The 57671-nt window shown below is 33.0% G+C and carries 60 protein-coding genes, 1 pseudogene and 1 riboswitch (2 of these 62 running past the window's edge); of the genes and pseudogenes, 17 read left to right on the top strand and 44 right to left on the bottom strand.

Annotation, left to right across the window (positions count from 1 at the left end; all coding sequences use genetic code 11):
- The 16 genes from CPG45_RS07810 to CPG45_RS07740 all read right to left on the bottom strand — a co-directional run.
- A protein-coding gene (locus CPG45_RS07810; protein WP_096231379.1) for a sigma factor-like helix-turn-helix DNA-binding protein crosses the window boundary here: on the bottom strand, positions 1 to 234 show its 5' portion. The gene continues 168 nt to the left of window position 1, outside the view; 234 of the gene's 402 nt are visible here — the first part of the coding sequence; it begins with the start codon at positions 232 to 234; the stop codon falls past the left edge of the window.
- A gap of 136 nt (positions 235 to 370) precedes the next feature.
- Complete coding sequence (locus CPG45_RS07805) at positions 371 to 706, bottom strand: hypothetical protein (RefSeq protein ID WP_096231378.1); 336 nt, start codon at positions 704 to 706, stop codon at positions 371 to 373.
- 13 nt (positions 707 to 719) lie between these two features.
- On the bottom strand, positions 720 to 1247 hold the full coding sequence (locus CPG45_RS07800) for a C39 family peptidase (protein WP_096231377.1): 528 nt from the start codon (positions 1245 to 1247) through the stop codon (positions 720 to 722).
- A gap of 247 nt (positions 1248 to 1494) precedes the next feature.
- Positions 1495 to 1626, bottom strand: coding sequence for a Spi family protease inhibitor (locus CPG45_RS18470; RefSeq protein WP_502695815.1), 132 nt, complete (start codon positions 1624 to 1626; stop codon positions 1495 to 1497).
- A 7-nt stretch (positions 1627 to 1633) separates the two neighbouring features.
- A complete protein-coding gene (locus tag CPG45_RS07795) occupies positions 1634 to 1867 on the bottom strand; it encodes a hypothetical protein (protein ID WP_157732349.1) in 234 nt (77 codons plus the stop codon).
- A 355-nt stretch (positions 1868 to 2222) separates the two neighbouring features.
- The gene (locus tag CPG45_RS07790) at positions 2223 to 2903 is read right to left on the bottom strand and encodes a DUF4829 domain-containing protein (RefSeq protein WP_096231375.1); all 681 of its coding nucleotides are present in this window, start codon (positions 2901 to 2903) and stop codon (positions 2223 to 2225) included.
- A 380-nt stretch (positions 2904 to 3283) separates the two neighbouring features.
- Positions 3284 to 6487 carry a DEAD/DEAH box helicase gene (locus CPG45_RS07785; protein ID WP_096231374.1) on the bottom strand — a complete coding sequence of 1068 codons (3204 nt, stop codon included), beginning with the start codon at positions 6485 to 6487 and terminating at the stop codon, positions 3284 to 3286.
- Between the two features lie 171 nt (positions 6488 to 6658).
- Positions 6659 to 7840 carry an ABC transporter permease gene (locus tag CPG45_RS07780; protein WP_096231373.1) on the bottom strand — a complete coding sequence of 394 codons (1182 nt, stop codon included), beginning with the start codon at positions 7838 to 7840 and terminating at the stop codon, positions 6659 to 6661.
- A complete protein-coding gene (locus CPG45_RS07775) occupies positions 7830 to 8570 on the bottom strand; it encodes an ABC transporter ATP-binding protein (protein WP_502695807.1) in 741 nt (246 codons plus the stop codon). The genes CPG45_RS07780 and CPG45_RS07775 overlap by 11 nt, the downstream gene beginning before the upstream one ends.
- A gap of 168 nt (positions 8571 to 8738) precedes the next feature.
- Positions 8739 to 9245, bottom strand: coding sequence for a ferritin-like domain-containing protein (locus tag CPG45_RS07770; RefSeq protein ID WP_096231371.1), 507 nt, complete (start codon positions 9243 to 9245; stop codon positions 8739 to 8741).
- Positions 9246 to 9620: 375 nt separating this feature from the next.
- Entirely contained in the window at positions 9621 to 10163 is a 543-nt protein-coding gene (locus CPG45_RS07765; protein WP_096231370.1) for a phosphatase PAP2 family protein, read from the bottom strand.
- A gap of 14 nt (positions 10164 to 10177) precedes the next feature.
- The gene (locus CPG45_RS07760; RefSeq protein WP_096231369.1) at positions 10178 to 11293 is read right to left on the bottom strand and encodes an MGDG synthase family glycosyltransferase; all 1116 of its coding nucleotides are present in this window, start codon (positions 11291 to 11293) and stop codon (positions 10178 to 10180) included.
- A 239-nt stretch (positions 11294 to 11532) separates the two neighbouring features.
- Positions 11533 to 12171 (bottom strand): energy-coupled thiamine transporter ThiT, encoded by a 639-nt coding sequence (thiT, locus tag CPG45_RS07755; RefSeq protein ID WP_096231368.1) that lies wholly within the window; start codon positions 12169 to 12171, stop codon positions 11533 to 11535.
- Between the two features lie 63 nt (positions 12172 to 12234).
- Positions 12235 to 12333, bottom strand: a riboswitch (TPP riboswitch).
- Positions 12334 to 12371: 38 nt separating this feature from the next.
- The gene (locus CPG45_RS07750) at positions 12372 to 12839 is read right to left on the bottom strand and encodes a methylated-DNA--[protein]-cysteine S-methyltransferase (protein ID WP_096231367.1); all 468 of its coding nucleotides are present in this window, start codon (positions 12837 to 12839) and stop codon (positions 12372 to 12374) included.
- Positions 12840 to 12883: 44 nt separating this feature from the next.
- Positions 12884 to 13135, bottom strand: coding sequence for a hypothetical protein (locus tag CPG45_RS07745; protein WP_096231366.1), 252 nt, complete (start codon positions 13133 to 13135; stop codon positions 12884 to 12886).
- Between the two features lie 282 nt (positions 13136 to 13417).
- A complete protein-coding gene (locus CPG45_RS07740) occupies positions 13418 to 14557 on the bottom strand; it encodes an aldo/keto reductase (protein ID WP_096231365.1) in 1140 nt (379 codons plus the stop codon).
- A gap of 268 nt (positions 14558 to 14825) precedes the next feature.
- On the opposite strand from CPG45_RS07740, the gene ltaE reads away from it, so the two are divergent.
- Complete coding sequence (gene ltaE, locus CPG45_RS07735; protein WP_096231364.1) at positions 14826 to 15863, top strand: low-specificity L-threonine aldolase; 1038 nt, start codon at positions 14826 to 14828, stop codon at positions 15861 to 15863.
- Positions 15864 to 16167: 304 nt separating this feature from the next.
- Positions 16168 to 18213: an SPFH domain-containing protein gene (locus CPG45_RS07730; protein ID WP_096231363.1), complete on the top strand. Its 2046-nt coding sequence runs from the start codon at positions 16168 to 16170 to the stop codon at positions 18211 to 18213.
- Between the two features lie 66 nt (positions 18214 to 18279).
- On the opposite strand, the gene polX is transcribed toward CPG45_RS07730, so the two are convergent.
- Entirely contained in the window at positions 18280 to 19986 is a 1707-nt protein-coding gene (gene polX / locus CPG45_RS07725) for a DNA polymerase/3'-5' exonuclease PolX (protein ID WP_096231362.1), read from the bottom strand.
- 368 nt (positions 19987 to 20354) lie between these two features.
- Between polX and CPG45_RS07720 the strand changes: the two genes are divergently transcribed.
- The 10 genes and pseudogenes from CPG45_RS07720 (at position 20355) to CPG45_RS07675 (ending at position 27257) form a co-directional block, all read left to right on the top strand.
- The gene (locus CPG45_RS07720) at positions 20355 to 20822 is read left to right on the top strand and encodes a transposase (RefSeq protein WP_096231361.1); all 468 of its coding nucleotides are present in this window, start codon (positions 20355 to 20357) and stop codon (positions 20820 to 20822) included.
- Positions 20823 to 20966: 144 nt separating this feature from the next.
- Positions 20967 to 21756 (top strand): annotated as a pseudogene (locus tag CPG45_RS07715) (amidoligase family protein).
- A 211-nt stretch (positions 21757 to 21967) separates the two neighbouring features.
- Entirely contained in the window at positions 21968 to 22249 is a 282-nt protein-coding gene (locus CPG45_RS07710; protein ID WP_096231360.1) for a hypothetical protein, read from the top strand.
- A gap of 244 nt (positions 22250 to 22493) precedes the next feature.
- On the top strand, positions 22494 to 23666 hold the full coding sequence (locus tag CPG45_RS07705) for an iron-containing alcohol dehydrogenase (RefSeq protein ID WP_096231359.1): 1173 nt from the start codon (positions 22494 to 22496) through the stop codon (positions 23664 to 23666).
- Positions 23667 to 23830: 164 nt separating this feature from the next.
- On the top strand, positions 23831 to 24436 hold the full coding sequence (locus tag CPG45_RS07700; RefSeq protein ID WP_231969052.1) for a flavodoxin: 606 nt from the start codon (positions 23831 to 23833) through the stop codon (positions 24434 to 24436).
- 204 nt (positions 24437 to 24640) lie between these two features.
- A complete protein-coding gene (locus CPG45_RS17900; RefSeq protein WP_255405157.1) occupies positions 24641 to 24769 on the top strand; it encodes a hypothetical protein in 129 nt (42 codons plus the stop codon).
- 348 nt (positions 24770 to 25117) lie between these two features.
- Complete coding sequence (locus tag CPG45_RS07690) at positions 25118 to 25750, top strand: flavodoxin family protein (protein WP_096231357.1); 633 nt, start codon at positions 25118 to 25120, stop codon at positions 25748 to 25750.
- Positions 25751 to 25905: 155 nt separating this feature from the next.
- Complete coding sequence (locus CPG45_RS07685) at positions 25906 to 26142, top strand: 4Fe-4S dicluster domain-containing protein (RefSeq protein WP_197702847.1); 237 nt, start codon at positions 25906 to 25908, stop codon at positions 26140 to 26142.
- 78 nt (positions 26143 to 26220) lie between these two features.
- A complete protein-coding gene (locus tag CPG45_RS07680) occupies positions 26221 to 26538 on the top strand; it encodes a cupin domain-containing protein (RefSeq protein WP_231969051.1) in 318 nt (105 codons plus the stop codon).
- Positions 26539 to 26870: 332 nt separating this feature from the next.
- On the top strand, positions 26871 to 27257 hold the full coding sequence (locus CPG45_RS07675) for a MerR family transcriptional regulator (protein ID WP_096231356.1): 387 nt from the start codon (positions 26871 to 26873) through the stop codon (positions 27255 to 27257).
- Positions 27258 to 27757: 500 nt separating this feature from the next.
- Here CPG45_RS07675 and CPG45_RS07665 read toward each other — a convergent pair whose 3' ends face one another.
- The 3 genes from CPG45_RS07665 to CPG45_RS07655 all read right to left on the bottom strand — a co-directional run bounded on the left by CPG45_RS07665 (position 27758) and on the right by CPG45_RS07655 (position 29566).
- Entirely contained in the window at positions 27758 to 27991 is a 234-nt protein-coding gene (locus tag CPG45_RS07665; protein ID WP_096231354.1) for a thioredoxin family protein, read from the bottom strand.
- Between the two features lie 14 nt (positions 27992 to 28005).
- Positions 28006 to 28950 carry a permease gene (locus CPG45_RS07660; RefSeq protein ID WP_096231353.1) on the bottom strand — a complete coding sequence of 315 codons (945 nt, stop codon included), beginning with the start codon at positions 28948 to 28950 and terminating at the stop codon, positions 28006 to 28008.
- Between the two features lie 262 nt (positions 28951 to 29212).
- Positions 29213 to 29566: an ArsR/SmtB family transcription factor gene (locus CPG45_RS07655; protein WP_172856510.1), complete on the bottom strand. Its 354-nt coding sequence runs from the start codon at positions 29564 to 29566 to the stop codon at positions 29213 to 29215.
- 262 nt (positions 29567 to 29828) lie between these two features.
- Here CPG45_RS07655 and CPG45_RS07650 point away from each other — a divergent pair, with 262 nt between their 5' ends.
- Genes CPG45_RS07650 through CPG45_RS07630 form a run of 5 tightly spaced genes read left to right on the top strand, consistent with a single transcriptional unit; the run spans position 29829 to position 33685 of the window.
- Positions 29829 to 30200, top strand: a complete 372-nt coding sequence (locus CPG45_RS07650; protein ID WP_073341366.1) for a GntR family transcriptional regulator — start codon at positions 29829 to 29831, stop codon at positions 30198 to 30200.
- Complete coding sequence (locus CPG45_RS07645; RefSeq protein ID WP_096231351.1) at positions 30200 to 30895, top strand: ABC transporter ATP-binding protein; 696 nt, start codon at positions 30200 to 30202, stop codon at positions 30893 to 30895. The genes CPG45_RS07650 and CPG45_RS07645 overlap by 1 nt, the downstream gene beginning before the upstream one ends.
- Entirely contained in the window at positions 30895 to 31653 is a 759-nt protein-coding gene (locus CPG45_RS07640) for an ABC transporter permease (RefSeq protein ID WP_096231350.1), read from the top strand. The genes CPG45_RS07645 and CPG45_RS07640 overlap by 1 nt, the downstream gene beginning before the upstream one ends.
- A gap of 15 nt (positions 31654 to 31668) precedes the next feature.
- Positions 31669 to 32349: an ABC transporter ATP-binding protein gene (locus CPG45_RS07635; RefSeq protein ID WP_096231349.1), complete on the top strand. Its 681-nt coding sequence runs from the start codon at positions 31669 to 31671 to the stop codon at positions 32347 to 32349.
- Entirely contained in the window at positions 32339 to 33685 is a 1347-nt protein-coding gene (locus tag CPG45_RS07630) for an ABC transporter permease (RefSeq protein WP_172856508.1), read from the top strand. The genes CPG45_RS07635 and CPG45_RS07630 overlap by 11 nt, the downstream gene beginning before the upstream one ends.
- A gap of 52 nt (positions 33686 to 33737) precedes the next feature.
- On the opposite strand, the gene CPG45_RS07625 is transcribed toward CPG45_RS07630, so the two are convergent.
- The 24 genes from CPG45_RS07625 to CPG45_RS07510 form a co-directional block, all read right to left on the bottom strand.
- Positions 33738 to 34409: a beta/alpha barrel domain-containing protein gene (locus tag CPG45_RS07625; protein WP_096231347.1), complete on the bottom strand. Its 672-nt coding sequence runs from the start codon at positions 34407 to 34409 to the stop codon at positions 33738 to 33740.
- Between the two features lie 92 nt (positions 34410 to 34501).
- Positions 34502 to 35131, bottom strand: coding sequence for a response regulator transcription factor (locus CPG45_RS07620; RefSeq protein ID WP_096231346.1), 630 nt, complete (start codon positions 35129 to 35131; stop codon positions 34502 to 34504).
- The gene (locus CPG45_RS07615; RefSeq protein WP_172856505.1) at positions 35132 to 36241 is read right to left on the bottom strand and encodes a sensor histidine kinase; all 1110 of its coding nucleotides are present in this window, start codon (positions 36239 to 36241) and stop codon (positions 35132 to 35134) included.
- A gap of 127 nt (positions 36242 to 36368) precedes the next feature.
- Positions 36369 to 37505 carry an ABC transporter permease gene (locus tag CPG45_RS07610; RefSeq protein WP_096231344.1) on the bottom strand — a complete coding sequence of 379 codons (1137 nt, stop codon included), beginning with the start codon at positions 37503 to 37505 and terminating at the stop codon, positions 36369 to 36371.
- 2 nt (positions 37506 to 37507) lie between these two features.
- Complete coding sequence (locus CPG45_RS07605) at positions 37508 to 38626, bottom strand: ABC transporter permease (protein WP_096231343.1); 1119 nt, start codon at positions 38624 to 38626, stop codon at positions 37508 to 37510.
- A gap of 11 nt (positions 38627 to 38637) precedes the next feature.
- The gene (locus CPG45_RS07600) at positions 38638 to 39573 is read right to left on the bottom strand and encodes an ABC transporter ATP-binding protein (protein WP_096231342.1); all 936 of its coding nucleotides are present in this window, start codon (positions 39571 to 39573) and stop codon (positions 38638 to 38640) included.
- Between the two features lie 665 nt (positions 39574 to 40238).
- A complete protein-coding gene (locus tag CPG45_RS07595) occupies positions 40239 to 40874 on the bottom strand; it encodes an MBL fold metallo-hydrolase (RefSeq protein WP_096231341.1) in 636 nt (211 codons plus the stop codon).
- A gap of 46 nt (positions 40875 to 40920) precedes the next feature.
- Positions 40921 to 42654 carry a MutS-related protein gene (locus CPG45_RS07590; protein WP_096231340.1) on the bottom strand — a complete coding sequence of 578 codons (1734 nt, stop codon included), beginning with the start codon at positions 42652 to 42654 and terminating at the stop codon, positions 40921 to 40923.
- Positions 42655 to 42694: 40 nt separating this feature from the next.
- Complete coding sequence (gene argS / locus CPG45_RS07585) at positions 42695 to 44383, bottom strand: arginine--tRNA ligase (RefSeq protein ID WP_096231339.1); 1689 nt, start codon at positions 44381 to 44383, stop codon at positions 42695 to 42697.
- Positions 44383 to 44805, bottom strand: coding sequence for a YwiB family protein (locus CPG45_RS07580; RefSeq protein ID WP_096231338.1), 423 nt, complete (start codon positions 44803 to 44805; stop codon positions 44383 to 44385). The genes argS and CPG45_RS07580 overlap by 1 nt, the downstream gene beginning before the upstream one ends.
- An 18-nt stretch (positions 44806 to 44823) precedes the next feature.
- On the bottom strand, positions 44824 to 45909 hold the full coding sequence (locus CPG45_RS07575; RefSeq protein WP_096231337.1) for a D-alanine--D-alanine ligase family protein: 1086 nt from the start codon (positions 45907 to 45909) through the stop codon (positions 44824 to 44826).
- Between the two features lie 165 nt (positions 45910 to 46074).
- Entirely contained in the window at positions 46075 to 46236 is a 162-nt protein-coding gene (locus CPG45_RS07570; protein ID WP_284697567.1) for a small, acid-soluble spore protein, alpha/beta type, read from the bottom strand.
- A 217-nt stretch (positions 46237 to 46453) separates the two neighbouring features.
- Entirely contained in the window at positions 46454 to 47788 is a 1335-nt protein-coding gene (gene ypeB, locus CPG45_RS07565) for a germination protein YpeB (protein WP_096231335.1), read from the bottom strand.
- A gap of 10 nt (positions 47789 to 47798) precedes the next feature.
- Positions 47799 to 48515 (bottom strand): spore cortex-lytic enzyme, encoded by a 717-nt coding sequence (sleB, locus tag CPG45_RS07560; protein ID WP_096231334.1) that lies wholly within the window; start codon positions 48513 to 48515, stop codon positions 47799 to 47801.
- Positions 48516 to 48564: 49 nt separating this feature from the next.
- Complete coding sequence (locus CPG45_RS07555; protein WP_096231333.1) at positions 48565 to 50022, bottom strand: aminotransferase class I/II-fold pyridoxal phosphate-dependent enzyme; 1458 nt, start codon at positions 50020 to 50022, stop codon at positions 48565 to 48567.
- A 41-nt stretch (positions 50023 to 50063) separates the two neighbouring features.
- Positions 50064 to 50696: a stage II sporulation protein R gene (gene spoIIR, locus CPG45_RS07550; protein WP_096231332.1), complete on the bottom strand. Its 633-nt coding sequence runs from the start codon at positions 50694 to 50696 to the stop codon at positions 50064 to 50066.
- Positions 50697 to 50799: 103 nt separating this feature from the next.
- Positions 50800 to 51948 (bottom strand): Ger(x)C family spore germination protein, encoded by a 1149-nt coding sequence (locus CPG45_RS07545; RefSeq protein ID WP_096231331.1) that lies wholly within the window; start codon positions 51946 to 51948, stop codon positions 50800 to 50802.
- Positions 51935 to 53044, bottom strand: coding sequence for a GerAB/ArcD/ProY family transporter (locus CPG45_RS07540; protein ID WP_096231330.1), 1110 nt, complete (start codon positions 53042 to 53044; stop codon positions 51935 to 51937). The genes CPG45_RS07545 and CPG45_RS07540 overlap by 14 nt, the downstream gene beginning before the upstream one ends.
- A complete protein-coding gene (locus CPG45_RS07535) occupies positions 53028 to 54653 on the bottom strand; it encodes a spore germination protein (RefSeq protein WP_096231329.1) in 1626 nt (541 codons plus the stop codon). Before CPG45_RS07535 ends, CPG45_RS07540 begins: the two co-directional genes overlap by 17 nt.
- A 100-nt stretch (positions 54654 to 54753) precedes the next feature.
- Entirely contained in the window at positions 54754 to 54963 is a 210-nt protein-coding gene (locus CPG45_RS07530) for a CLC_0170 family protein (protein WP_096231328.1), read from the bottom strand.
- Between the two features lie 72 nt (positions 54964 to 55035).
- On the bottom strand, positions 55036 to 55758 hold the full coding sequence (locus CPG45_RS07525) for a nucleotidyltransferase family protein (protein WP_096231327.1): 723 nt from the start codon (positions 55756 to 55758) through the stop codon (positions 55036 to 55038).
- Positions 55759 to 55766: 8 nt separating this feature from the next.
- Positions 55767 to 56444: a GntR family transcriptional regulator gene (locus CPG45_RS07520; RefSeq protein WP_096231326.1), complete on the bottom strand. Its 678-nt coding sequence runs from the start codon at positions 56442 to 56444 to the stop codon at positions 55767 to 55769.
- Positions 56437 to 57303: a 4-(cytidine 5'-diphospho)-2-C-methyl-D-erythritol kinase gene (gene ispE, locus CPG45_RS07515; protein WP_096231325.1), complete on the bottom strand. Its 867-nt coding sequence runs from the start codon at positions 57301 to 57303 to the stop codon at positions 56437 to 56439. Before ispE ends, CPG45_RS07520 begins: the two co-directional genes overlap by 8 nt.
- A 216-nt stretch (positions 57304 to 57519) precedes the next feature.
- Positions 57520 to 57671, bottom strand: partial view of a DUF3794 and LysM peptidoglycan-binding domain-containing protein gene (locus CPG45_RS07510; protein WP_096231324.1) — the end only. Its footprint extends 1381 nt past the window's final position; the window shows 152 of its 1533 coding nt (coding positions 1382-1533); the start codon falls outside the window, past its right edge; the stop codon is at positions 57520 to 57522.

Here is a 57671-nt window from a genome sequence, read left to right as displayed (position 1 = left end):
TTTTGAAATCATTAATCTATCTATTATTTCATTTTCAATTAACACATTATCGTATACCGTACTGTCAATAATTTTCCCATCATTTTCAATATTGCCATTGTAATCTGGTAACTCTAATGTTAAAAGTTCTTTCTTTTTAATGTCATTATATTTTTTTATGGCTTTTACTGCTTCATAATTAATAGATTTTTCAATAAACTTAATAAATGCAAATTCTACATCGCTCTCTCCCATACTCTTAACCTCCCATACCTCACCTCTATTATAAAATTAAAAATTATAAATTTTATTAATTATTCCTTAATTTTCTATTACAATCTTGTAACATAAAAAAAGCATGGCAAATGCCATGACAAATTCAACAATTAGACTATCTTTCATTTTTAATATAATAAATGCTGGGTTTTTTATAATTTACATATACAGTTAAGGATTTCCCTTCTTTATCAACACCTTTTATTATCCAGTAAACGGGGCAAGGAGATTTTTCCATAAGTTTTGGATCATCAAAAAATTTGTCGAGATCAACTTCTAAATTTTTAAGCTCTTCTGATTTTACTTTAGTAATTTCCGCTTTTTCTTTAGCTACCTTCAAAGCTTCATTATCAGATATTCCACCTACCACATCTCCTTGTTTTTTTAGATTTGAACATCCTGTGAGAGCCAAAATAAGTAGCATGGTCATTATCCATTTTTTTGATATCATAAATATCACCTTTTTATGGAATAAATATATGTGCATATTTGAAAGTCCCATCAAATGCAATATACACATCTGTAGGAGTTTCACTCCATGTATCATGTACTATTACATATTCTTCTGTTATTTCTCCAAGTTCTGTTACGTATTCATATCCAACACATGCCATTGTATGATTTTCATAAGTTGGATGTCCTATTACCGATAATAATAGGGGTCTTGAATTATTTATTTCATTCCTTATATCATAATAGCTAGGAGGATTTAAATCATAACCATCAAAATTTGTATATCCTTTTGATTTTATATATTGAATAGTACCAGACATAATAAATAAAACATTAGTAGAACCATTACTATCTGTTCCCATATTCATTGCCAATTTTTCTATTACTTGATTAGTAGTTTCATTAATAACAAGGTTAGGATATCCATGAGCATCCCAATAATAAATCAAGTTAGCTGCTGATGTAGGAGCACAGCCTTTATACCAAGTCAAATCTGGAACACCACTTATTTTCTTCGTAGTTATTGTTCCACTATTCATTGGATTAAAATCAAATAATTTGTTCCATGTTTTTACATTATTAACATCTAAGAGTTAATATCTGAGGAATTTATTGTACTTTGATTTATGTCTTTATAAATAATTTTTTTATAATTTCTAATATCAAATAATTCTTCCTCTTGATCATAATTGTTTCTATTTATAATAAATTTTATCATATATGTATTAGGGAAAAAATATACATAAGTCGCTTTTTTAAGTGTTTCATTTCTTTGAAGATTTTGTTTTATCTTGGATAAGCCAATACTATAGAACTAGCTCGGGAATATTCTAAAATAGGCGGCATATTTTTATTAGCACTTACTATAATATAGCCTAATAATGCAGTCTTGTCATATACATTAAAAAGATAAGCAATAACATTATTATTTAAAATCGACTAATTCTGTTCCATCGTCTACTTCGCCATTAATCCAGTCTTTAAATTCAGCATTATGCTTTTCTCTAATGACATGATTTGCTGCAATCTTTTTCGCATCATTTTTATTCACAATTGCAGAAACACTATTCAGTTTATTATCACCAACATTTGCAAAGCCAACAGTTGATGAAAAAACCAAAATAGTGCACATTATAATAGTAACTAAAATTCTTTTCATTTCAGATCTCTCCTTATTTGAATTAATTATTTTCCTTTTCCTCCAATTTAAATAAAATATCATGTAATTTAAAGTAGGTTTTTAATATATCACCTTCTTTTTTATTTATGTAATAACTGTTAAAATTTATATAATAATAAATTTTTTATTAAATGTTATCTTTTTACATTTTAGAAATGTCATAATAATTTAGGAATATTAACTGTAAGAGGCTACTACTTCTGATATTTTTACAACAGATACCATTCAAATAATCCCCTAATTATACGAAAGTTCCATTTTGGATGATTCACATGGTACCAGCCATACATTTTTACAGCTATAGCTCCAGCTTGAACTGCTGTTTTTGCTAGGACTATTTTTCATTTTTTAACTGTTCTTCTGTTGCAGCAATATTATCAATAACTGCACCCTTCATATTCATTACTTGTCCTTTTCTCTCAAGAGTACTTTCAATTTTAACAGCAATATTTTCATCCTTTGAATTAAATCCATTGCCAGTATCTTTTAAGTATTCTATAGATGGAACTGATAGCCTGACTATTTTCCAGTTTCCATCTTCTTTTGTAACAACAATAACACGATAGTTTGTACCATTATATAGCCATTTATCTTCTTTATCCACTTTAAAGTTAATTTCAGCATAATAAATACGTGTATCATCCAAATTTAAGTTTTCTCCAGATGATATGCCTGCTGCTTCTATATCTATGTCCTTTGGGAGCTCCTTAATTTGAATCAACTTTGCTTGCTTCTCTTTAAAGAATGACTCTGATTTATTACTTGAAAGAAACTGTGTCATAGCTGTGCGATTAGAATTGGTAAAATAGGTCATATACTCATAAGGATCCTGTTCATTAATCGCCTGAACCATGCCTGAAATTACTGTAATAGGATCATCAAAATTTGTTGCATCACTCACACCAAGTGATTCTTTTGTGCTTGCTTTCGATATTGAAGTAAAGCCCGTAATCACTACACTCAGTAAAAATATGGTTATAAGTAATACTGCTGTTAATTTTTTTTGATATTTCATAAAAGATATCTCCCTCCCTCATATGTTTTTGGGAACATTGAATAATCTTTTTCTTCACCTCCGTCTTTTGTTTCCCCTTCTATATATATAAAAGCTAAATTATTCTAAAAATATTCCGCAATATAAAAATAATTTTTATCACTTCCGCATATTATGCTTCATTTTATATTCTTGCCTCCCATATCTTACCTTTTATTATAAAATTAAAATTTATAAAATTTATTAACAATTCCTTAATTTTTTATTACAAACTTGTAACATAATCAGCAGAGAAATTTTTTACAAAAAAAAGCAATTGTTTTAATAGACAATTGCTTTTAAATAGCTTATTAATTTACTGAATCATCTTTGTGTAAAATCAATTTTAAATATCTATTTTATTACATAGCAAAAAGCTCTTTTACTTCTTCTTCACTCAATCTAGTTATAAATGTTTCTCCTGGATTTATAACCGAATTTATTATCTCTTTCTTTTTCTCCTGCAATTTTATAATTTTTTCTTCAATAGTACCTTGTGTAATAAGTTTTATTACTTGTACTGTATTTATTTGGCCTATCCTATGCGCTCTATCTGTTGCCTGGTCTTCAACGGCAGGATTCCACCATGGGTCAAAATGTATTACCGTATCTGCTCCTGTTAAATTAAGACCTGTGCCGCCTGCTTTTAATGATATCAAAAATACATTTGCCTTTCCTTCATTAAAAGCTTTTACAAGCGCTCCTCTATCCTCTGATTTTGTTTGCCCATCAAGATAGAGATAAGAAATCTTCTCTTTTTTAAGCTTTTCCTCAATAAGTTTTAATGCTGTTGTAAACTGTGAGAAGAGGAGTACCCTATGTCCACCATCTTTAAGCTCATTTAATAGCTCCATTAAAAGCTCCATCTTTCCGCTATCGCCTTTATAGTTTTCAATGAACATTGATGGATGGCAGCAAATCTGTCTCAATCTTGTAAGGGCTGAAATTATTTTAATTTGGCTTCTTTCAAAGCCTTTATTCCTTATCTCTTCGGCTATTTCGCCTTTCGCATTTTCAAGATATGCCATATACAGCTCTTTCTGTTCTTTAGTAAGTTCTGCAACTGATGTTGTCTCGATTTTCTGTGGAAGCTCCTTAAGCACATCTTTTTTAAGTCTCCTTAATACGAAAGGCTTAATATGCCTGTTTAAATCAACTAGTTTTTCTTTATTATTTTCCTTTATTATAGGTTTTTCATATTTTTCTACAAATTTTCTATGTGAAAGTAAATATCCCGGCATTAAAAAGTCAAATATCGACCATAATTCCGTCAATGAATTCTCAATAGGTGTACCGGTAAGAGCGAAATATCCCTTTGCTTTTATCCTTTTGACTGATTCGGCATTCTGTGAATTTGGGTTTTTGATGTACTGTGCCTCATCGAGTATGCAATAGCTAAATTTAATATTATCGTAATCGTCTATATCCCTTCTTATCAATGGATATGATGTTATCACAATATCTGATTCTTTTATATTTTTTCTAAGATAATTCCTTTCACTTTTATTTCCTGATATAACCGTTGTCTTAAGGCTTGGAGCGAATTTATTTATTTCACTTTCCCAATTATATACAAGCGTTGTCGGACAGATTACAATAGCAGGTTCTTTATATTTTTCTCTTTCTGATAGCAAAAATGCTATTGTCTGTATTGTCTTACCTAATCCCATATCATCCGCAAGTATGCCACCAAGTCCATATGAAGCCAATGTCTTCAACCATTTAAAACCAACAACTTGATAATTTCTAAGTGTTCCTCTAAGTTCTTTAGGAATTTCATAAGTTGTTTCCTGTGGTTCTTTAATATTCTTAACAAGCTCTCGAAACTTAAGGTCCCTCTCTATTTGCACCTTGTCTTTTTTAAGCCTCTCATCAAGGTATAAAGCTTTGTACTTAGGAATATTTATAATATTCTTTTTTAAGTCCTTATCATTTAGATCAAGTTCATCTGCTAAATTTACTATATCTCTTAAATCATCATCTTCTATAGGTAAGAATGAACCATCTGGAAGCCTAAAAAATTTTTTCTTTCTTCTTATAGAATCAAATATCTTCGGTATAAGGTCTTGATCGATATCATCTATTGAAAAACTAAACTCCAGCAAATTATCATCACGAAGTCTTATTCTTCCACTATACGACCTTTTATAAAGCTTTATCGCCTTAAAGGACTCAGAATAATATACTTCTGCCCTCTTCTGCAATGCAGGCAGTAGATTAACTATAAAATTATATATTGCTTCCTCATTATCAATATAAACCCTATTGTCCTTTATCTTAAACTCAGCTCTTTCGAATATTTCTAAAACACTTTTTTCTCCTGCTTCATCTCTTATAAGGATGCAATCTTTTGTTATGTTTGTTTTATCAGGATTATACAGGTTTATATTGTAAATTCCGTAAGTAAAATTTATGTCTGCCGTTACCTTCTCATATTCTTTATCAAGGTATATTTTTGTTACAAGTGGTTCTTTATAAAAAGATGATTTTATATTTTCATCGATGACAACACTTCCGGCCTTATCAATTTCAGGGAGTATCGTTGATGCAAACCTAAACTTATCTTTTTCTTTGAATGTTATCTTATTGACACGATTATTAACATATAAATTATAAAATGGTACCAATGAATATCTTTGTCTGCTTGATATTTTATATATTACACCATCATACATGAAGAAATTGCCCTTTTCACTAAGTGCACTTAGATTCTCGATGCCTTCAACATTTACATTTATTCCTTTACCATTATTTCCTTTTTCAAGCTTGAATTTTATAGGCAAATCCCCATCAACAACTTTTACATCGTAATATGTCTTGTCACCTATAGATACATTAAAATGACCATCTTTCACGATCTCAAAGAATTTTTCCAAATTTGAAGGAGTAAGCCTCACATACTTACCTGTCAATATAGGATCAATTCTATAGTATGAGCCTTCTGTATTAAACTTGTCTATCTCATATATCTCTCTTAAAAACTGAATAAACTTCTTGTCTTCATCTTTAAAAGTATTAATCCTTGGATCAAAGGAAAAATTCTTACCAAATTCCACTACTTCACCATTATCTGTATCCTCAAAAAACTTCTTAATGCTTTTTACAACATAAAGCTTATCTATCCCCATGCGCAAACTTATTGCTGGTAATGAGGTTAAACCACATTCGAGAGTAATTTCGATGTTTACAGGTTGTTTTACACTTTCCGGAATATATTCCCTTTCTTCAAAGGCCTCAAATAATTCATTGGAAATGCCACTTTCTAAAAAATCTATTATATCGTCTCTATGATTTTTTATGTATGTCAATACTGCAACGATATGCTTACAGTCACCTTTATATTTCATTTTTGCAGGGCATGTACAGCTAGTAAATAATTCTCCATTATACTGCTGTACTCTGACATAGTATTCTTTTGTTCCAGTTACAATGGCTTGAAATGCTGTCCCATCCTTATTTAAGCTTAAGTCATGGATTCTTCCGCTTACATAATATTCAAGTCCTCTTTTATAAGTAAAAGTATCAAAGCATCTCTTTTTAATTTCTGATTCGCTTATATCAAACATAACAATCGTCCCTATTTTTTATCAATAACATAATTTTAACCATTTTATGACAAAATATATCTTTATTTCACTATTTTATTATACCAAAAAATTTATTTTTTTTAAATAATGAAGTTTACAAATTATATCTCCTTAAAAAAGGCTTAAATAGCCTTAAAAATTAATTTATACTTAAGTCCTAAATAAAGCCCATTCTTTCTTAAACATTGTTGATGCGAGATAAATGGCAGCAATAATATATATCAACGATGTCGCTACAAACATCCCCATATGGGTAATATTTATTATTCCATAAAGAAGCTCTTTAAATATTGAGATAGTGCCAAATATCGGTATTACAAAATAATACACTGGTATCTCTGTAGGTATTGTATACATAATCATATATGCCGGTATCATTGCGATAAATGTAACAGGAGTAAGATACGTCTGGCCTTCTTTAAATGACCTGGCATATGTACTTAATGCAAGCTCAATTGCCGCAAATATTGCAGCTGTTAAAATAGATGTTAAAATCATTATTCCCATAATAAAACCAGTTATCTTAAATCCGCCGCTTAATCCGAAAAATTTTGGATTCATTGCAAATGCTACATAGAGACCGATTAAAGATGCTGCAGCACTTAATATCGACATTATTGTAACAGCTAAATATTTACCAGACATAATTGAAAGCCTCGATGGTGATGTTGTAAGCAATGGCTCTAATGTCCCTCTTTCTTTTTCACCTGCAGCAAGGTCTGTTGCAGCACCCATGCCACCAGTAGCTGTCCATAATGCTAAAAGCATTGGCACAATAAATGATAGAAATGAACCTGCCATCTTATTCTCAGATGCAACATTTTCAAACTTTAATGTTATAGGCTCTAAAATTGAAGGATCAATCCCTTTCGCCATAAGTCTTTGTTTTACTATAGAATTTGAATACTCTTTGATATAATTTTCCAGCATTGTTTTCGCTGTCGATGACTTTGGATTTGATTCATCATTTTGAATCGTTACAGAAGAATTTTTGCCCTCATTTAAATCCTTCTCAAAATTTGCAGGAATATTAATTACAGCTCTTATATTTCCCTTTTCAAGTGCTACCTTGGGATCATCTATCTTCTCAACCGTTATGCCCGTTGATTTAAGGAAATTAATAAATTGCTCATTATTTCCTTCATCTCTTACAGCTATTTTTACATCAGATGCCTTTTCGGATGTAAAGCTCTGTACACCACCTGCGATAAAATACATCATAACAGGCAAAAATAGGATAGGCAATAGAAGTGTAAATATCCACGTCTTTCTGTCTCTAAATATGTCTTTAAGTTCCTTTTTTAGAACTATATAAATATGTCTAAACTTCACTTTTCTCACCTACCAATTCCATAAATATTTCCTCCAAATTGTCATTATTGTACTTATTTTTAAGCTCATCTATCGTTCCTTCCGCGACAAGTTTCCCCTTATGTATTATTCCTATCATATCACAGAGTTTCTCAACTTCCGGCATTGAATGGCTTGAAAATATTATAGATTTTCCTTCATCTCTGCATAGATTTATAAAATCATGAACTTCTCTTGAGGATGTTACATCTAAACCGGAAGTTGGCTCATCAAAAAGCATTATTTTAGGGTCATGAACAATTGACCTTGCAATTGCAACTTTTTGCTTCATTCCCTTTGAAAGTTTACCTGCAGGTCTATCAATAAATTCTTCCATGCCAAATTTTGATACAAGATAATCAATTCTTATCTTTATATCATTTCTACTCATGTCATATAGCTCTGCAAAATACGTAATATTCTCCCTTGCTGTCAACCTATCATAAAGTCCACTTTCGCCACCGAAAAGAATGCCTATCTCTTTCCTTATAAGCTCAGGTTGTTTAATAAGGTCAATACCGTTCATTATTGCATTGCCTGATGTAGGTTTTAACATTGTGGCAAGCATTCTTAATGTCGTTGTTTTCCCTGCACCATTTTCACCAAGAAGTCCGTATACTTCCTTCTCATTCACAATAAAGTTTAGATTATCAACTGCTTTTATGTCTTTAAAAACTTTAGACAAACCTTTAACCTCGATCAATATTTGCACCTCCTCAACAATCGCTATTAACTATATTATCATAGATTAAATAAAAAAGCATTAAAATTTTGTTAAATTATTTATAATTATCATATTCTAAATGTTCATAATTTTGCATAATGCAATTGACATTTAAAACAATGTTTATGTCTTAAATGCCCATAATGTTACTAATATTTACATCTTTTTGAGTTCATTGCTTAAATCAATAAAATGCTTTATCTCCTCATTCATCAATGTAGTCGCAACTCTTTTAGTTTGGTCAAATTTTGCTTCCTTTATTATTCCATCATAAAAAAGTATTGAATCTTTTTCAGCCCTTATCGCAAGTTCCAATGCATCATATGGGGTTTTAATGGTATCTAACTTTTTGAGTGCTTCATCTTTTGAAGGAAATACCGATGTCCTGAATAATGTTCTTAAGTATATTGAAGCCTCAATATCAAAGTATGCACTATCATCGCCTTTTTTCTCATCGATGAGGTGTGAATAAAGCTCTTCAAATTTCGCCTTATGTATCGTTTCTTCCTTTGCTAAGTTTTCAAAAAACCCTTTCTTTTCCTTATCATCAGCAAACTTTTCGGCGGCAAGTCTATAAAATTCATAGCCTCTATCTTCGATATCAATGGCAAGCTGTACAACTTCAAGATCATTTAAATATTTCTTATCAAGATCATTTACCATTATAACACCTCTTAAAAATTATTATTACCTACAAATAATTTTAACATTAACACAAATGCATGGTCAATGTTTTCTTAACAATTATTGTAATATATTATATGTATAATCTATTATCTATATAGCAAAATAAAATCAGGTGATTTTATGTGGTATATTGGTTTTTCTATATTAACTGCTATATATAGTATATTGTATATCCAGTACCTCTCGAAGAGTAAAAATAAATACCCGGTCTATATAGCCGGGTGGATTATATTATTAGTAATTATTGAAACATTATTCTATACAAAGGGATTTAGATGAAATTACTTCTGCTCTGTTTTGACATACGTTTTTACTTTGATTGCCATCTTATTGCAGCATAATTATCTGTTTTCACAAAATAGGCAACATTAACCCATAAATATGAGTTATATATGAAAATACTATTCCCATTGTTGAGCCGATAAGTACATCTGATGGATAATGCAATCCCATATATATCCTTGATATGCTAACTAAAACTGCCAGTGTGATTAAAAAAACAGCTAAACCGGGAAAGAAAAATGAAAATGAGACTGCTAATGAAAAACTTGCTGTTGCATGTCCTGAAGGAAATGAATAATCTCTTAGCAAATATTTAAACGTATTTGCTTCAGGTAAAACCATATATGGGCGCGGCCTTGTGCATAACCTTTTAAGTATCTGCACAAATATATGGCTGCTTGTTAATGTAGTTAAGGCTTCTAGCGCAGAAACCTTTACACTATTTTTCCCAACTAAAATAAGCAAAAGACATGATAAAATTGTAAAATAAGGCCCTCCAATATGAGTAATTTTGGGCATTATTCTGTCAAGTGTTTTGCACTTTATCTTCTCGTTTAAAAGAAAGAAAACATTCCTATCCTCCGTTATTATCAATTTCTTTACCCCTGACACGGAATGAAACCTCCTTACACCTTCATTACATCATTTTTAATATTATTTATCACTATACTACAAACTCTGTCGGCTGAGTCATATACGGATAATTCCGCCATGCGCTCTTTCATTCCCTTTAATTTTGTGTTATCATTCAATAAATCTATAATTTTTTTATCAAGTTTGTCTATATCTTTTATCCTTATTGCTATCTTTTTCTTTAATAAAAATTCGAGATTGCGCTCCTCTTGACCTGGTATCGGGTCAAATACAACCATAGGTAATCCTTTTGATATGGCCTCTGTTACAGTAAGCCCGCCACTTTTAGTTATCAATACGTCCGCAGCTTCCATAAATTCATGAACATTATCAACATGCCCATATACTACGACATTTTCCTTTGCAATCTCCTCAAGTTTTTCTTTGAGGTTTTTATTAAATCCACATATTACTGCTATCTGTATATTATCATATTCCTGAATGACTTTCACAGCTTTTTTTATATTTCCAAGGCCAAGCCCACCACCCATTACAAGAACAAGTGGTTTATCTATAGAAAATCCAAGCTTTTGTCGCATATCTGATTTATCCTTTTTAACATAAAACACTTCATCTATAGGTATACCCGTAACATATACCTTACTATCTGGTACCCCCATATTTTCCATTTGGGTTTTCATCTCACTGCAGCCTACAAAGTACCCGTCAATATGGTGATGTATCCAATATGCATGCACATCATAATCAGTCAATATTGCATAAATAGGTATATCAAGATTTCTTTTTACATGTGACAATATAGAACATGAAAAAGGATGCGTACAAATTACAGCATCAGGATTGCAGCTTAGCACATAATCCTTAATAAATGTATATATTGATATGCCGACTAATTTATTTATCTTCCTTTCTATCTTGTCTCTCTCCATCTCATACAGGTATCCCCATAAATCAGGTGTCAACTTCAGGGTTTTTAAATAAATCTGTGTTGTCAGGTTAGCAAGACCAGGAAACTTCTCCCCAAAAGGATTTGCTACAATAGCTTCAACATTTTCTCTCTTTTCAAAAGCTTTTTTAAGCGCCATAGCCGTCCTTTTATGACCTGTTCCTATATCTTCATAAAGTATCAAAATCCTTATCTTATCCATTTAAAGACCCTCTCAATCACTATATTGATTATCTCACCTGAATATTAAATCCTCATTAAATTTGTATTATAAATGTGTTAAATTTTAATGCTATCAATATAGTTTATTTTCTATTGCTATTTATTATTATACCATCAAATTGATTTTATTGAAAAAAAAATATGTTCATCTAAATGTTAAAACGTAATAAAATAAAAGTCCCTTCTACTTAAAAAATAGAAGGGACTTTTATAAACTTCTTATACAAATGCTTTTGCTTTTACTCTATCAATAACATTTTTGACCTGCGGTATAAGTGATACTGCAAAACAAATTCCAACTTCAACACCAACGAGTATTCCATTGACAAGCAGCGAATACACTATTGGATTCATTCCCTTTGGTGCATAACTTGCGAAAAAGAATACGCCAGACAAGAAATGAGAGAAAAACCTTCCAAAACCGCCTACAAGAACACCGAGGCTTAAATTCTTCTTAAATAAACCTGCAAGCCCGAGTGCACCAAATGCCAATGGATAATCAAGAAGCAGCTGTATCCAGTGAACAACAAATGGGTCCTGTATAAGTTGTAGCATGCCATATGCCATGCCAACAACTATTCCAGGCCCTGCGCCATAATAATATGCAAAAATGAATAGTGGCAACATACTTGCAGGTGTTATAGACCCACCTTGTGGCCAATGATAGAACCTAATGTATGACAGTACAAACGATATAGCAATTGCAAGACCACCATATACTATCATCTGTGTATTAAATTTCACGCTTTTTCTTAAGATGTAAAAGAGCAAAACTGCGAATAAAATTGCTACAATGATGGAAATCGTAGCTGGTTTTAATTTTGTAAAATCAGAAAAAATACTTACAATGTAAGACATTAAAAATACCTCCTCTTATTGAGGCTATGTACCGCTGAAAAACAAAAAACCGCATATGAAATATGCGGTTCATAACCGCATTCCCTTCGTAGGTATTAGCCTAATCAGGTTCGAGGGGTTCGGCATTTGCCATCTCAGCTTAAAGCTCCCCCAGCGGACATAGTCTATTAAATTTTTACTCAAGTAATATTATAAGTCAGCTACATCCTAAATGCAATACCTTCATGTCTTAGAAGAAACTCTTTTATGGGTAACCCTCCGCCAAAGCCTGTCAAACTTCCATCAGCACCAATAACTCTGTGACATGGAATTATTATAGGAACTGGATTTCTATTAAGAGCACCTCCAACAGCTCTTTTAGCATTTGGTTTTCCAATTCTCTTTGCAATTTCTCCATATGTTGCATAAGAGCCGAAGGGAATTTTCATAAGCTCCTTCCACACTGATTTTTGAAAATCCGAACCGTTAATATCAAGCTTTACATTGAATTCTTTTAATTGCCCTTCGAAATAAAGTTTAAGCTGTTTTTTGCAATCATCGATATACATATCTTTTCCTCTATAACATTCAAAATTTTCATCATAAAAAAAATCTATCCTGCAAATACCCTTTCCATTTGAATATATAGTAAGCTTGCCAATTGCTGTATCTAAATAATCACATATCACAATACCACATCCTCATGATAAAAACACCGGATTTCTCCGGTATTTTATACATCGTCATTATCACCACTATCATTGTCATCTTCAGTTTCTGTATCTGCATTATCTATGTATAATTTCGATTCATTTCCCTGCACTGAAGCAAGTTTAGCAAGGCTTATTTCTATTGAATCAATTTTTTTCATTTTCCTTAATGTATAAATTATATAAAATACTACAAAAACAATTGATACAATAGGTGTTGCAAATACCGCAAAATATTGAAGTATTAGCATAACAATGCTCGGCTGTTGGAACATCCTTAACACTCCCTTCTTTTAATATAGTCTTACTGTTTTATTATTTCATAATTTTACTACTAATACAAGCCCCTAAAAAAATTTTAATTAACATGAAACAATTAATAAATTTTACGTCTTAATATATAAGGGGGAATTTTAAGGGAGTGAATACATATGGATAAAAAATTTTATCTAACCATTGTAATAATACTTTTGATGCTGTGCATTATGCTCTCTTCTATCATCGTACTTACGACATTCAGCTTGAATATTTGAAAAAGAAGATGAAAAATCATCTTCTTATATAGCTTCTTTAAAATACTTTTTCACATCTTTTAGATAATCAATAATTGTTAAATGCTGTGGACATTTAGTTTCACACTGACCACACTCAATACATGAACTTGCTTTGCCATCCTTTAAATTATTATAATTGTTCAAAGCCTCTTTGTAATTATTGTACATACAAGCTTCATTATAAATAGCGAAATTCCTTGGTATCATAACGCCATTCGGGCATGGCATACAATAGTTACAAGCAGTACATGCAACCGGTGAAAGCTTTTTATAAGTATTTCTAACTTGATCGACAAGCTCTAGCTCTTCTTCAGTAAAACTATTTGCACCAGACCTTGAAGCGCTCTCAATATTTTGTATAACTTGCTCCATCGTACTCATACCACTTAAAACAATAGATACTTCCGGGTGATTCCATACCCATTGTAATGCCCATTCGGCGGGTGTCCTTTTTACTTTTGACTTGTCCCATAATTCTTTAATAACATCAGGTGGATTCCCCGCAAGTTTTCCACCTCTAATAGGCTCCATTATTACAACACCAAGTCCCTTTGACGCTGCATATTTTAATCCTTTTGTACCCGCTTGATTATTAATATCCATGTAATTGTACTGAATCTGGCAAAAGTCCCATTTATCATAATCATCAATAATGCCTTTAAATACATCATATTCATCATGAAATGAAAAACCGATATACCTTATTTTGCCTTCTTTTTTAACTTTATCGATCCAGCTAAACACATCAAGTTTTTTATAGTTCTCCCATCTTTCCTTATCTAGGGCATGTAAGAGATAAAAATCGATATGATCTGTATCGAGTTTTTTTAACTGTTCATTCAAGTATTTGTCCATATCAGCTTTCTCTTTTATAAGCCATGACGGAAGCTTCGTCGCGAGATTTGTCTTTTCCCTGTAACCATCTTTTAATGCTTTGCCGACTAAAATCTCACTATTTCCTTCATGGTATGCATATGCTGTGTCAACGTAATTTACACCATTGTCAATTGCAAATCTTATCATCTTAATTGCTTCATTTTCATCAATTTTACTATAATCATCGCCAACAATCGGTAGTCTCATTGCACCAAAACCAAGTGCCGACACTTCTATACCCGTTCTTCCAAATTTCCTGTACTGCATAAAACCCCTCCTCCAATATATTCAATTTTTTATACATGCTAATAAAATTATAACATCAACTTTTGATATTACAAAATTTCTAATTAAATCGAATAAATAGTATACGACCTAACATTTTACCTTTACACACAATGTAAATTGACTTAAATGGTATTTAAAGATAATTTTTCCATCACAATAAACAGTGTAAATATTGCTTTAACATATCATTAATGATAACCTATTATTTAGATAGAAATTAATCTTTAATGTACTGGAGGTAAGATAATTGGGATATATAGATTTAAGAAGTGATACAGTGACATTGCCAACGCAAGAAATGAGAGATGCCATGTATAATGCCAAAGTAGGCGATGATGTTTACAGAGAAGATCCGACAATAAAAAAGCTTGAAGAGATGGCAGCAGATATTATGGGAAAAGAAGATGCCATGTTTGTGACAAGCGGCACACAAGGAAATCAAGTTTCTATTATGACACATACACACCACGGCAATGAGATAATCCTCGAAGAAAGGTGCCATATCATTACATATGAAGTAGGTGGCATCGGATATCTCTCAGGTGTACAAGCTAAAACGATAAGAGGAGAAAACGGCATTATGGATCCTAGTGACATAGAAAAGGCCATTAGGACAGAAGATATCCATTACCCTGTAACAGGCCTCATATGCCTTGAAAATACTCACAATAGAGCAGGTGGTACAGTAACGCCGATTGAAACTATGAGTGCAATTTATGAAATAGCTAAAAAACATAATATACCTGTACATCTTGACGGCGCTAGGATTTTTAATGCAGCGACATATTTAAATCTAGATGTAAAAGAAATTGCTAAATATGCCGATAGTGTAATGTTCTGCTTGTCAAAGGGACTATGTGCACCTGTAGGATCAATTGTAACAGGCACGAAGGAATTCATTATAAGAGCGAAAAAATACCGCAAAATGTTGGGTGGTGGCATGAGACAAGCTGGTATTATAGCAGCTGCGGGTATTGTCGCACTTGAAAAAATGACAAAGAGGTTACATGAAGACCATGAAAATGCAAGACTTCTGGCAGAAGGCCTCAATAATATACCTGGTATTAAAGTTGATATTGATACGGTTCAGACTAACATAGTGATGTCAGATATATCCGGAACCAGAATGAAAGGATCCGAACTATCGTCAAAACTATTAGAACACGGCATCAAAGTAAATGGTGCTGATGATTTTAATGTTAGATTTGTAACACATTACTACGTAAAAAAAGACGATATCAAGAAAGTTCTAAATGTTATGCAAAACATTATAAAAGAACAATAGGAAAAACTATTGCTCTTAATATTGCCCATTTTTATTGATATAGATGTCTAATGCTGTAATTGCTTTCCTTAAGAAAATTATAATTAAACAAAGGGTATATATCGAAATACCGAATAATGTAATATATAAAACAAGAATAGGAAATGCCAATGCCATAATTACACCTCCCTTAAAATCATATTATTTATTAATATTCTATATTATTTTTAAAATTCCTCTAATTAAAAAATATTTTACAATGTTTGCAGGTTATTTTTATTTTTTATCGAATATAATAAATATAATGATAAAGGGAGGTTTTTTAATGTTTTTAATAATTAAAATCGCATTAATTATTGTCGCAATAATCCTATTACTCTGGATTATCGGCTTAAAGATAATCCCAAATAACAAAATTGGCATAGTTGAAAAATGGTGGTCACCGAAGGGCTCACTCAATGAACAGATAATTGCATTACACGGTGAAGCCGGTTATCAACCAGAGGTCTTAAGGGGAGGTATACATTTTCGCACACCTCTAATGTATAAAATTCATATAGCTCCACTTGTAACTATACCGCAAGGGCAAATAGGATATGTCTTTGCACGTGACGGTATTCCAATGGCACCAACGCAAACACTTGGTAAAATTATACCAGAAAGTGACAACTTCCAAAATGTAAGAGGTTTTTTGACTAATGGTGGTCAAAAAGGTCCTCAAAGAGGAATAATTCGTGAAGGAACCTATGCTTTTAACTTAGCACAATTTATGATAATTACAGAAGATAAAACATATTACCTTCCTATGGGAAACCGTTCAGAGGAAAGCACAATTAATAAAATGGCTGAACTTTTAAAAAGCAGAAACGGCTTTACACCAATTGTCATAAAGGGTACAGATGATAAAGTAGGCATTGTTACCGTACATGATGGCCCATCACTAAATCAGAACGATATAATAGCACCTACTGTCGGTGATGATGTATCGAATCCCGAGACATACCACAACAACTTCCAGGATCCTGAAAAATTCTTAAAAGCTGGCGGTTTTAGAGGAAGACAATATCAAGTTCTTGTAGAAGGCACATATTTTATTAATAGGCTTTTTGCTACAGTTGAATTAATAGATAAGATAGTAATCCCCGTTGGTAATGTCGGTGTCGTTGTATCATATATTGGTTCAAAAGGAATTGATTCATCTGGTGAAGATTACAAACACGGCGAACTTGTAGAAAAAGGTTTTAGGGGAGTATGGAGAGATCCTCTCATGCCTGGCAAATATGCTTTTAACACATATGCAGGTCATATACTGATGGTGCCAACGACTAATATCATATTGAAATGGATAAGCAATCAGAGCGGTACACATAAATATGACGAAAATTTAAAAGAAGTAAGCCTCATAACTAAAGATGCTTTTGAGCCATCTTTGCCTCTATCGGTTGTTATGCATATAGATTATAAAAAAGCTCCGCTCGTAATACAACGATTTGGCGATATAAAAATGCTTGTTGACCAAACACTTGACCCAATGGTATCTGCATATTTCAAAAACATAGGTCAGACAAAGACATTAATAGATCTTATTCAACAAAGAAGCGAAATTCAGAATATGGCTTCAAAAGAGATGAAGGAAAAATTCGAGCACTACAACCTTGAACTTGAAGAAGTATTGATTGGTACACCTTCATCATCACCAAATGACAACAAAATTGAACTTATACTTACACAATTGAGAGATAGGCAGATAGCTGTTGAACAAATAGAGACATTTACAAGACAGCAAAAAGCCGCTGAAAAGGCTAAGGAATTAAAAGAAGCAGAAGCAAGGTCAGCACAGCAGACTTTTCTTACAGAATCAGAAATAAATATTCAGATAGAAGGCAACAAAGGTAAAGCTGAATACCAGAGGTCATTGCAAGAAGCAGCGAAGATCAAAGCACTTGCAGAAGCAGAAGCAGAGAAAGAAGCGAGAATCGGTATAGGTAAAGCTATAGCGGTATCTGAACAGGTAAAATCATACGGTGGTCCACAGTATCAAGTAACACAGGATATTATGGACAAATTTACAAAAGCAATTGAAACATCAAAAATAGATATTGTTCCAAAGACAGTTATAAGCATGGGTGGAGCTGAGGGCGGAAATTCTGCTGCAAATGCCTTTGAAATGCTCCTAACTCTCTTAATTGGTGATAAACTTGGAGTCAAATTAAGCACTGATATGAATTTAAATAAAGAAGAAAGCGAAAGGGTCAAAAAGATAAAAGAAGCAATATTAAAATCTATCGAAGAAAGTAATAAAGAAAAGGAAGAACTAGTAAAAGAAACACAGGATCAAGCTGCACCAGCAAAGGAAAAAGAAGATAAATAGCTGCTATAATGCAGCTATTTATTTATCATTCTATCTTATTATTGAACAATTCTTATATTAATTAATTCATCTTAATATCTCATTTAATTCTTCAACTTCATATGTATTTATCACGTCTTTTGCCTCAAGCCAACCTTTTCTTGCAATGCCGATGCCAAAGAATACATTGTGAAGGCCATCTATGCTATGTGCATCAGGACATATGGCAAATTTTACGCCTTTATCTTTGGCGTATTTTATATATCTCCAATCGAGGTCAAGTCTATATGGGCTTGCATTTATTTCGATTATTTTGCCATATTCAGCGGCAGTATCAATTATCCTATATAGATCTAATTCATAGCTGTCCCTTGCAAGTAAAAGCCTACCTGTAGGATGTCCCAATATTTTTGTATATTTATTTTTTATGGCTTTAATAAGCCTTTCTGTCATATCATCTTTAGTCATTTTAAAATGTGAATGTACAGATGCAATTACAAAATCAAATTTTTTCAATATATCTTCATCATAATCAAGTGAACCATCTGGTAGAATATCCGATTCTATACCTTTCAATATGACTATATCATCATAAATATTATTTAATTCATCTATTTCATCAGATTGTCTTATTACATCCTCTCCTTTTAACCCGCTTGCATAAAATGCAGACTTGCTGTGATCTGTTATACCAATATACTTATATCCGAGTTTTCTTGCAGCATCTACCACTTCTTTCAGTAAATTTGCACCATCACTATATGTTGTATGTACATGAAAAATACCTTTAATATCATTTTCTTCAATTAATAAAGGTATCAAGCCATTTTCCGCAGCTTCTATCTCTCCCATATTTTCTCTTAATTCCGGAGGAATATATGACAGATTAAGTTTTTCGAAAATTTCTTTCTCATTATTGCATTTTATTAATTTCTCACCGTAAAATAGACCATATTCGTTCATCTTTATTCCCATTTTTCTTGCCCTATGTCTCATGGCAGTATTGTGCTCTTTACTGCCTGTAAAATGGTGCAGTGCATATGGGTATTCACTATCACTTACGACTCTCAGGTCTACATTTATACCGGATTTTAATGTTATACTGGTCTTTGTTTCACCTTTTGCTATGATATCTCTTACATCTTCATATAATGCAAATATATCCATAAGTTTTCCAGGGTTATCTGATGTTGCAAGTATATCAATATCTTTTACAATCTCTTTTTTACGCCTTAAACTTCCTGCAATCTCGCATCTTATTACAAGTCCACTATCTAACAAATACTGTTTTAATTTAATAGCATCATCATATGCTTCAACAAAAAGATGCTGACCGCTGAACTGCTTTATAAACTGTATACCGTCAAGGATTTTCTTCTGCGTCTTTTCACCAAAGCCGGGTAATTCTACAAGCCTGTTTTCAATACAGGCATATTCAAGCTCGCCGATTGTGGTTATCTTCAATTTATCGTATAGTGCTTTTATTTTTTTAGGACCAAGCCCTGGAATCTTTAGCATTTCGATGAGTCCCTTCGGTATTGACTCTTTCAGGTTTTCATAATATTGAAGTTTACCTGTATTTATAAGCTCAGTTAGCTTCTTATTTAGTGCATCACCGATTCCCTTTACATCTTTTAATCTGTCCTCTTTTACAAGTGTTTCAATGTCTTCATCAAGTACTTCTATTGTTCGGGCAGCATTATAATATGCCCTTGATTTAAAAGGGTTCTCTCCCTTTAATTCCAATAAAAGCCCTATTTCATTCAATATATCTACAATAATCTTTTTATCCATTTTAATCACTTCTTTTAAGATTGTTTCATCCTTTCCTGCCTTCTTTTATATACTTTTCTATAGTCTTCTGCTCCCGTAGAGACATCAAGCATATAACTCATCATTATTATATTATCCTTATCTTTAAAATAGACAAATGATTTGCCAAAATCACCTTAAGTACCATAAATTTCCTAATGCTTCTTGAACTCTTAATTCTAATTTGATGCTCTCTACTATATTATACCATAGTAGTAGAATGAGCAAATTTCTTATTTTAAATAGCTTGATATTACTGACTATTTAAGAAACAAAAAAGGAAGTTCACCCCAAATGTCGAATATATTATAAGTAATAACCCAATTCTAGCAAAAGAGCTGAACCTACTTATGTATATTCGACAAGAATGCTTATTTTCCTTTAACGAATTAATAAAATTTCAATCAGAAACAAAACTTGAAATGGTTTTGTCGCAGTTTGATTTCTCAAATGTCTTGCTTTCACTATCAAGGCCTGAATATAAAAGAGGACCTAAAGGATATGACCCATTACCTTTGCTTTACGCCTTGATTGCTATGCAACTTGAGAAAATTCAAAATATAGTAAAGCTTGTGGATAGATTAAAATCAGACCCTGTATTTAAATATAACTGTGTTTTTAATGTATTGGGTTCTGTACCATCCACATCAACCTTTAGCAGATTTTTAAACCTAATATCAGAGTCGGAAGTTCTTAAGGAAGACTTTAAACAATTAATATTAAAAGCTAAAACCTTTGCTTTATTAAACTGTATTATACTTATTGCAGGTATATTGTCGTTAATGCTACTAAATCATTACCAAAAACAGCTTAATTAAATTTTCAAAGTTCATAACTTATCCACAGGCATTGATATGCTTAGCTTTGCTATTGTCTTTTTTAGCTTCAAAAGTTAAAGTTTAATTGTGCAATTTCCTCATAAAACAAAAAACACATATATAGCCTATAGGAAGTTCTTGGATATGAAAAATTTGTGTTTAGGTATAGAGATAGAGGTAACTGGTATTACAAGAGAAAGAGCAGCAAAGACCATTGCAAGTTACTTTAGAACAGATGTTAAACATATTGGTGAAGCTTATGATGCTTGGAGGGTTGAGGATTTCCAAAGCAGGGTTTGGAAGATAATTAATGATTCAAGTCTTAATCCACAAAGAAATAGTTGAAGCTGATAATACTTACAGAGTAGAGATTGTTTCTCCAATATGCAAATACGAAGATATTGAAATAGTACAGGAGATTATAAGAGCTTTAAGAAAAGAATGAGCCTTTGTAAACTCTAATTGTGGTATTCATATTCATGTTGATAAATCACCTTTTACACCAAGGACACTTAGAAACTTGGTAAACATTATAGCGAGCAAGGAGAATTTAATTTACAAAGCATTAAAGATTGATATCAGAAGGGAAAGCAGATATTGCAAGAAAGTAGACAGAGTTTTCTTAGATAAGCTTAATAAAAGAAAGCCAGATACTTTAGAAAAGTTTGCAGACCTTTGGTATGAAGGCTACTTTGATGAAGATAGAAATAAACACTACCATAGAAGTAGATATTATGGACTTAACCTGCACAGTTTTTTTAATGGAAATACAGTTGAGTTTAGAAGTTTTAATATTACAACCCATGCAGGAAAGATTAAATCCTACATACAATTATGTCTTGCAATAAGCAACCAAGTATTGACAAAAGTAGTGCAAGTTCAAGAAAAACCAAAAGCACAAACGAAAAATATACCTTTAGAACATTGCTTTTAAGGCTTGGACTTATAGGAGAAGAATTTAAAACAGCAAGGTATCATTTACTTACAGAACTTGAAGGTGATATAGCATTCAAAAACGGGAGACAAGAAAGAATAGCTGTAGGGTAATAAATTTTTCTGCTTAGTAATTTAAATAAAATACAGGATTTAAAACCGTAGAGCTTAAAAGCTCTATTTTTAATTATTAAAAGAAAGAAGGTTTTATAATGAAAAAGATATCAAAAGGAAAGAAAAGATTATTAGAGTATTTAGGAAAACCTTATACTGTAAAAACAATTGATTTTGAGAATTGCATTTATTTAGATTTGAATAATGGTTATGATATTAAAATATCAGGTGGAAAAACCATAAATGATTATTTTAGTATCTTTGTTTGGAAAACTAAAGATGGACTTGAAATAGCAGAAAGATATTTATATGTTAAACCAGACTTACCTAACGTTAAAGTTTTCCTTGACGATATTAGAGAAAGGTATTCTAAAAAATAATTAGTTTTAAAGCATACAGGCTTTGATGATGCAATATAATAATTCTACTAAAAAGTGCTTGACTTGGAGTTAACTCAAAGTGATAGAATAAATCTCGATGAGGTAAAATATGACTATTGCAGAAATAAGTAAACAACTTGTAGTCAAGAAAGAAGTGATAAAAAAACCTTGTCACGATAAACTACAAAATAAAGGTTTACAAAAATACAATTTTAAAAAAATTATTTAATGAGGAGGATTCAATATGAGTTTTAACATGTATGTACCTACAAGAGTTTTATTCGGAGCAGGCCAATTAAGTAATTTGCATGCACAAAAAATGCCTGGCAAAAAGGCTATGATTGTTATTTCAAACGGAAAATCTACAAAAGCAAACGGATACCTTGCAAGAACAGAAGAACAGTTGAGATTAGCAGGAGTAGAATTTGTGGTATTTGATAAAGTTGAACCTAATCCATTGAAATCAACAGTTATGGCAGGTGGAGCATTTGCAAGAGAAAACAATTGTGACTTCATTGTTGCTTTAGGCGGTGGCAGTTGTATGGACGCAGCAAAGGCTATAGCAGTTATGGCAACGAACGATGGTGATTGTTGGGACTATGTCCATGGTGGAAGTGGAAAAGGAATGCCAATAGAACATAAACCGCTCCCTATAATCGCAATTACTACTACAGCAGGTACAGGCTCCGAAGTTGACCCATGGGGCGTTGTGACCAATGAAGAAAAGCATGAAAAAATAGGATTCGGCGGTATTGACGATCTATTTCCTGTTTTGGCAATTGTTGACCCTGAACTTATGCTTACTGTACCACCAAAATATACTGCGTATCAAGGCTTCGATGCGTTATTTCATAGTGTAGAGGGCTATATTTCAAATGGAGCTAACCTTATGAGTGATATGTACGCAATTACAGCGATTGAAAATATTGCACGAAATCTTGCAAAAGCAGTTAAAGATGGAAACGACATCGATGCACGTGAAAAGGTGGCATTTGGGAATACTCTTTCCGGTGTGGTGATGTGTGTTGGGGCTGTTACAAGTCAGCATTCCTTAGAACACGCAATGTCAGCATTTCATCAGGATCTTCCACATGGAGCTGGACTAATTATGTTGAGTAAAGCTTACTTTACACATTTTATTAACAAGCATGTGTGTAATGATAGATTTATAAAGATGGCAAAAGCTATGGGAATGGAAGATGCGAAAGAGCCGATGGATTTCATCACAATGTTAGTAAAATTGCAGGAAGAATGCAGAGTTGCAGACCTCAAAATGTCCGACTATGGTATCAAACCAGAAGAATTTGAAACAATGGCCAAAAATGCAAAGGATACGATGGGCGGATTGTTCCTGTGTGACAGAAGCGAACTCAGCATTGAAGATTGTGTTGCTATTTACGAAGCATCCTACAAGTAAAAATCAATTCTAGAACCAAACAATTAAATAAACAGTTAGGAGTAAAACTCGATAAAAAGAATATTGTATTGATTCTTGCATTAATACTTTTTTCACCGCCTGTAGAGACAGTTGTACGAACAACAGCGATACTGATAGTATATAGCAGAACCAAATAGTCTGCTGTGTCGGATGAAAGCACACAGACAGAAACAGAGAATGATAGTAACAATGTCGCTGATATAAAAGAAATTAGTCCGCCAAATACGGATAATACAAATGGAAAGGATGAACAACCAATGTCAAAAACAGAAAATATTCTTGTAGCATATTTTTCACATTCTGGGAATACTCGAGTAATCGCCAATCAAATTCACGAAAGCGTGGGAGGTGATATTTTTGAAATTAAGACCGTAGATTCATATCCTAACAATTATAATGCAGTTGTCAATCTAGCAAGGCAGGAACAGAAAAATGACTATAGACCGAAACTTGCAGCAAAGGTTAAGAACATGGACTCCTACAATGTGATTTTCATTGGTTATCCCAACTGGTGGGGAACCATGCCGATGGCGGTATTTACTTTTTTGGAAGAATTTGATTTTTCTGGAAAAACTATTGTACCATTTTGCACACACGAGGGAAGTGCTTTAGGTCAAAGCGTTACGGATATCAAAAAACTTTGCCCACAGTCAACTATTCTGGATGGTCTTGCAATTAGGGGATCAAATGTAGAAACTGCGCAGGATGAAGTATCCGAGTGGCTGCGTGAAATCGGAATTACAGAATAAAGATTGACAGGCAAATCCCAATCAAGAGCATGGCGAATCATTTTCATATTGGAACTTTGATGAATCAGACTTGTTTTTCTTTACGGATTACCTTTCCATCATGGGAATTTATATTTGTGTGACTTACTATGTTCTGAAATTTGTTCAGAATCGGAAAAAACATAGCCTATCAAAGAATAATCAATAATTATAGAGAAAGCAAAAATGAACTTAGACGCTGAATATAGAGACCTGCCTGATGACGGTGGAAAAGTTGCACCATCGACATTGGCTCAGGAAACATGCACGAAGCCACACCGCAGGAAATCAAAGGCATCATCATTTTGCATGTAACACGGTATAAATCTGATGGACACAATCATGTATGATTCCAGTTCAGCGGGCCCATTGCATAGGTGCTGAAATGTCGGCGGGACAAGATAATCAGAAGATTCATCTGGGTGCTGTCTACTCCAAGGTAACATACTCGAGGACAAGGGTTCTTTCAAAACTTAAGAAAGGGTTTGAGCATGAGCTGAAAAAGTACGTCCCGGACTATGCACGGATTTTCAAAGACGCTAAATTCCATTTATCAGATAAATGAAGCATTTAAGGAAAAAACATTTCCCTTCCAGTGGAAGGTCAGAAACATACAACGGAAGAAAACAGATATGAAGAAGGACTAAGCAAGGAGGTAAAAAAATGAAAGTATTATTAGTGAATGGAAGCCCACACGAAAAGGGATGTACCTATACGGCATTGGAAGAAGTGGCTAAAACACTGAATGCAGAAGGGATTGAAACCGAAATATTTCAGATTGGAACCAAGCCGTTAGCCGGATGCATTGATTGTGGATACTGTCGCAAAACCGGGCGTTGTGTATTTCATGACAGAGTTAATGATTTTCTTGAAATTGCAGGAGATGTTGACGGTTTTGTATTTGGTTCGCCTGTACATTACGCGGCTGCAGGAGGTGCTATTACATCTTTTATGGACCGCGCATTCTTTGCCGATTTATGTTCTGGAAAGGGATCCTTTTACTTAAAACCGGCAGCCGCCGTTGTTTCTGCCAGAAGGGCAGGAACGACCGCAACATTTGACCAGCTTAATAAGTATTTCACATTGATGGAGATGCCGGTTATTTCATCAAAATACTGGAACATGGTACACGGCTTCACGCCTGAGGACGTAAAAAAAGATTTAGAGGGATTGCAGATTATGCGTACATTAGGAAGAAATATGGCATGGTTCTTAAAGTGTAAAGAGGCTGGTATCAAAGCAGGAATCCCGTTCCCAAAAAGAGAAGAAAATATATCTACAAACTTTATTCGATAAAAGCACAATGTAGGTGAGGAGGTGTATAAAATAGAATAGCGAATTTTAGGAAGAAAATACTTGCAGCAACCGCCTATGCTACTTCCAGCAATAAAGAAAAAGATTATAGTGAAGTTCTTGCAAATGCTCCAAGAAGTTCATTTAGCGGACACTGTATGTATTGCGGACATTGCGCCCCATGTTCGAAAAAGATAGATATTGCATCAGTAAATAAATATTTAGATTTAGCATTGATTCAAGAAGATGTTCCTGAAACATTAAAGAATCATTATGACTTATTAGAACATCATGCAATTGAGTGCATAGAATGTGGGATATGTATGAAAAACTGTCCATTTGGTGTGGATATTATTAATAAAATGAAGCAGGCAGTTAAGTTATTTGGCAATTAGACAATATTTTTTTATAAGTAATTGTGGTGCTGCGACAACTTTAATAGATAAATATAAAGATATAAAGGAGGATAAAATATGGATAAATCAAATAATTTAAGTGAAAGTGTAATCTTCCCGAAAGGTGAAAAAATTACGAATGACTATTTCATAGGGGCAGCATGGCTTGAGATGCTAGTTTCTAATGACGACACTTTTAATTGCTCGATAGGTAATGTAACTTTTGAACCAGGTGCAAGAAATAATTGGCATAAGCATCCAGGTGGTCAGATTCTGCTTGTTACCGGTGGCAAAGGATATTATCAGGAGGAAGGCAAGCCGGTACAGGTGCTTCATAAAGGGGATGTAGTAAAGATTCGTCCGTATGTGAAACATTGGCATGGTGCTACAGGATAGCTGGTTTACACACATCGCCATAAGTACTAATATCCAAAAGGGAGGCGCCGTTTGGTTGGAACCAGTAACTGATGAAGAATATAAAAATTTAAAATAAAAGGATATACGTATAAGAGAAAAAGCTGGATGACTGGCGGGGCAACTCATCATTCAGCTTTTTACGTATCGATAAAGTTTCACTGGAAAATAAGCAAGGATTTATGGGCGTTGAATTTGGCTGTAGAAAAATTAATAAGTAAAGAGTATGGAATAATTCATACTTTCATAAGTTTACTCTTGATTCGAAGTTAACTTTAAGTGCTATAATATTGGATATCAGGAGGTGAAATTGCATGACGATTGCAGAAGTAAGTGAAAAATTTGATATATCACAAGATACACTCCGCTATTATGAACGAATCGGACTGATTCCTCGTGTGAACCGCAATAAAAGCGGAAACAGGGACTATACGGAAGAAGACTGTAAGTGGGTTGAATTTATTAAATGTATGCGAAATGCAGGTCTTTCAATTGAAGTATTGATTGAATATGTTACGCTGGTTGAGCAAGGTGACGAAACTATTGAGGCTAGAAAAGAACTCTTAATTGAACAACGTAAGCATCTAATAAAAAGAATAGAAGATATGAAGAAAACTTTAGAACGCCTGGATTATAAAATTGAAGTATATGAACAATTGTTAGTTGAAAAAGAAAAAGAACTAAAAAGATCGGAGGATTAGTTTTGTGGGCGGCTTAAACTGAAACCAGAATATAATCGATTATTATTGCGTTAAGCTATAAATTATAAAGTGCCACGACATCCCTCTATTTTAGTGGGTTCATCTTTACGCAAAGCCAATATTTCTGCGTATCTGTATTATCTTTCTATCAAAACACATGTGGAGTGCGTGGTTTTGATGCAAAATGTAAAAAAACGGTTAAAGACTCGCAAAATGGCTTAAATACAGGGTCTTACGGTGTTTTGCCATCTACGGCAGGAGTGCTTACAGGTGGTCAAGATGCCGGAAAGCCCTGTTTTTTTGTTTGTGTTCTTGTACGAGGAAACATATCTACGGCAGTTAAAAAAATTCTATATTAATTGGAGGACACTGAAAAACTATAGATTTTTATCAAGTTTCAGTGATGAAATAAAAAAATTGTACAATTTCCTCGAATATAAAGCAATTTAATAAATATTGAGGCACTCTATACGTAAATGAGAGATGGATTTCTCCATCTCTCATTTTAAAAGCATATTTTTGATTTCATCTTTGTCAGGTACTCTGCCGTATGATAAAACTTTACCATCAACAACAAGCCCCGGGGTCCTCATTATCCCGTATTTTGCAATCTCTTTAAAGTCTGTTACATCTTCTATGTTTGCCTCAATGTTTAATTCCTTTAAAGCTTCCCTAGTGTTTTTCTCAAGGTTGCGGCAATTGATACAGCCTCCGCCTAATATTTTGATATCCATTAAAATCATCCTTTCTATATTATAAAATTAAATAAATAACCTACAAAAATAATTGATATCCCTACAATTCCAACGAAAATAGCAATTAGCTTAGGTTTTAAAACATTCTTAAGAATAATCAATTCCGGCAGTGATAATGCTGTTATTGACATCATTAGTGCTAATGCTGTACCTATCTGTATGCCCTTTCCTAAAAGCGCTTGGATTATCGGGATTGTTCCAGCCGCATTTGAATACATAGGTATACCGATTAATACTGCTATAGGTACTGCAAATATATTACCACGCCCAGCATATTTTATGATGAAATCTGCCGGTACATATCCATGTATGAATCCACCAAGTGCTATACCAATAAGAACATAAAGCCATATTTTCTTTATCAAGCTTTTTGTATAGCTTAATGATTGATTTATTCTATCATTAAGAGTTATTTCTGCAATTAATGCTTCTTCACCCATTTTCATCTCATATACAAAACTCTCAACAAGATGCTCAAGATGTAATTTCCCTATCACAATACCTGAAATAATAGCAACTATAACACCAGTTAAAATGTATATAAGCGATATCTTCCATCCAAATAATCCCCATAGCATAACAAGGGCCACTTCATTTACCATCGGTGATGAAATTAAAAATGAAAATGTAACGCCAAGTGGTATGCCTGATTCTACAAAGCCTATGAATAGTGGTACTGCTGAACATGAACAAAATGGCGTAACTATGCCTAAAAGCGCTGCTAAGACATTTCCAACATATTCATTCTTTTTACTTAAGTATTTTTTGACCTTTTCAGGTGGAAAATAACTTCTGATAAATGTGACAGCAAAAATAATTATAAGTAAAAGCAAAAATATCTTTATAGAATCATATATGAAAAAGTGAAGTGCATCACCAAGATGTCCTTTTAAACCAAGCATCTTATAAACAATAAAATCAGCTATCCAATTTAACATGATTACACCTCATATCAAATATTTTTGATGCATCATGTTAATTATAAAACTTCAAAAATAAAAAGTCAATAATTATATCAAAAATATTTGATATATAAGGTTAAATAATTTATATACGAAGATATGGGAAATAATAACATACTTTTATAGATAAAAATGATATAATATTATTAACCTCCACTGAAAGGAGGTGAATCCAATAACTACCAATAATTCTAGAACACTTTATTGTACTTTGTAAACATTAATTGATAAAATCATATTATGTAAAGACATTTTTGATTAAATCCAATATTTCATTAAATTTTTCAAAATCAATGTCATAGTACCTCCATTTGCCGACAACAGTTTCTTTTATTATTCCTGCGTCTTTTAATATTTTTATATGGTATGACACTTTTGATTGTGCCATATCAAATTCATTTACAAAATGGCATACACAAATGCCATCTGGTGTTTCTTCTTTATTTTCAACCTTTGTGCCGTCTGATTTTTCAAAGCACCTTTTGTTTTCCGCAAACATCTTAAGCATTTCAATTCTTTTTGGATCACTTAGTGCTTTACCAAAAAGAGCAATTTTATCAATTATTGAATCATCAGTAATGTTGCCTTTCATATTAACATCCATTCCTTTCGTTGTGTTCATGGCTCAAAAATTTATAAAATAAGTAAATGCTGAATTCTAAACCGTCATTTTTTTCCTTAGACTCATATATTCTTTTAATCTTAATCATAAAATCACACCATAGAATATTATTTCTGACATATCAACCTCTATTTATAGTTTACAACAAATTTTTTAAAAATCCTATTGACATTTATACTATCATAGTGTACTATTTAATTAGTACACTATGATAGTGGTATGGAGGTGGAACATGAAAATTGAGTTTGACGAGAGAACACCCATTTACATCCAGATCATGGATATAATAAAGCGGGATATAGTTACAAAAAAACTAAAAGGAGGAGATAAATTGCCTTCTGTAAGGGAAATGGCCGAAAGCCTTAAGGTAAATCCAAATACTGTTCAAAGAGCTTATCAGGAACTTGAAAGGGAAAATGTCACATATACACAGAGAGGCATGGGAACATTTATAACTGAGAATACCGAAAAACTTGCATCATTAAAAAAAGAAATGGCAAAAGAGATAATTGAGTCATTTGTAACAGGTATGAGAAGCTTAGGTTTCAATTCAAATGAAATACTCGAAATTATCAAAGAATATCTTAAAAAGGAGGTCAACTGATGGAACTAATTTTAAAAACGACAAACCTTACTAAAAATTATTACAGTAAAAAGGCATTAAAAGGAATAAACCTTGAACTGGAAAAAGGGAAAATACTCGGGCTTTTGGGTCCTAACGGCAGCAGCAAAACTACATTTATGAAGATTGCAGCAGGTATATTAAGACCAACATCTGGTGAAATACTAATTGATGGTCAGAAGCCGGGCATTTATACAAAATCAATTGTATCGTACCTGCCTGATGTAAACTACCTTTATAAATGGATGAGGGTTAGAGATGCAATAAATTTCTTCAAAGATTTTTATGTTGATTTTGACCTTGAAAAGTCAAAAAGATTGCTGGATTTTATGAAACTTGATGAAAATGATAAAGTAACTTCACTTTCAAAGGGTATGAAAGAGAAATTGCACCTTGCATTAGTGCTATCAAGAAATGCAAAATTATATGTTTTCGATGAACCACTTGGTGGAATTGATCCGAATGCTAGAGAAAAAATTATTGATGCAATTATAGATAATATTCGTGAAGATTGCTCAATGATAATATCAACACACCTTGTAAGAGATATTGAAAGGCTTTTCGACGATGTCGCATTTATCTCAGATGGTGAAATTATTTTAAATGGAAATGCCGAAGAATTAAGGACAGAAAGAAATAAATCTATTGATGAAATCTTCAGGGAGGTGTATTCATAATGCTTAAACTAATAAAGTATGAGCTTGCGGGAAGGTATAAATACTATCTTGGATTTTCAATTGCACTAATTTTATTGAATATATACCTTATAACAAAAAATAATACATGGTCAGATGGCTTACCATTCGTTGTATCTTTTATGGCTGGATTTGCCTGCTTTGTAGCCGTACTAATATCTGGAGTGATGTTGTATCAGAGGGATATGTACGGTGATACAGGCTACCTTTTGTTCACACTGCCGCAGAGAGGCTATGCTATAGCTGGTTCAAAGTTAATTATATCAATCATTGAATTTACATTATTTATAACCTTATCTGGAGTAATGGCATTTATAAATCTATTATATATGCATGAAGCTAAAGCACTTATAGATACAATACTCCAGTATAAAATTTCTGTACTGTACACATTTATATTTGCTTTATTGACTTTTATCGCAGTATTAGTGTTGTCATATTTTTCCCTTACAATCAGCAAAATAGCTTTTTACAACAAAAAATATGGAAAAATTTTGTCATTAGTCGTATTTTTGCTTATTTCCTATATAATCAGTAGAACCTCCGGCTATCTCGTAACTTTATTCCCATATAATTTTAATATAAGTCCATTTTCAGAAATTGCGCAAAGAAGCGGCGTCGTTGCTTTATCTTTTGCAGTATTGCCTATAAACATAGCAAGCACTATTTTCCAAACACTTTTATATATAGGGCTGTTCATTTTAACATCATATCTTATTGATAAAAAGATAGATTTATAAAAAGGAGGCCAAAGTATGATAGAAGTAAACAAAGTTTTTAAATTCTACCAGATGGGAAAAGAACAAGTCGCTGCATTAAACGGAATTGACCTTAAAATAAGGGACGGAGAATTTGTGGCAGTTGTCGGCCCATCAGGCTCAGGGAAATCCACATTAATGCATTTAATTGGCGGCCTTGACAAGCCCTCAGGTGGCAGCATCGTAGTAGATGGACATGATATAAGTAAATTAAAAGATAAAGAGCTTTCAAAATACAGAAATCAAAACATAGGTTTTGTATTTCAGTCATTTAACCTTGAACCCTCAATCACCTCACTCGAAAATGTCATGATGCCCTTAATGTTTGCCGGAATAGGAGAGAAAAAAAGAAAAGAGATGGCACTTCATGCACTTACACTTGTCGGACTCGAGAAAAGGGCAAAACACAGACCTACTGAGCTGTCCGGTGGAGAAAGGCAAAGAGTAAGCATAGCAAGGGCTATTGTCAACAATCCGTCGATACTTCTGGCAGATGAGCCGACAGGTAACCTTGATTCAAAAACAGGTTTAAGTATCATTAATTTATTGAAAGATTTAAAAGAAAAAGGATATACAATCATAATGGTAACACACAATACAGATGATGCAAAAAAAGCAGATAGAATTATAAAAATAAAAGATGGACAAATCGAGGGGGTTGAAGTTAATGCACTTTAAAGATTATATAAAAACCTCTTTCAGAAATTTATCAAGGCGAAAGCTAAGAACTTTCCTTACATCATTTGCAGTTGCAATCGGTACAATGCTTATTATCATAATGGTGAGTCTCGGCGTCGGTACACAAAACTTAGTTATTAATTCGCTTAAAGAGCATGCATCCATTACGCAGATAATGGTATCTCCATATAAAGATATAGGAACTATTGAGATAAATATGACAACAGAGGACCAGAAAAAATGGGAAGAAAACCGCAAGAAAAACTTTAAAAAACTGACACAAGCAAACCTTGATAAAATAAAAAAAATAGAAAATGTATCTGATATCAAATCTTTGTTATATGCACAAATTACAAAGACACAGATAGGTGATAAAAGCGGAAGCTCTACAACAGTTGAAGGATATGATTTAAAATACGGTGTATTTTCACCTTCTGAAATAGAAGCAGTTAAACTTAAAGAAAAGAATAAAAACATAAAACCAATTATTGCAGGAAGAGATTTAAATGCGGATGATAAAGATACTGTCCTTATAGGACAGAACTACCTCAAAAAAATGGGAATTACCGATTATAATAGCGTTATTGGTAAAGATATTTCAATGGCTGCATCATTACCACAATCACCTGGAACTGCTCCTGTACAGCCTTTAATTATAAAAGCAAAAATTGCTGGTGTCATAAGCGACAAATTCAGCGGTGCAGGCAGTATAATAATGTCTATAGATATGGCAGCAAAAATTCAGGGATATTATAAAGGCGATCCGAATTACTTTGATAACAACGGTCCGGATCAGCTTATTGTAAATGCAAAGTCTTTTCAGGATGTAAAAACCATAGCAGATAAAATAAAGAAAATGGGATATGGCATTCAAACATACCAGTCAGTATTAGACCAGATAAAGAACATGTTTGCCATATTCCAAGGGATACTTGCAATCGGCGGCATCATAGTGCTTTTCGTTGCCGCAATAGGCGTCATAAACACAATGATAATGTCAATATATGAAAGGACAAGGTCTATTGGTATAATGAAAGCAGTCGGTGCGTCAAAGAGTAATATCAAGAACCTCTTCCTCGTGGAATCCGGTTCACTAGGATTTATCGGAGGTATAATGGGGATTTTATTCGGATGGTTTGGCACAAAAATCCTTGGATTTGTATTTAACATCTTTATAAAGAGCAAGGGTGGAACCCCTACCGAAATATTCTCTATACCATTGTGGCTTGTTTTAGGCTCTCTTGCCTTCTCAATACTTGTAACTGTCACAGCAGGACTTTATCCTGCGGCCCGTGCAGCAAAACTTGACCCGATAGAAGCACTAAGATATGAATAAAAATTAAACAGAGGACGGTTCAAAACCGTCCTTGCTTTTTCCATTCCCTGTTTCAGTCTCTCTCGCTTCTGTATTTATCCATAATCGCAGAAAAAATTTCTGCATTTGATGGTGGTGTATATGATATTGCATTTGCGCCAGCTTCTATTGTTTCCATTATGCTTTCATCTGTAGGGCCACCAGTCGCGATAATTGGTATATTCGGGCATAATTCTCTAACATGTCTAACAATTTGGGGAGTCCTCTTAGCTCCAGATATGTTTAAAATTGTAGCGCCGGCATCGACCCTTTCTTTTATATTTTCTTTTTCGGAAACTATAGTTACAACTATCGGTATATCTATTGTTAGCCTCATCCTCTTTATGATCTCGCTTGCAGTAGGCGCGTTAACGACAACACCTATAGCTCCTTCGAATTCTGCATCAAGTGCAAGGTTAACAACCCTCTTCCCTTGTGTTAGTCCTCCACCAACACCACAAAATACAGGTATGTCTGACGCTACCATAAGCGCATGTGTTATTACAGGCTGTGGCGTAAAGGGGTATACAGCCAATACTGCATTTGCATTGATATTTCTTATTATAGCTATATCAGTAGTAAAAACTAGTGATTTTATAAGTTTCCCGTACACTTTAATTCCTGATGCATTTTGTATGACCTCAGGAACACGAATCATCTTCTGCCTTAGCGGCGAAACAATTTCTGGTATGTATGAACTATTCATTATATCACCTTTCCTCTATATATTTATTTCATATCAAATGCATTATGTAGTATACCACAATTCATAACATCAATAAATGTCAAATAAACTATTTATTCGCCTCCATTCAGATAATAGATAGCAATCTGCGTCCTGTGTTGTAATCCCGTTTTATCAAGTATAGATGTAATATAGTTCTTTACCGTTCCTTCTGAAATATAAAGCTTATCAGCTATTTCCTTATTTGAAAGGCCTTTTGATATAAGATCCATGATTTCTATTTCCCTTCTTGTAAATAAGGATGTATCAATTTTAACGCTTTTGTCTTTACCGAGGCCTTCCTTTATCTTGTCAAGAACTACATCTTGCACAACGGAATTACCTTCATAGACCATCTTTATAGCATTCTTTATCTTTTCCGGCGAATTATTTTTAAGAAGATACCCCTTTGCGCCGCTTTTTATCACATCTATAATATATTCATCATCATCAAATGTAGTAAGGATTAAAACTTTTGTAGCTGTCTTTCGGCATATTTCTTTAGCCGCCTGTACTCCGTTCATTACAGGCATTCTTACATCTACTAATGCAACATCTATATTATATTTTAGACAATAATTAACTGCCTTAAGTCCATCATCAACACATGATACCACTTCAAATTCTTCATCCATTCCCAGTATTATCTTAAGACTTTCTCTTATCAATGAATCATCATCAGCTATAAGTACTTTAATAGACATTTAATCCCCCTCCAGCGGCAACAAAAAAATTACTGAAAATCCATTTGATCCATCTATTATGACTTTTCCTCCAATGCTTCCGCACCTTTCCTCGATGCCACTTAATCCAAGACCCTTCTTTATAATATATGCACCAACACCATTGTCCTTTACCTCTGTCTTTATAAATTTATTAAGAACATCAATACTAACAACAACTTTAGTCGCTTTTGAATATTTCATGATATTTGTCAATGCTTCTTTTACATTTTCTACAATAACATTCCATTGTGAATATGTAATTTTATCAAGAATACCAGTGTATTCCAAATTCACAGGGATGTGAGTTTTTACAGTAAAATCATTTATAATAAGTCTTAACCTATTAATGCCCATTTGTTCTACCGGTGGCTTTATTTCTCTTAATGCCAGGCGTATGCTCTCAAGTCCATTTCTCAATGTGTCTATAGCATTTTGAATTAGCTTTTTTGCATCATCCTTATTTTTATCAATCAATAATTTTGATGCTTCCAGCTGCATCAAACTGCCCGATATTGTATGGCCGACATTGTCGTGAATTTTTTGTGATATCTTGTTTCGCTCTTCTAATTGAGCCGTGTATCTAACCTGTTTTTCGTATTCTTCGCTTTTATTGATTTTATTGTATAACATCTGTATTTTTTCACGCAAATCATCATTCTGACTTTTTAATTTTTCTATCTTTTCATATAACCTTTGGGCAATAAAACATATTAGATATGACATTAATGCAATTATAGTATATTCCGATACTGTTGAACTATCAAGTAAAAATAAAATAAATATTGATATAATAAAGCTTAAATTTGTAGAAAACAAATTAAAACTTAGTTCATATATATTAATAGGTAAGAGTAATACAAATAATTTGTTGATATATAAATAGCAAATAGCCGACAAGGCTATGGATAAAATTAATATCGCCTTTTTGATTAATTTATTGTCTATGATGTAGTATGCCATATTTATGCATATGTAAATGAGAATGAAAAAGACAAAACTCTCTGGGTAAACCGCCATTTCGTTAATAAAGTACTTAATCAATATATAAATGATTATAATAAATTTACAGAGTATAAACCAAATGTCCATATGAAATGTCTCCCATTTATAAACTAATAGTATTTTAGCATGAAATAATTGTATTGTCATTATATTACATTAAATAAATATAAAAATAAGGGCTTAGATTATAAGCCCCTATTTCTTGTATAACCAGCTATACAAAATCAGCTACCTTTTCTGATATTTTTATTTTATATGTTGCGATTAGAAGAAATGCCAATGTAAAAGCTATTAATATTCCAATGTTTATCAATAAATTTGGATTTGAGCTTTCTTCAATTTTCATTATTGCATCGACCGCCCATTTTTGTGGAACAAAATTTGATATTTTCTGAAGTGCTTTAGGCATGAAGTCAATAGGCCAAAACACACCTCCAAGCATACATGTAGGCGTAATTATTAATGTCGACAAATTGCTAGATTGCATTGTCGAATCAGAAAAGGCAGTAATAAGCATACTGAGCCCTATAGATGTCAGCCCAAATATGGATAAAACCACAAACATTTCGATAAGTGATTTATCTATAGGCAATTTCAAAAATATAATCAAGAAAGTCATAATCAATATTATCTGAAACAAAGTTACTGCTGCGTTTACGATGAAATTGCTAAATACATACGTACGAGATTTTAGTGGAGCAGCACATATTCTATAAAATGTTTTATCTCTCTTTTCCTGTAGCATAAGATCTGATATACTACTTGTTCCCATCATCAAAAACATTATAAAAAATCCGATGCTACGCATTGTTGCATTATTACTTCTGCTTTTATCTTTTATGCTAAATTCATTCAGTGTAAAAGTACTTTTTCTATATTTATCATACATTTTATAAAACATGTCTTTATTGCCATTAGAAGCCTTCGATATGTCTTTAATATTTTTCATATATAAATTTATATAATTCTGTATCAATAACGTCGCTTCCTGACCTTTTATAGAAACAATTTGTAGCTTAGGTACATTATCAGCGATTATACTGTTGCTAAATTCTTCTGGTATAACTATTGCACAATCAACATCACCTTTTGCAACGGTATTATTTAGGTTTCTCTTAGTTAATGTAATAATCTTGTATTTTTCTGAATTCTGAAGTGATTTTATCATATCCATAGATAACGAACCATTATCCTTATTTACGATGCCAATTCTAAGTTGTGCATTATCTGCAAAGCTGAATGATAAGAATATAAGTGGAATGGTAATTGACAAAAGAATAAAAATTATATTGCTTTTCTTTCTAAATATCAATTTTAAAGTATTCTTTATCAACAATAGCATATTCCTCATGATTAAAATGCCTCCTTTCTAAAAAAATAGGCTGATAGCGCTATAAAAACTGCTGCACATATTATGTTAATCATTAATGCAATTGATACATCGCCGTAATTATTAGCAAATATCACCTGAAATATAGATGTATTTGTCCACTTGATAGGAGATATATCAGCTAACTTCATCAATACAATGCTTCCTGTTTCGTTTATAGGAAAATATGCACCGCCAAGAAATGCTATAAAAGGAATTACCACGTTGATTACTCCTGACGCTGCATTGGTATTTTTAATTAAAAAGCCTAAGCAAATCCCGATACTTATTGAAAAAATTATTTCACTTATTATTATTAAGAAGATTGTAAATATATCTGTACCCCAATTTGCTCCAAGGATGTATTTGCTGAATATAAATACCAGAATTGATTGTAAAAGTACGGCAAATGAAACTCCAAGAAGTTTGCCTGTTAATATCTCATATTTTCTTACGGGGCTCATTAGTACCCTATCACCTGTTTTTTTTGTTCTCTCTTCACCTATAGAATAAACACCGCTTATAGAACCATAAAGTATAATAAGTGTTAACATTGTTACAGAATAATAGTCATTTGATGATGGCTGCTTATTCCTATTTAGTGACACTATGTCGGTAAAATTATAATTATCATCTGTGGCTATTTTTTGAATTATCGCCGGATTTTCTTTGGCAATAACCGAAATTACATTAAATCTGTCTATAAAAGCTTTTAAAATGCTTTCAACAATATTAGTATCTAAAAAATTTCTATCATTTTTATAGAGTGTAATATTATTATCTTTTAAAACAATATAACCTGTATATTTCGCATTTTTTATATCATTTATTCCTTGATCTATATTTTTTATCTCATCAAATTTTATTTCAATTTCCTTGCTGTTTTTTATAAAATTTTGGAATCCGGTTGATATTTCTTTGTTTCCATTATCTGTATAAATTACATTGATACCGCTTATAGTGTAATTGCTGTTAAATATATTAGAAAAAGCAAAGCCTAATATTGTTATAAGCACTATTGGAAACAGTACCATCATTGCCATTGCTTTTTTATCCCTCAGATTTCCTTTCATCTCTTTAAACATAATTTTAAGTATTCTCATTATAATCACCCCTAATCCCTTAATTTCCTACCTGTCAGCGTGAGGAATACTGTCTCTAAATCAGGTGTCTGAGTTTCCACATTTTTAATCGGTATATGATTTGATGTGAAATATAAAATCATTTTATCCAGGTTGTTTACATCTCTTGAACTTATTATTTTCACCACATTTTCATCAATATCAATGCTTCTTACACCACTTATATTTTTAAGCTTGTTTTCGTCAATATTTGTCACTGAACCAACCGTAATCATCGTTGTATTTGTATCTGTAATAATGGACTTAAGTTCTTCCTTCGTGCCTTCTGCAATTATCTTGCCATGATCTATTATCGATATTTTTGTACATATAGCTTCGACTTCTTCCATGTAATGACTTGTGTATATTATTGTACTTCCCATCTCGTTAAGCCTTCTTACAGATTCTAAAATATGGTTTCTAGACTGCGGATCTATGCCTACTGTCGGCTCATCCATAATGATAATCTTTGGCCTATGAGCTATTGCACATGCTATATTAAGCCTTCTTTTCATTCCACCGGAAAATTTATTTGCAATCCACTTTGCTTTGTCGTCGAGTCCAACAAATTTTAATGCCATCTCAACATTTTCCCTTAGCTCTCTCCCTTTTAAACCGTATAAGCTTGCAAAAAAGCTCACATTTTCATATGCGGATAAATCTCCATATATTGCTATGTCCTGTGGAACTATACCGATATTTCTCTTTGTAAAATCGGGATCTTTCCTTATTTCTTTTTCAAGTACATATACATTTCCTTTGTCTATTTTTAAAAGCCCACAGATAATATTTATAGCTGTGCTTTTACCTGCGCCGTTAGGCCCTAAAAATCCATATATCTCCCCTTCTTCGATCTCTAGGTTTATGTTGTCAAGTGCCACTAGATCTCCAAATCTTTTAGTCAATCCTTCAATTCTTACGGCTTTCATAATCAATATCTCCTTTCATCTAATCTTACAATATTATAATAAAAAAAATGGTGATATCTTTGTAGTACACAAAGTCACCATTTTATATGACTTAAGTCATAATTTTATTATAATAAATAAGAGACGGTTCAATAAGTACCGTCTCCAATATAAATTATATTTAAAAAGGCTCGTAATGATCTTCGCTTTAGCCTATATAAATCTTTACATACCTTTATTAAATCAAAACATATGACTTAATAAAAGCATTACAAAACTTATTAAGACCTATGCTCGACTATTATAAATACCTTAGAAACCTGATATAATCTTTCAACTATATCAGACCTCCAGTTTAAGTACAACATTATGCCATACATTTGACCTTCGGAACTTATAATAGTCTTAGCTCGACTATAATACATCTCTTTTAACCTGATATTAATCCAATTCGACTAATATCAAGCCTTACAAGACATATTATAATCTGCCCTCCGACTGATATCCGACCACTTGATCGGATATCAATCTTTGGCCGACCATTTAAGAACTTTCGTCCTTAAATGGTCTTGGCTCAACCATTACGAACCTTACGTTATTATGTTGTCCCATTTAGGCTTAATTATTCTTTAAATTTTTAGGAAATAAGTGTCAATATTTTTAAATTGAATTATTATTTAAAAATATTATTCATAATTCAATGCGATAACTTTTGGTTTTCCCTCTAAATCATTCTTTTTAACATCAATTTCATTAGATTGGATTTTCTCACCACATGTCATTTTCAAAAAGTTATCAACAGTTTCAATAGGCATATCAACAGCAAGTGTCCTAAAATGCATGGCAATTGTAAGTTTTGGTTTTAGTGAATCAATAACTTTTACAGCCTGTCTATCATCGATTGTAAAAAAACCTCCAACAGGTATCATTAATATATCAATAGGTTTTATTTCCGATATCATTTCATCTGTAAGTAAATGTCCAAGGTCACCAGCATGGCATACTTTTATGCCATCTACATCCATAATAAAGACAATATTTTTGCCTCTTTTTGCACCGTGTTCATCATCATGAAAGGTATTTACACCCTTTATGTGAATCCCTTTTACATTATGTTCACCAGGTGTATTTATTATATCAAAGTTTCCCTTTATCGCTTTGAAATAATTGTGGTCATAATGTGAATGTGTAGATATTACAATATCCGCATCAGTCTCAGGCAAAGGATAGCCAACAGTCTTGTCAAACGGATCTGTAACAATAGAAACACCGCTGTCTGTCGTTATCTTGAAACAGGAATGTCCGAAATATCTTATTTTCATGATAGCACCTCCTATTCCATATTATAGGACAATATTTTATTATATATCACAAAATTTCATTTGCTCTATCCATAGCGTTTTTATAAATTTCTTCCGGATATCCTAGCAATTTAAGTATTTTTATGGCGTTTCTACTTCTTGATGGGCCTTTTTGCAAAAGATAATTAAATTTAACATCATTATCATCAACATTTTCTTCAAAATGGTAATTATCATAGTAATCCTCGACAAGGCTTGTAAGCTCTAAATCATGTGTTGCGGCAACGACAAAACAATTTTTCTTTATCATATAGTGAAGAACTTCTGATGCAGCGCTTATCCTCTCTATTGTATTTGTTCCTCTGAAAATTTCATCAAGTATACATAAAACAGTGACATCATCATTGAGTGTGTCTATTATCCTCTTAAGGGATTTTGCTTCAACCATGAAATAGCTGTCACCGCCAATTATATTGTCAAGGGTGCCTATAGATGTCATCACATTAAAATAGCTTGATGAATATTCTTTTGCAAGTACAGTATTAAAAGTTTGGGCGAAAATTGCATTTATACCAATAGTCTTTAAAAATGTGGACTTACCAGATGCATTTGAACCTGTCAAAAGGATTCCTCTAGCGCTTACCTCGATGGAATTCGGCACGGGGTCACTAAGAAGTGGATGATATAGGTCCAAAGCCCTAAGGAAATATGGCTTCTTTTTCGACAATGATGGTTTTGTGTAGTACTTTAAGCTATCCTTGTACGATGCTAATGCAATATACGCATCTATTTTGCCAAGTTCAATATATAAATCAAGTAATTCCCCTTTATATTTATTCATTAAATCAATTGATTTGTAAAAGCTTCTTACTTCTATTAATAATAACATGTTGAGAAAACTCAATATTCCGGTTGAGTCACCTCCAGCTGCCGCTTTTTCTAAAAATTCAATTGAACCTACATTTCTATATATATTTTTTACTTTATCATAAAGTTCTTTTAATTTAGAAAAGTCAAAAGTAGGGTTATCGCCATCCTCTTTTATTATTTCATTTACACATCTTAATAATTTCGATATATTCTCAAATACCATCATTTCCTCAAATATCTTGGATTTAGTATTAGAATAAACCATGCCATTTATCATAACTAACGCAATCAATAGAAGTACTCCAAAGCCATGACCAAAATAAATAATAACAGGCGACAGAATAACTAATAAAGTTAAAATCTGATATAATGGAAGAGGATTATTAACAATTTTCATACCTTCTAACAAGTATCTTACTATATCAACACTTTGCTCTTTCCCAATCCTTTTTAAATGAACTTGTAGTAACTCAGCATAATCTTTATTCTTCATAAATTCCTCAATCATAGTACTTCTATTTTTTAATTCTACCTCATCGTGAATTAGATGTCTTAGAAGATAATATAAATATTGTTGACCGGGACTTGACATTGTATGGTCAAGCTTCTCATATACAAAATCCATATCGAGGTCTCGCCATGTGGTATCATCGATATTTTCACAATTCTCTTCCTTTAAAAGAGCTCTATAAAGCTTCTCAATAAAATCAAAATTTCTTTTTTCCTTATGGTCTTTGCCCCATTTTTCTTTGATTTCTCTCTTTGCTTTTTCTTGTTCAGTATCTTTCTTAATTTTGTTGATAATTAAAACTATGGCAATACCTACAATTGGCAACAAGAAATAAAGATGATTTACTTGAAAGCCTAGTAACAAACCTCCGCCAATCAAAACAATATACAATATTTCCAATATCATTTCAGTTCCTAACATATTGGCTCCTCCTAACAAAAATAAGGTAGGAAACATGCCTTTACATTTTTTCCGGTGCAGTTATTTTTAACATATCAAGAACATTTTTTATAACTGTCTTTGTTGCGACTATAAGTGCAATCCTTGCCTTCATAAGATTTTCATCAGTACCTCTTACCCTGCAGCTATTATAAAAAGAATGAAATAGTGACGCTACATCAAGGATGTATCTCGTTATTCGATGCGGTGCTATTGTTTTAGCGGCTATTGTAATCTCCTCCGGCAAATATGCAAGCTTTTTGATTAAATCAATTTCTGTTTCATCTTTAAGTAGACTTAAGTCTGCATTAATGGAATCTTCTATTTCTATACCATCCTCTTCAAGCTGCCTTATGATAGAGCATATCCTGGCATGGGCATATTGTACGTAGAATACTGGGTTTTCATTCGACTGTTCAACCGCCAAGTCCATATCAAAATCAACTGCACTGTCGGCAGAACGCATATTGAAGAAAAATCGTGCCGCATCTTTGCCGACTTCGTCAATTAAATCCCTTAATGTCACCATTTTACCTGTTCTTTTGGACATCCTTACAACTTCTCCGCTTTTCATAAGCCTTACAAGCTGCATAAGCAAAACATCAAGCTTGTCCGGATTTATACCGAGAGCTTCCATAGCGCCTTTCATTGGTGCAACATGTCCATGGTGGTCAGCTCCCCATATATCTATGACCCAGTCAAAGCCACGCGTCAAAAATTTATTTTTATGATATGCAATATCTGAGGCCAGATATGTGGGATACCCATTTGCACGTACTAAAACATCATCCTTTTCCGCGCCAAACAAGGTCTCTTTAAACCATAAAGCTCCATCTTTTTCATACGTATAACCTTTTTCTTTAAGTTCATTTATTATAGAATTCACTTCACCACTTTGATGTAAGGACTTCTCCGAAAACCATACGTCGTATTCTATGCCATATGCATGTAAATCCTCTTTAAGTTTTTCTATATTCTTATTAAGTCCGTATTCTGTCAGTGCTCTCCTTCTTTCTTCTGCTGGAACATCTTTATATTTATCACCATATAAGTTTAAAAATTCCTTAGCTCTTTCAATAATATCATCGCCATGATATCCTCCTTCAGGTATTTCTGCATGTTCACCGAGTAGTTCTAAATATCTTGCTTCAAGGGATAAACCAAATTTTTCTATTTGATTACCTGCATCATTTATGTAAAATTCCTTAGTTACATTGTATCCAGCGCAATCCAGTATTGATGAAAGTGCATCGCCGAGTGCACCGCCCCTCGCATTGCCCATATGCATAGGCCCTGTCGGATTTGCTGAAACGAATTCCACCTGTACTTTCTTCCCATTTCCTATATTTACTCGGCCATACTCACTGCCTTTTTCAATGATAAGCTTTAGTGCTTCTATAAGGTAATTTTCATTTAAATAGAAATTCATAAATCCCGGCCCCGCGACATCCACCTTATTTATAAACGTTCCATTCAAGTCAATACCATCTTTGATTTTCTCTGCTATCTTCCTCGGTGGCATCTTGGCTGACTTAGCCATTATCATAGCTGTATTTATAGCAAGATCTCCATGTTGCTTTTCTTTTGGCTCTTCTATCTCTATATCCGGTATTTTTTCTATTGATAGAAATCCTTCTTTTATTGCCTTATTTATTGATTCTGTCACAATCTTTGTTATCTCATCTTTCACCTTTTGTACAATATTATTCATTAATTAACCTCCCGAACTGTTAAATGCAATTCATTGTCGCTTATTACATTTTCATTTAAATCAAGAGCATATTTTAATTTCAATTCACCGCCATTTTCATTAAGTTTTACATCTATAACATGTGGCTTTATGCCGAGTAATACATTGCCATATGGTGTAACATAATTCGACTCGTGTCTTTTGTCCTTTTCAAATACCATTTTTGATTGATTTGAGCCAAATCTCATGAGTACAACAACATCTTCACTTATTTTTAATGTCGTAGTCGTCCCATCCATTCCAGATATTTCCGACTCGTCATATTTTATATAGTAATAATCACCTTTTCTTAAAAAACCACCTTCTGTAATAAGCTCAATCGTATCAAGCTCATTCTGTGCATTTTTCTGTGTTCCTTTTACTGTTATTACAGCTTTTCTCAAACTAAGCTCCCCTTTATTTTACCAATTTGTACACTTCTCTTTATTAGCAGATATTGCAAGCTCAATAAGTTCATCAATCAAAACAGGATAAGGCTTTCCCGTCGCTTCCCATAGTTTTGGATACATACTTATTTTTGTAAAACCTGGTATCGTATTTAACTCGTTTAAATATACTTTACCTGTATTTTTGTCCATCAAAAAGTCTACTCGCGCCATACCCCTACAGTCTAGTGCAACAAACGCCTTTACTGCTAAATCTCTTATTTCCTCCATTTTTACATCTGGTATCGGTGCAGGAATGAATAACTTAGATGCTTCATCATAATATTTTGCATCGTAATCATAAAATTCGTGTGCCGGCAATATTTCACCTGCAATAGATGCTTCAGGATTTTCATTGCCAAGAACAGCACATTCTATCTCCCTTGCATCAATTCCCTGCTCTACAATTATTTTTCTATCATATTTTGCTGCTAATTTCAAGGCATCATATAATTCATTTTCATTATGAACTTTTGTAATGCCAACGCTGGAACCCATATTTGCAGGCTTTATAAAACAAGGATATCCAATCCCTGATACTCTATTAAATATTTCATCTTTTTTATTTATATCATTTAATTCATTTCTATAAACTATTGTAAAATCAGGTGTTGGTATGCCCGATTCTTTAAAAAGCCTCTTAGAAAATATTTTATCCATACACAATGAAGATGACAGTACATTCGGACCAACATACGGCACTTCAAGTAGCTCCAAAAGCCCTTGAACTGTACCATCTTCACCATTCGGTCCATGAAGGACAGGAAATACGACATCTATCGGATAAAATTCATATTTGCCGTCTTTTAATGTTAATATTCCCTTATATTTTGTTGATGGTCCGATAACAACAGGTATGGCTTCTTTCTTCCACTCATCGGTTTCAATTTTTTCAACATCTCCCTTGTATAAATACCATTCTCCGCATTTTGTTATTCCAACCAAATAAATTTCATACTTATCTTTATTTATATTATTTATAATCGATTTTGCAGACATTTTCGATACCTCATGCTCGCCTGATTGTCCTCCAAATAAAACCGCCACATTTAATTTTACCATATAAACTTTCATTCCTTTCATACGATTATGCGTACTATCTAATTTATATTAATTATATTCTACCCTTTTGACAATATGTATTCAAGTCATAAATTATGTTGTAAAATTAAAAGGCCAGAGAAGATTTTATCTTCCCCGGCCTTTTTGGGCTTTATATGAGGCGACTTATAAGTTTCTATTTTGCACCATGCTCTTTTCAGCTTTCTCTATAGCGAGCCTAACGAGATTGCCACAATTTCGAGATGATACACTTCCCCAACCTTCAGTCTTTACTGTATCGTAAACGCCAAGCTCTTTTGCCAACTCCATCTTTAAGTCGTCGGACATAAGACTATTATGACGTCTACTCAATTTTAATTCCTCCTTTTGGGCCCATCTATATTTTCGTCTTTATATCATTTTTTATGCATAATGGCTTTTACGAAACACGTAACTTACATTATTCTTAATTATTTTCTTATTAAATATATCCGAAAAATTTAATTAATTAAAGTTTCATACAAAAAGTTGGAATAGGAACATTTCCTCTTCCAACTTTTTAACTTTACATTGTCAGATTGCCTTGATTTGTTTTGATTACTTTTAAGATCTTTTCTTCTACACCATTTTGTGCATTTATATATACATAAAATGTGTCACCGCTATAGGTACCTTTAAATTCATATGCCAATACTTCTTTTCCGCCTTCAAGTGGTATTATGCAAAGCTTGACACTTTCGACTTTCAAATTCTTACTTACTTTATTCTGTGCTTCAGTTTCGGTAAGTTTTGGTTTTTCAATTGTTCTATTGACATGTGACATATAGTATGACGTTGCATCAAATCCAACTATATCGCCATTATCAAGGGCTACTTTTACTTTTACAATATCCGGATATATTCTAACACCATCCTGTACCGGAGTAAAATTAAACTGCACTGTTCCATTTGCTTTTATTGAATATGTATTTTCCATATTGTTAAACTCCCTGTTTTTCAAATATTTTAATGCATAATTGAGTGCTTGCGTCTCTGATATATTAACCTTTGTTACTGCTCTTTGGTCCATTAACCAAAGGACATGCCCACCTTTTTTGCTGACATTTATATATATCGAAGGTCCTCTTTGTGGTGTTTTTAGCTCTATCCCATAGGAATTTATTTTTCCATTGTTAGGGCTGTATTTATTTGCCCCATCCACTGGTTTTGCTACGAATTTTTTTGCTATAGATACCGCATAATCATATGATACATCGCTTCCTGTTAGGCCTCTTGGTGTTAATTTTGCCTGACTTTCTGAAAAAGGCCCATCATATATCAATGTCGGATAATTTGACATCTGCTGATTTACGGTATTCATATTTACATTCATTATCTTACTATCTATTTCACTCATCTTTTGTGTGCCTTTTTTTCTGAGATTACCTAGTTCATACCCTCCTTGTATCTTTCTCCTTAGGTCCTGGAGGTTCTTTCCTAAATATACTGCATAATTGTGAAGCTCTGCTAATGTTTTAAGGTCCTTATCAGATAGTTTATTTCCGTCTGCAACTTTTTTTGAAAGGCTAAACGAGTAATCTCCTATCTGTGATAAAAACTTCGATGTATTCTCTATCTCAGGCTGTCCAATCGGAAGCTGGCCTAAATTCTCCTGTCCCGAAAAGGCCTGTCTCCATATGTCGCTCAATATAGGTATTGTAGTATTTTCCTGAGATGATACCATTAGTTTTCCTGTCGATGTCTCAATATTCTCAACATTATTGACAAGCTGGTAAAAAGACCTATCATATTGTGCTTGAAGATACCTATGATAAGAAACTTTCTGCAAGTATTGGTTGTAACCCCAAGCACCTACAACTAAAAGAAGTAACAGCATTACAACTGTAGATATTCGCTTCATTCCTATCACCTCACCTTGCAAAAATATGATTTCCAATCTGTGTAATAATTGGTCTATTAAAAATCCAGAAATTTTGTACTTTTGCTGCGTTGTAATAATATAATGCGCCACCCGTCGGATCCCAACCAGAAATAGCGTCCTGCGCCGCCCTTATGCTATCTTGCGATGGTGGTATCCACATCTGTCCGTCATCAACTGCTGAAAATGCACCGGGTTGAAAAATAACTCCAGGAATTGTATGTGGAAATTTTGGCGACCTTATTCTATTCATAACAACGGCACCGACAGCTACTTTTCCTATATAAGGCTCACCCCTTGCTTCACCACTTATTAACATTGCAAGAAGATACACATCATCACTTATCGTTGTAGATGTTGTCGCCTGATATGTACCAGATATAGCTGATGCCGCACCAATGTCAAAGCCAAGTGCCGTTTTTGTAGCATCATCTACGATTCCAGTAACATTAAGTCCATTATTGGCTTGAAATCTCCTCACTGCAAGCCACATTTTTACTCCAAAGAATCCATCAATAGGTCCATTGTAATAACCCCAATCTCTAAGCCTCGTCTGTACAGCCGACACATCATTACCTGTATTACCCCAATATAAATTGGATATAGCTGTCTTTGAGAGATTTAGCGCTGAATACTCTAATGTAAATGTTATAAATAGAATGAGTATCAGTGCTATAATCTTTAACCTCGAAACAGAATATTTTCTCATTTTATGCCTCCTCTATAATTTAGTATTTATACATATTTTTTGTAGAGGATTAAACTTTATACATATGTCCTAAAACTTTTATATGGTCTATATTGGGGTCTTCTGTTCCTTGTAGTTGGCAATGTTGTTCTTTAAGCATTTTAACTCTATCGATGAGGTCTTTTGTTATCTTTTCACCTGGACATACCATAGGTATACCAGGTGGATATGCCATTATCATCTCCGCACTTATTTCACCAGCTGCCATGTCTAATGGAACAGACCTATTTCTGCCATAGTAGGCATCCCGTGGTGCTACAATTACTTCAGGCCTTACTATACTTCCCGTTATTATTTCATTAGTACCTTCCTTTTCTTGTAAAAGCTCATTTAAAGATTTTACCAAATAGTCAATAGCCTCTATATCATCACCAAGGCTTATAATAGCCATAATATTGCTTAAATCAGCCATTTCCAATTGAACATGATATTCGGTTCTTAAAAGCCTCATTATCTCATACCCTGTCATACCTGTTCTGCTTATATTTATAACTAGTTTTGTAGGATCAAATAAAAAGGGTTCTTTTATGTCATCTTGAGTAATTGCCCTTATACCTTTTATTTTATTTATTTCTTCTCTTGCATGTTTAGAAAGATATATGACTTTATCAAGCATCTCTTTACCTTTTGTAGCCAGCTGTTTCCTTGCTGCATCCAATGATGCCATAAGGACATATGAGGCAGATGTCGATTGCGTCAAATTCAAAATTGATTTTATTATAAGCGGTTCAACTCTATTTCCCTTTGATATAAGTAGTGAGCTTTGTGTTAGTGAGCCCCCTGTTTTATGTATGCTCATAGCCGATATATCAGCGCCGAGCTTGATACCTCCCGGTGGCATATTGGGATGAAAATAAAAATGGCTGCCATGGGCTTCATCGCATAAGACAGCCATATTGTAGCTATGGGCTAACTCGATTATTTCCTTAAGCTCTGATGTAATACCGTAATATGTAGGATTCAACATAAGAACAGCTTTTGCATCAGGATTTGTTATGATTGCATCTTTTACCTGTTCAGCTTTTATCCCCAGTGCTATGTCAAGCTCTTCATTTATCTCAGGATAAATATATACAGGTACGACTCCTGCTAATATAAGTGCCGAAAAAGCTGACTTGTGTGCATTCCTTGGCATTATAATTTTATCCCCCGGCTCTGTTGCAGCCATTATCATTGCCTGTATACCTGATGTAGTACCATTTATGAGAAAATAAGCATAATCTGCATCAAAAGCCTGTGCCGCGAGTTCATGTGCATCTTTTATAACTCCAATCGGATTTGCCAGATTGTCAAGGTCCTCCATACTATTGACATCTATATTCATAATAGCTTTTCCAACATATTCGGTAAACTCTTCGAGGCCCTTTCCATGTTTATGCCCTGGAACATGAAATGCATATACATTTTCATCTACATATTTTTTAAGCGCCTCAAATAAAGGCGCATTATTTTGGCTTAATTTTGTCATATATCTTACATTCCTTTCTGAATATTGAAGCAAAACATTTTTTATTTAAATGCCATGCGCAAGTCTTTATAATATTTCTCAAATACTTCAACAATTTTAAATTTAACTGGTGGTTTACTTGTTTCTATCATTGATAACTCATCCTCTGATAAGTATTGCTTTAATTCCTCTTTAGTCTCATCACTTGATAAACCATGTGTTATATCGACGAAGCACAAAGGCGGAAACATCACACACCACCAATTTTTGCCATCGCCATTACCTATCACTATTCTAAGAGCATTGTAATTACCTGCTGGAAGAGTAATGGTTCCATAATACTTTGTTGGAAAGTCAAAGCGACCATATATTGCATTTACTTCATATCTTTTGCCGTTTGAATAAACGGTATCCTGTGCAATCTTTTGTATCTCATGAAGGTTTTCCTTAATAATCTTCTCGGATTGCTTTAAATCTTTTATTCCAATAAATTTTGAGCTCATCTTCTTTATTACGGCATCTCTAACTCTTAGTTTTAAATTTTGATCATCTGGCGAATCGCTATTTGCAATAACATGAAATCTTATTAATTTGTTTGATATGTCCTCTTTCATAGCATATGTATCCCGTGGCTTTTGAATAATGTATAAAAATGCTAAAATAGTAATAAGTGTGATAGCTATTATTTTTTTCATTCACTATATCCCCCAATTAATTTTAATCCGGTATACCGGTTATGCCGGTATACTCTTACAATCTCAATTATTAACAAATAAGAAGTAAAATATACAATTAAAATCATTTGTAAAGGCCAATTCTTCTGATATGGGTAGAAACCGTTGCCCTAACTTCTACTTCAGGAAATTTATCTTTCCAGGTAGGTCCAATCTTTTCCCATAATCCAGGATTATATTTTTCAATATAGTCACCGACACCGATCATATCTACCTTTAAATCTTTTTGAAATCTACTCAATGCCTTATTTATCATACCTTCTATAGTATTATTTGCTTTATTCTCCATTGTTTTTAAAATATTTGTATTAAACATCACACCATGTTTTAGAAAACTGTATTCGGTAACATCACCTTCGACATCAAATTTAATCTTATATACGATTTTCCCGTTTTCCTCAGCAACTTGTCTTCTCATAATTGTATTTGTTATATTGAAGGGAACTTTAACAGTTCCGCCATCTGTTGGCATTTCAAAAGCTACATCACCACCTTTTACAAGATTCATAAGCCACATATAACCCATATTCTCTTCATCAGAAAGCCAGCCAGCAAGCTTATAATCTTTTATAATTGCGGAACCCGCTATTTTTAATTCATCTTTTCCTGATGTTATTTTAGGAATTACAGCATTGCCGTTCGTATCATGTAATGACTTTGTAACTTTATTGTAGTCGATATTGGGAAATATAGATGTCCTATTGTATTGCTTGAAGATATTGTCTATATAAACACCTACATCAGGATCAAATTTATAATTCTTCAATAATATATCTTGTGCTTTCCCAGAAGTTACCAAAATGTGAAGCTTTCGGCTTAGTTCATAACTTCTATCAAGGGTGTCAAGTATCTCTAAAAATTTGTTCTTATCACTTACAACATCTTTACCCAATATAATCGCTTTCGTGTGTCCGAGAAACAAACGTTTATTAAGCCTCGTACTGATATGGCGGGATGCAGAAAATACTGTATCACCAATTTCGGAAATTGAGAAGTTTGGTTTGCCTCCACCGCCACCTCCGCCTCCAGCACCACTTGTTGCCTGCTTGACATTTGGAAATTGAAATGTTACAAGATAATTTTTTGATTTATTCGTCGAATCTATCCCTATAGCCATTGCAAAAGCTCTATCTTCTATCTCAACTTTATCCCAACACCCAGTAAGTATTGAAATTATCAATATTAACAAAAATATAATCTTAATTTTTTTCATCGTCTTTCACCCCTATGCCTTTTATTTTAAGTATTAAAAACATCAAAATCGGCAGCAGTATAATAAAAAACAATGTCAGAAATTCAGCAGCATATGTGGCATATCTATATACTTTGACGATTGAATCTGGTATAAGTGACATTAAATAGATAATTGGTATCAATGGCACTACTAAATAAGTATGTTCCCGTGCTTTAATTAGCTTTGAAAGGCTCAATGCAGCAGTATAATGAAAAGATGATATCGATGTAAAAACGGCAAATGTCCATATACCCATTATTAGACTTTCAAGGTTCTCAATAAAGAAGCCTGGAAAATTAATTGACTTAATTACTGTCAGCAATGGCCACAATTGTACTCTTGTCTCTTTGTAACCAAATATACCTATCGTATAGAATGTAATGTAAATATAAAAAAATATTATTGAAAAAAGCGATACATTTATACATCTTTTTAATTTTTCGCCTTTCATTATGTAAGGGAAAATGACATACAAGATTTCAAACCCTGAATAACTATATGTTGTTGACAAGATTCCTCTAAGCAATTTAAGTGGAGATGTTCTCAATATCGGCAAAAAATTGCTTAAGTCCAAATCTACTATCGCCGGAAGAAATATTATCAACAGTGGTACAACCATAACTGGAAAGAGAATTTCTGACATCCTTGCTATAGGCTCAATTCCATATCTTACTATATATCCTGATGTAAATAAAAGGGTTATCATTATTATTTCAATTGGTGTGTTATTTAAAAGATATGATTTTGATACCTCTGCAAAAATTCTGAGATTCAAGCTGCAGAATATCAGAAAATATGCGATTAGCCCTATGTTTAAGATGATGGAAAATGGTTTTGTAAGTATCTTTGCAGAGTATTCTACAAAAGTCTCAGTTGGAAATTTTGATGCTATATGTCCGATTATTCTCGCAAATACTAATGCTAGAATCCCACCAAGTAAAACAACAATAAGACTATCAGGACCTGCTTCTTTTGCGACATCAGATGGCAAACTTAAGATACCAGCACCGAGTATAGTCGTAAAAATAAGTATAGTTGTTTGATTTTCTGATATTTTATCATTGTTTTTTATCATTGTTGTCTCTCCTGTCTTCTTCAACGCTTTCGATCTTTTCTTCTCTCATATCCTTAAGCTTCTTTTTGTCTTGTGTCTCTAAACTTGCTGGTCTTTTTTTGAATACCATCAAAGGAGCCCTAATTAATGTATCAGCAAAATCGCTTATGTTTACTTCTACAAATGGTGATAGGTATGGTTCTCCAAAACTCTTTAATACCACAAGATGTGTCAACATAAGTATAAATCCCAGCATTATACCATATAGACCTAAAATTGCTGCTAATATCATGAAAATAAATCTTAGCATTCTAAATGCTATTGCAGCACTATAACTCGGTATCGAAAATGATGCTACCGCTGTTACAGCAACAACTATAACCATAAGAGGGCTTACAATACCTGCCATTACTGCCGCTTGGCCTATGATTAGGCCGCCAACTATGCCGATAGTCTGTCCTATCGGAACAGGAAGCCTTATGCCAGCTTCTCTTAACAATTCAAATGTTGCCTCCATAATAAGGGCCTCCATAAAAGCCGGAAATGGAACTCCCTGTCTCGTTGCAGCTATGTATAGAGCCAATTTTGTTGGTATCATACCAGGATGATATGATGTAAATGCAACATAAATAGAAGGTGCAGTAAGTGCAATAAGAGCCGCTGTAAATCTTAATATTCTAAGCAGTGATGCTATCATCCATCTTTCAAAATAATCTTCTGGTGATTGGAAAAGTGTAGCCAATGTTGTAGGAATGATAAGTGCAAAGGGAGAATTGTCTACGAGAATGGCTATCCTTCCTTCCAAAACCGATGCTGCAACTTTATCAGGCCTTTCTGTATTAAGCATCTGTGGAAATGGCGAATGCCAATCCTCTTCTATTAACTGCTCTATATAACCACTCTCTAAAACTCCATCAATGTCTATATTTTCAAGCCTCTTTTTTATCACATTTAAAAGGTCCTTATTTACAATGTCATCTATGTATAAAATAGCTATATCTGTTTTTGACCTTTTACCTATCTGCATCTGTTTTATTTTAAACTTAGGGTCTCTTATCCACCTCCTGACAAGTGCAGTATTAACCCTTATTGTTTCTGTAAAACCTTCTCTAGAGCCTCTAACAACCATTTCTGTCTCAGGTGGTGCAACAGACCGCATCTGCCAACCTTTGCTTGATATAATAACTATCTTGGAATATCCATCAAAAAAGAGAGCCGTATCACCTGATAGCACAGATGTTATACATTTATCAAGGTCATCTATTTCTTTTATATCACCGCCAGTTATCGTGGCTTTTTTTATTACTTCATATATATTCTTTTTTATTTCTTCAACTGATGGATTTGCTTGTCTTGCACCAAGCAGCAACGAATGCATAACATGATCGTTAATAAGACTTTTGTCTACAAGACCATCGACAAAAACAAGCCCCAATTTATACTGAAATTCGTCACCAACCCAGATGTCTCTGTAAATTACGTCATCACAGTCTTTAAGCATATCCTTTATGTATTTTATATTTTCATCAATGTTCTTCTTAGCTTTAGCACTTTCTGAATTTGTGCTTTCATAACTACCCTTTTTATTTTTATTTCCTTTATTATTAAATAATCTATTAAATAGTCCCAAACTAATGAGCACTCCTTTCAAATTATGTCAAAAATAACTCAGAATCATAAATATGCATAGTATTATTAAAATTTAAATCCAATAAAACACAATTGTAAAATCAAACAGGAGATATTCTATAGAAAATATATGCTAATGCATCGATTATAAGATATGCAATGCCGATAATTCTACATATCTTTGAATCCTGTTGAAGTCCTTTTCTGTCTAAAAAATTCGGTTCAAATATTGATTCATAAACTCCAACAATTAACAATGTTACAAATAAATATGTTTTAAATACCTGCTTAATTAAAATAATAAAATTCATTAATATCACCTTTTTTAATTATCTGCAGAATATAAAATTATATACAAAAAAAATAGGCTTAACGCCTATTTATTAAGCTATAAATTTATTTGCCATCTCAACATCCTCATCCTTGTCAATGTCATTTCCTATCTCGGGATACCTCGATATAATAGCTTTTGCCTTAATATTAAAAAGCTCCGAAACCTTACCCTCTAATTGATCTATTGTTACTCTTCCAAATGCGAAAAGTATCAATATCTTTAATCCCAAAAGCCGTCCTAACTTCCATGGCTTTTTTCTGTATGAAATAAATTGATTTGCCGCATTTATGCATGAATCGATAATAGCGGGATTTATATAGAAGATGTTTCCCCCTGTAAATGTGCCTTCTCTTATTCTCGCGTAAGTCCTTTTGGCACCGGGAAACTTCCTTTCATTATCCTCTCTTTTTACGATGGGATAACATAGGTCCGCATCTTTTGATTCAGATTGTTCTATAAAATCTATAACAGCATCTTTTGTCAGCATCGGTATATCACAAGTCAATATTAATACTCTTTTATCGTTTTTAAATGGCTCAATACCTTTTATTACATTTTCTACTATAGATGAACCTTGATCTATAATTAAATCTATATCATCAAGGTGATTAAGCTTATTCCTATCTCCGACAACTGCGATTTTGTCTATTTTTCCTGATTGCCTTAATGCATCTATCACATATGTTATCATATATTTTCCTTTAATTTTTATTAGTGCCTTATCAGGAAGTTTCTCTTCACCGGTACTTCCGGCTAATATTATAGCATTCATAGTATAATTCACTCTCCATCGCTGAAATACTTCATATCCTTAATCAAATCGCTCTGAAAGTTCTGAATGTGCTTTTCAGCCCACTTTTGCGCATTCTCAGAGCTACGGGATTCCAATGACTCAAGTATCTTTTTATGCTCCTGATACAACTTTTTTGACTTTTTATAATCATTAATATATTTTACCCTAAATCTATGAACATGTTCCTGTAAATTGTTCATTATTTGTACCAATTTTTCATTTCTTGATGCATTAAAAATACAATCGTGAAACTCCTGATCATACTTCACCATTTTATCTGCATTGTTTTCTTCAACGCCTTCACAAAATTTAGCAAGGATTTCCTTTAATGACTTAAGTTCATCGTCAGTAATCCTGTCTGCAGCTAATGACGCTGCGAGCCCTTCAAGAGACTTTCTAATTTCAAAAACATTTAAAAGGTCCTTCGTGCTTAAGTCTGATACATATGCGCCTTTTCTCGGCACCATAACAACAAGGCCATCTAGCTCCAGTTTTCTTATAGCCTCTCTAACGGGTGTCCTGCTTACTCCAAGTTTTTCTGCAAGCTGTACCTCCATAAGCCTTTCACCTGGTTTAAACTCTCCTGTTATTATGGCATTTTTCATATAATCAAAGACTATGTCCCGTAGCGGCTTGTAATTTTCTAATGGCAGATAATTATTCATACAACTCTATCCCCTTATCAATAGTATTAGCTATATATGTAAAAAAACCCTCTTTAATAAATGCATTAAATGCCCTTTCCAATGCTAAATCGTCATCAAAAATGCCAAATACTGTAGGTCCACTTCCACTCATAAGAGAGCCAATGGCACCCCTTTTAATCATCGATTTTTTTATATCTCTAATTATCGGATGCATATTTGTTGTAACACGCTCCAAGTCATTACCTAACCTATTAGCTATATTTATTATATTATGACTATTAATTGCATCAACCATCTTCATTGTATAATTGTTACCTATAAATTCAAGTTTATCATACAATCTATATACATCTTTTGTTGGCACAGATATAGAAGGTTTTACAAGAAGTATTTTTAAATATGGCGTCTTTATGTTCATAAGTATATCACCAATACCACCAGCTACCTTAGTTCCACCATCTATGCAAAAAGGAACATCAGCTCCTAATAGCAAAGCTAATTTTTTAAGAATATCCACATCTATTTTAAGATTCCAAAGCTTATTTAGTGCTATCAAAGTAGCAGCTGCGTTAGAGCTTCCACCTGCAAGTCCTGCGGCGATAGGAATATTTTTAGTAAGCTTTATCAATGCTCCACATCCGCCATATTCTTTTTTTAATAATTTTGCAGCTTTAATTATTAAATTGTTTTCATCCAATGGTACTTCTTTGTTATTACATAACAATATAAGTTCATCATTCAATTCAAATTCAAGAATATCACATAAATCTATCGATTGTAAAACCATGTCAACATAATGATATCCATCATCTCTTTTGCCTTTTACATCAAGTGCAAGATTAATCTTTGCAAATGACTTTGCCTTTAGTCTTTCCATAATTTTTTCACATCCAAAAAAAATTCACACTATATTATATATTATACATTATACACGAAAATCCTTCTACAATTAAAAAGTTTATTAAGATAATCCCTCCGGGAACAAATTTTAAGAAACTTTTTGTTTTCATTTTGTAAAAAGAAAAAAATGGTATACTTTACTTTCTTAAGTGAAATAAAATAGATTAAAAAAATGCGCATCTATGTGCGCATTTTAAACTTTATTTGGTATTATAAGTTTTGTACCTGCCAGCACTCGTTCATCCTTCAGTTCATTAACATTTATAATATCTTCTTTTGAGGTCCTATACCTTTTTGCAATATCCCATAGATCATCATCTTTTTGTACCATATAAATTGTTATGC

Source organism: Thermoanaerobacterium sp. RBIITD, from assembly GCF_900205865.1.
Lineage (GTDB): Bacteria > Bacillota > Thermoanaerobacteria > Thermoanaerobacterales > Thermoanaerobacteraceae > Thermoanaerobacterium.
Note: the sequence above shows the minus strand (reverse complement) of the source record. Positions and strands in the feature narration are given on the sequence as shown.

Excerpts from the sequence above, each read along its gene's own strand:
- CPG45_RS07690 (WP_096231357.1), top strand. The coding sequence starts at position 25,118 with ATGAAAGTATTATTAGTGAATGGAAGCCCACACGAAAAGGGATGTACC.
- CPG45_RS07645 (WP_096231351.1), top strand. The coding sequence starts at position 30,200 with ATGGAACTAATTTTAAAAACGACAAACCTTACTAAAAATTATTACAGT.
- CPG45_RS07630 (WP_172856508.1), top strand. The coding sequence starts at position 32,339 with ATGCACTTTAAAGATTATATAAAAACCTCTTTCAGAAATTTATCAAGG.
- CPG45_RS07665 (WP_096231354.1), bottom strand. The coding sequence starts at position 27,991 with ATGGATATCAAAATATTAGGCGGAGGCTGTATCAATTGCCGCAACCTT.
- CPG45_RS07575 (WP_096231337.1), bottom strand. The coding sequence starts at position 45,909 with ATGGTAAAATTAAATGTGGCGGTTTTATTTGGAGGACAATCAGGCGAG.
- CPG45_RS07730 (WP_096231363.1), top strand. The coding sequence starts at position 16,168 with ATGTTTTTAATAATTAAAATCGCATTAATTATTGTCGCAATAATCCTA.
- CPG45_RS07800 (WP_096231377.1), bottom strand. The coding sequence starts at position 1,247 with ATGAATAGTGGAACAATAACTACGAAGAAAATAAGTGGTGTTCCAGAT.
- CPG45_RS07615 (WP_172856505.1), bottom strand. The coding sequence starts at position 36,241 with ATGGACATTTGGTTTATACTCTGTAAATTTATTATAATCATTTATATA.
- CPG45_RS07790 (WP_096231375.1), bottom strand. The coding sequence starts at position 2,903 with ATGAAATATCAAAAAAAATTAACAGCAGTATTACTTATAACCATATTT.
- CPG45_RS07620 (WP_096231346.1), bottom strand. The coding sequence starts at position 35,131 with ATGTCTATTAAAGTACTTATAGCTGATGATGATTCATTGATAAGAGAA.
- CPG45_RS07605 (WP_096231343.1), bottom strand. The coding sequence starts at position 38,626 with ATGAGAATACTTAAAATTATGTTTAAAGAGATGAAAGGAAATCTGAGG.
- CPG45_RS07745 (WP_096231366.1), bottom strand. The coding sequence starts at position 13,135 with ATGTTCCAACAGCCGAGCATTGTTATGCTAATACTTCAATATTTTGCG.
- CPG45_RS07650 (WP_073341366.1), top strand. The coding sequence starts at position 29,829 with ATGAAAATTGAGTTTGACGAGAGAACACCCATTTACATCCAGATCATG.
- ispE (WP_096231325.1), bottom strand. The coding sequence starts at position 57,303 with ATGGAAAGACTAAAGGCAAAGTCATTTGCAAAGATTAATCTTGCACTT.
- CPG45_RS07710 (WP_096231360.1), top strand. The coding sequence starts at position 21,968 with ATGAAAAAGATATCAAAAGGAAAGAAAAGATTATTAGAGTATTTAGGA.
- CPG45_RS07530 (WP_096231328.1), bottom strand. The coding sequence starts at position 54,963 with ATGAATTTTATTATTTTAATTAAGCAGGTATTTAAAACATATTTATTT.
- CPG45_RS07625 (WP_096231347.1), bottom strand. The coding sequence starts at position 34,409 with ATGAATAGTTCATACATACCAGAAATTGTTTCGCCGCTAAGGCAGAAG.
- CPG45_RS07770 (WP_096231371.1), bottom strand. The coding sequence starts at position 9,245 with ATGGTAAATGATCTTGATAAGAAATATTTAAATGATCTTGAAGTTGTA.
- CPG45_RS07635 (WP_096231349.1), top strand. The coding sequence starts at position 31,669 with ATGATAGAAGTAAACAAAGTTTTTAAATTCTACCAGATGGGAAAAGAA.
- CPG45_RS07610 (WP_096231344.1), bottom strand. The coding sequence starts at position 37,505 with ATGAGGAATATGCTATTGTTGATAAAGAATACTTTAAAATTGATATTT.
- CPG45_RS07595 (WP_096231341.1), bottom strand. The coding sequence starts at position 40,874 with ATGAAAATAAGATATTTCGGACATTCCTGTTTCAAGATAACGACAGAC.
- CPG45_RS07675 (WP_096231356.1), top strand. The coding sequence starts at position 26,871 with ATGACGATTGCAGAAGTAAGTGAAAAATTTGATATATCACAAGATACA.
- sleB (WP_096231334.1), bottom strand. The coding sequence starts at position 48,515 with ATGAGAAAATATTCTGTTTCGAGGTTAAAGATTATAGCACTGATACTC.
- CPG45_RS07520 (WP_096231326.1), bottom strand. The coding sequence starts at position 56,444 with ATGAATAATTATCTGCCATTAGAAAATTACAAGCCGCTACGGGACATA.
- argS (WP_096231339.1), bottom strand. The coding sequence starts at position 44,383 with ATGAATAATATTGTACAAAAGGTGAAAGATGAGATAACAAAGATTGTG.
- CPG45_RS07705 (WP_096231359.1), top strand. The coding sequence starts at position 22,494 with ATGAGTTTTAACATGTATGTACCTACAAGAGTTTTATTCGGAGCAGGC.
- thiT (WP_096231368.1), bottom strand. The coding sequence starts at position 12,171 with ATGTCTTACATTGTAAGTATTTTTTCTGATTTTACAAAATTAAAACCA.
- CPG45_RS07545 (WP_096231331.1), bottom strand. The coding sequence starts at position 51,948 with ATGAAAAAAATTAAGATTATATTTTTGTTAATATTGATAATTTCAATA.
- CPG45_RS07760 (WP_096231369.1), bottom strand. The coding sequence starts at position 11,293 with ATGGATAAGATAAGGATTTTGATACTTTATGAAGATATAGGAACAGGT.
- ypeB (WP_096231335.1), bottom strand. The coding sequence starts at position 47,788 with ATGAAGCGAATATCTACAGTTGTAATGCTGTTACTTCTTTTAGTTGTA.
- CPG45_RS07795 (WP_157732349.1), bottom strand. The coding sequence starts at position 1,867 with ATGAAAAGAATTTTAGTTACTATTATAATGTGCACTATTTTGGTTTTT.
- CPG45_RS07660 (WP_096231353.1), bottom strand. The coding sequence starts at position 28,950 with ATGTTAAATTGGATAGCTGATTTTATTGTTTATAAGATGCTTGGTTTA.
- CPG45_RS07720 (WP_096231361.1), top strand. The coding sequence starts at position 20,355 with ATGTATATTCGACAAGAATGCTTATTTTCCTTTAACGAATTAATAAAA.
- CPG45_RS07555 (WP_096231333.1), bottom strand. The coding sequence starts at position 50,022 with ATGACAAAATTAAGCCAAAATAATGCGCCTTTATTTGAGGCGCTTAAA.
- CPG45_RS07540 (WP_096231330.1), bottom strand. The coding sequence starts at position 53,044 with ATGATAAAAAACAATGATAAAATATCAGAAAATCAAACAACTATACTT.
- CPG45_RS07640 (WP_096231350.1), top strand. The coding sequence starts at position 30,895 with ATGCTTAAACTAATAAAGTATGAGCTTGCGGGAAGGTATAAATACTAT.
- polX (WP_096231362.1), bottom strand. The coding sequence starts at position 19,986 with ATGGATAAAAAGATTATTGTAGATATATTGAATGAAATAGGGCTTTTA.
- CPG45_RS07685 (WP_197702847.1), top strand. The coding sequence starts at position 25,906 with ATGTATTGCGGACATTGCGCCCCATGTTCGAAAAAGATAGATATTGCA.
- CPG45_RS07570 (WP_284697567.1), bottom strand. The coding sequence starts at position 46,236 with ATGTCCGACGACTTAAAGATGGAGTTGGCAAAAGAGCTTGGCGTTTAC.
- CPG45_RS07785 (WP_096231374.1), bottom strand. The coding sequence starts at position 6,487 with ATGTTTGATATAAGCGAATCAGAAATTAAAAAGAGATGCTTTGATACT.
- CPG45_RS07740 (WP_096231365.1), bottom strand. The coding sequence starts at position 14,557 with ATGCAGTACAGGAAATTTGGAAGAACGGGTATAGAAGTGTCGGCACTT.
- CPG45_RS07590 (WP_096231340.1), bottom strand. The coding sequence starts at position 42,654 with ATGTTAGGAACTGAAATGATATTGGAAATATTGTATATTGTTTTGATT.
- CPG45_RS17900 (WP_255405157.1), top strand. The coding sequence starts at position 24,641 with ATGAACTTAGACGCTGAATATAGAGACCTGCCTGATGACGGTGGAAAA.
- CPG45_RS07525 (WP_096231327.1), bottom strand. The coding sequence starts at position 55,758 with ATGAATGCTATAATATTAGCCGGAAGTACCGGTGAAGAGAAACTTCCT.
- CPG45_RS07805 (WP_096231378.1), bottom strand. The coding sequence starts at position 706 with ATGATATCAAAAAAATGGATAATGACCATGCTACTTATTTTGGCTCTC.
- CPG45_RS07655 (WP_172856510.1), bottom strand. The coding sequence starts at position 29,566 with ATGAAAGGCAACATTACTGATGATTCAATAATTGATAAAATTGCTCTT.
- spoIIR (WP_096231332.1), bottom strand. The coding sequence starts at position 50,696 with ATGAAAAAAATAATAGCTATCACACTTATTACTATTTTAGCATTTTTA.
- CPG45_RS07680 (WP_231969051.1), top strand. The coding sequence starts at position 26,221 with ATGGATAAATCAAATAATTTAAGTGAAAGTGTAATCTTCCCGAAAGGT.
- CPG45_RS07600 (WP_096231342.1), bottom strand. The coding sequence starts at position 39,573 with ATGAAAGCCGTAAGAATTGAAGGATTGACTAAAAGATTTGGAGATCTA.